General features: G+C 64.6%; 42 protein-coding genes and 1 pseudogene (1 of these 43 only partly in view). 27 read left to right on the top strand and 16 right to left on the bottom strand.

The features are described from left to right. Positions 1-995, bottom strand: a pseudogene (locus IVB31_RS32120) (UDP-glucose/GDP-mannose dehydrogenase family protein); the annotation flags it as partial. A gap of 195 nt (positions 996-1,190) precedes the next feature. Here IVB31_RS32120 and IVB31_RS32115 point away from each other — a divergent pair. From IVB31_RS32115 to IVB31_RS32100, 4 genes are all read left to right on the top strand, one after another. Continuing rightward, positions 1,191-2,258 carry an acyltransferase family protein gene (locus tag IVB31_RS32115; protein ID WP_247332045.1) on the top strand — a complete coding sequence of 356 codons (1,068 nt, stop codon included), beginning with the start codon at positions 1,191-1,193 and terminating at the stop codon, positions 2,256-2,258. A gap of 191 nt (positions 2,259-2,449) precedes the next feature. Further along, positions 2,450-5,479: a DNA polymerase I gene (gene polA, locus IVB31_RS32110; protein WP_247332044.1), complete on the top strand. Its 3,030-nt coding sequence runs from the start codon at positions 2,450-2,452 to the stop codon at positions 5,477-5,479. Positions 5,480-5,584: 105 nt separating this feature from the next. Then, positions 5,585-6,442 carry a hypothetical protein gene (locus IVB31_RS32105; RefSeq protein WP_247332043.1) on the top strand — a complete coding sequence of 286 codons (858 nt, stop codon included), beginning with the start codon at positions 5,585-5,587 and terminating at the stop codon, positions 6,440-6,442. Between the two features lie 106 nt (positions 6,443-6,548). Beyond that, positions 6,549-7,184 carry a LysE family translocator gene (locus IVB31_RS32100; RefSeq protein ID WP_247332042.1) on the top strand — a complete coding sequence of 212 codons (636 nt, stop codon included), beginning with the start codon at positions 6,549-6,551 and terminating at the stop codon, positions 7,182-7,184. Positions 7,185-7,307: 123 nt separating this feature from the next. On the opposite strand, the gene IVB31_RS32095 is transcribed toward IVB31_RS32100, so the two are convergent. Further along, positions 7,308-7,934 (bottom strand): glutathione binding-like protein, encoded by a 627-nt coding sequence (locus IVB31_RS32095; RefSeq protein ID WP_247332041.1) that lies wholly within the window; start codon positions 7,932-7,934, stop codon positions 7,308-7,310. A gap of 199 nt (positions 7,935-8,133) precedes the next feature. Between IVB31_RS32095 and pyrE the strand changes: the two genes are divergently transcribed. After that, positions 8,134-8,697: an orotate phosphoribosyltransferase gene (gene pyrE, locus IVB31_RS32090; RefSeq protein WP_247332039.1), complete on the top strand. Its 564-nt coding sequence runs from the start codon at positions 8,134-8,136 to the stop codon at positions 8,695-8,697. A 294-nt stretch (positions 8,698-8,991) separates the two neighbouring features. Next, entirely contained in the window at positions 8,992-9,765 is a 774-nt protein-coding gene (locus tag IVB31_RS32085) for a DUF2865 domain-containing protein (protein WP_247332373.1), read from the top strand. A 47-nt stretch (positions 9,766-9,812) separates the two neighbouring features. On the opposite strand, the gene IVB31_RS32080 is transcribed toward IVB31_RS32085, so the two are convergent. Next, positions 9,813-10,244 (bottom strand): hypothetical protein, encoded by a 432-nt coding sequence (locus IVB31_RS32080; RefSeq protein WP_247332037.1) that lies wholly within the window; start codon positions 10,242-10,244, stop codon positions 9,813-9,815. A gap of 204 nt (positions 10,245-10,448) precedes the next feature. Between IVB31_RS32080 and IVB31_RS32075 the strand changes: the two genes are divergently transcribed. Next, complete coding sequence (locus IVB31_RS32075; protein WP_247332036.1) at positions 10,449-10,739, top strand: GIY-YIG nuclease family protein; 291 nt, start codon at positions 10,449-10,451, stop codon at positions 10,737-10,739. A 63-nt stretch (positions 10,740-10,802) separates the two neighbouring features. Here IVB31_RS32075 and IVB31_RS32070 read toward each other — a convergent pair whose 3' ends face one another. Further along, positions 10,803-11,057 (bottom strand): hypothetical protein, encoded by a 255-nt coding sequence (locus IVB31_RS32070; RefSeq protein ID WP_247332035.1) that lies wholly within the window; start codon positions 11,055-11,057, stop codon positions 10,803-10,805. A gap of 206 nt (positions 11,058-11,263) precedes the next feature. Between IVB31_RS32070 and IVB31_RS32065 the strand changes: the two genes are divergently transcribed. Together IVB31_RS32065 and IVB31_RS32060 are read left to right on the top strand one after the other, a co-directional pair. Continuing rightward, positions 11,264-13,789 (top strand): glycogen/starch/alpha-glucan phosphorylase, encoded by a 2,526-nt coding sequence (locus IVB31_RS32065; protein ID WP_247332034.1) that lies wholly within the window; start codon positions 11,264-11,266, stop codon positions 13,787-13,789. Positions 13,790-13,884: 95 nt separating this feature from the next. Continuing rightward, positions 13,885-14,700 (top strand): thioesterase family protein, encoded by an 816-nt coding sequence (locus IVB31_RS32060; protein WP_247332033.1) that lies wholly within the window; start codon positions 13,885-13,887, stop codon positions 14,698-14,700. A 227-nt stretch (positions 14,701-14,927) separates the two neighbouring features. On the opposite strand, the gene IVB31_RS32055 is transcribed toward IVB31_RS32060, so the two are convergent. The 3 genes from IVB31_RS32055 to IVB31_RS32045 all read right to left on the bottom strand — a co-directional run bounded on the left by IVB31_RS32055 (position 14,928) and on the right by IVB31_RS32045 (position 20,244). Further along, positions 14,928-16,544, bottom strand: coding sequence for a phosphoenolpyruvate carboxykinase (locus IVB31_RS32055; RefSeq protein WP_247332032.1), 1,617 nt, complete (start codon positions 16,542-16,544; stop codon positions 14,928-14,930). 297 nt (positions 16,545-16,841) lie between these two features. After that, positions 16,842-19,436, bottom strand: a complete 2,595-nt coding sequence (locus tag IVB31_RS32050) for a CHAT domain-containing tetratricopeptide repeat protein (RefSeq protein WP_247332031.1) — start codon at positions 19,434-19,436, stop codon at positions 16,842-16,844. A gap of 76 nt (positions 19,437-19,512) precedes the next feature. After that, a complete protein-coding gene (locus IVB31_RS32045) occupies positions 19,513-20,244 on the bottom strand; it encodes a DUF2470 domain-containing protein (protein ID WP_247332030.1) in 732 nt (243 codons plus the stop codon). Positions 20,245-20,485: 241 nt separating this feature from the next. On the opposite strand from IVB31_RS32045, the gene IVB31_RS32040 reads away from it, so the two are divergent. The 5 genes from IVB31_RS32040 (at position 20,486) to IVB31_RS32020 (ending at position 24,626) form a co-directional block, all read left to right on the top strand. After that, positions 20,486-21,187, top strand: a complete 702-nt coding sequence (locus tag IVB31_RS32040) for a response regulator transcription factor (RefSeq protein ID WP_007597749.1) — start codon at positions 20,486-20,488, stop codon at positions 21,185-21,187. Between the two features lie 233 nt (positions 21,188-21,420). Beyond that, positions 21,421-23,226, top strand: coding sequence for a sensor histidine kinase (locus tag IVB31_RS32035; protein ID WP_276576618.1), 1,806 nt, complete (start codon positions 21,421-21,423; stop codon positions 23,224-23,226). Positions 23,227-23,252: 26 nt separating this feature from the next. After that, the gene (locus IVB31_RS32030) at positions 23,253-23,777 is read left to right on the top strand and encodes an HPr kinase/phosphatase C-terminal domain-containing protein (protein WP_247332367.1); all 525 of its coding nucleotides are present in this window, start codon (positions 23,253-23,255) and stop codon (positions 23,775-23,777) included. Between the two features lie 133 nt (positions 23,778-23,910). Then, the gene (locus IVB31_RS32025; protein WP_007597752.1) at positions 23,911-24,312 is read left to right on the top strand and encodes a PTS sugar transporter subunit IIA; all 402 of its coding nucleotides are present in this window, start codon (positions 23,911-23,913) and stop codon (positions 24,310-24,312) included. Further along, entirely contained in the window at positions 24,309-24,626 is a 318-nt protein-coding gene (locus tag IVB31_RS32020) for an HPr family phosphocarrier protein (RefSeq protein ID WP_247332029.1), read from the top strand. The genes IVB31_RS32025 and IVB31_RS32020 overlap by 4 nt, the downstream gene beginning before the upstream one ends. Positions 24,627-24,819: 193 nt before the next feature. Here IVB31_RS32020 and IVB31_RS32015 read toward each other — a convergent pair whose 3' ends face one another. Continuing rightward, the gene (locus IVB31_RS32015) at positions 24,820-26,445 is read right to left on the bottom strand and encodes a glycosyltransferase family 39 protein (RefSeq protein ID WP_346730904.1); all 1,626 of its coding nucleotides are present in this window, start codon (positions 26,443-26,445) and stop codon (positions 24,820-24,822) included. A 126-nt stretch (positions 26,446-26,571) separates the two neighbouring features. On the opposite strand from IVB31_RS32015, the gene lepA reads away from it, so the two are divergent. The 3 genes from lepA (at position 26,572) to IVB31_RS32000 (ending at position 30,513) form a co-directional block, all read left to right on the top strand. After that, positions 26,572-28,383, top strand: a complete 1,812-nt coding sequence (gene lepA, locus IVB31_RS32010) for a translation elongation factor 4 (protein WP_247332027.1) — start codon at positions 26,572-26,574, stop codon at positions 28,381-28,383. Between the two features lie 173 nt (positions 28,384-28,556). Then, on the top strand, positions 28,557-28,877 hold the full coding sequence (locus IVB31_RS32005; protein ID WP_247332026.1) for a hypothetical protein: 321 nt from the start codon (positions 28,557-28,559) through the stop codon (positions 28,875-28,877). Positions 28,878-29,088: 211 nt separating this feature from the next. Beyond that, positions 29,089-30,513, top strand: a complete 1,425-nt coding sequence (locus tag IVB31_RS32000) for a TAXI family TRAP transporter solute-binding subunit (RefSeq protein ID WP_247332025.1) — start codon at positions 29,089-29,091, stop codon at positions 30,511-30,513. 267 nt (positions 30,514-30,780) lie between these two features. Here IVB31_RS32000 and IVB31_RS31995 read toward each other — a convergent pair whose 3' ends face one another. The 4 genes from IVB31_RS31995 to IVB31_RS31980 all read right to left on the bottom strand — a co-directional run bounded on the left by IVB31_RS31995 (position 30,781) and on the right by IVB31_RS31980 (position 33,736). Further along, positions 30,781-31,173: a putative quinol monooxygenase gene (locus IVB31_RS31995; RefSeq protein WP_247332024.1), complete on the bottom strand. Its 393-nt coding sequence runs from the start codon at positions 31,171-31,173 to the stop codon at positions 30,781-30,783. 60 nt (positions 31,174-31,233) lie between these two features. Then, positions 31,234-31,629, bottom strand: coding sequence for a cupin domain-containing protein (locus tag IVB31_RS31990; RefSeq protein WP_247332363.1), 396 nt, complete (start codon positions 31,627-31,629; stop codon positions 31,234-31,236). A gap of 116 nt (positions 31,630-31,745) precedes the next feature. Beyond that, complete coding sequence (locus IVB31_RS31985) at positions 31,746-32,438, bottom strand: carboxymuconolactone decarboxylase family protein (RefSeq protein WP_346730901.1); 693 nt, start codon at positions 32,436-32,438, stop codon at positions 31,746-31,748. Between the two features lie 89 nt (positions 32,439-32,527). Continuing rightward, positions 32,528-33,736, bottom strand: coding sequence for an arabinose transporter (locus IVB31_RS31980; RefSeq protein WP_247332020.1), 1,209 nt, complete (start codon positions 33,734-33,736; stop codon positions 32,528-32,530). A 132-nt stretch (positions 33,737-33,868) separates the two neighbouring features. Between IVB31_RS31980 and IVB31_RS31975 the strand changes: the two genes are divergently transcribed. Next, the gene (locus IVB31_RS31975) at positions 33,869-34,798 is read left to right on the top strand and encodes a LysR family transcriptional regulator (RefSeq protein WP_247332018.1); all 930 of its coding nucleotides are present in this window, start codon (positions 33,869-33,871) and stop codon (positions 34,796-34,798) included. 66 nt (positions 34,799-34,864) lie between these two features. Here the strand turns inward: IVB31_RS31975 and IVB31_RS31970 are convergent, their stop codons facing one another. Together IVB31_RS31970 and IVB31_RS31965 are read right to left on the bottom strand one after the other, a co-directional pair. Further along, complete coding sequence (locus tag IVB31_RS31970) at positions 34,865-35,386, bottom strand: hypothetical protein (protein ID WP_247332016.1); 522 nt, start codon at positions 35,384-35,386, stop codon at positions 34,865-34,867. Between the two features lie 240 nt (positions 35,387-35,626). Beyond that, the gene (locus IVB31_RS31965; RefSeq protein ID WP_247332013.1) at positions 35,627-37,234 is read right to left on the bottom strand and encodes an amidase family protein; all 1,608 of its coding nucleotides are present in this window, start codon (positions 37,232-37,234) and stop codon (positions 35,627-35,629) included. 77 nt (positions 37,235-37,311) lie between these two features. Here IVB31_RS31965 and IVB31_RS31960 point away from each other — a divergent pair, with 77 nt between their 5' ends. The 3 genes from IVB31_RS31960 to IVB31_RS31950 all read left to right on the top strand — a co-directional run bounded on the left by IVB31_RS31960 (position 37,312) and on the right by IVB31_RS31950 (position 41,183). Continuing rightward, positions 37,312-37,767: a GNAT family N-acetyltransferase gene (locus IVB31_RS31960; RefSeq protein WP_247332010.1), complete on the top strand. Its 456-nt coding sequence runs from the start codon at positions 37,312-37,314 to the stop codon at positions 37,765-37,767. A 92-nt stretch (positions 37,768-37,859) separates the two neighbouring features. Further along, complete coding sequence (locus tag IVB31_RS31955; protein WP_247332008.1) at positions 37,860-39,020, top strand: acyl-CoA dehydrogenase family protein; 1,161 nt, start codon at positions 37,860-37,862, stop codon at positions 39,018-39,020. 195 nt (positions 39,021-39,215) lie between these two features. Beyond that, the gene (locus IVB31_RS31950) at positions 39,216-41,183 is read left to right on the top strand and encodes a methyl-accepting chemotaxis protein (protein ID WP_247332006.1); all 1,968 of its coding nucleotides are present in this window, start codon (positions 39,216-39,218) and stop codon (positions 41,181-41,183) included. Between the two features lie 99 nt (positions 41,184-41,282). On the opposite strand, the gene IVB31_RS31945 is transcribed toward IVB31_RS31950, so the two are convergent. Continuing rightward, positions 41,283-43,415 carry an EAL domain-containing protein gene (locus IVB31_RS31945; RefSeq protein ID WP_247332361.1) on the bottom strand — a complete coding sequence of 711 codons (2,133 nt, stop codon included), beginning with the start codon at positions 43,413-43,415 and terminating at the stop codon, positions 41,283-41,285. 485 nt (positions 43,416-43,900) lie between these two features. Here IVB31_RS31945 and mepA point away from each other — a divergent pair, with 485 nt between their 5' ends. The 5 genes from mepA (at position 43,901) to modC (ending at position 48,088) form a co-directional block, all read left to right on the top strand. Then, complete coding sequence (mepA, locus tag IVB31_RS31940) at positions 43,901-44,845, top strand: penicillin-insensitive murein endopeptidase (RefSeq protein ID WP_247332005.1); 945 nt, start codon at positions 43,901-43,903, stop codon at positions 44,843-44,845. 339 nt (positions 44,846-45,184) lie between these two features. Beyond that, positions 45,185-45,688: a hypothetical protein gene (locus tag IVB31_RS31935; RefSeq protein ID WP_247332004.1), complete on the top strand. Its 504-nt coding sequence runs from the start codon at positions 45,185-45,187 to the stop codon at positions 45,686-45,688. Positions 45,689-45,928: 240 nt separating this feature from the next. Further along, positions 45,929-46,714 carry a molybdate ABC transporter substrate-binding protein gene (gene modA / locus IVB31_RS31930; protein ID WP_247332003.1) on the top strand — a complete coding sequence of 262 codons (786 nt, stop codon included), beginning with the start codon at positions 45,929-45,931 and terminating at the stop codon, positions 46,712-46,714. A 13-nt stretch (positions 46,715-46,727) separates the two neighbouring features. Then, positions 46,728-47,423, top strand: a complete 696-nt coding sequence (modB, locus tag IVB31_RS31925) for a molybdate ABC transporter permease subunit (protein WP_247332002.1) — start codon at positions 46,728-46,730, stop codon at positions 47,421-47,423. Positions 47,424-47,425: 2 nt separating this feature from the next. Beyond that, positions 47,426-48,088: a molybdenum ABC transporter ATP-binding protein gene (modC, locus tag IVB31_RS31920; protein ID WP_247332001.1), complete on the top strand. Its 663-nt coding sequence runs from the start codon at positions 47,426-47,428 to the stop codon at positions 48,086-48,088. A 170-nt stretch (positions 48,089-48,258) separates the two neighbouring features. Here the strand turns inward: modC and IVB31_RS31915 are convergent, their stop codons facing one another. Beyond that, positions 48,259-49,002 (bottom strand): GntR family transcriptional regulator, encoded by a 744-nt coding sequence (locus IVB31_RS31915; protein WP_247332000.1) that lies wholly within the window; start codon positions 49,000-49,002, stop codon positions 48,259-48,261. Between the two features lie 196 nt (positions 49,003-49,198). Between IVB31_RS31915 and IVB31_RS31910 the strand changes: the two genes are divergently transcribed. Further along, positions 49,199-49,778, top strand: the 5' portion of a protein-coding gene (locus IVB31_RS31910) for an extracellular solute-binding protein (RefSeq protein WP_247331999.1). Its footprint extends 455 nt past the window's final position; the window shows 580 of its 1,035 coding nt (coding positions 1-580); the start codon lies at positions 49,199-49,201; its stop codon lies off the right edge, out of view.

The following is a 49,778-nucleotide window of genomic DNA, read 5'->3' as shown; positions in this document are numbered from 1 at the left end:
TCGCGCATGTCGTCGGTGTCGGGCTTGAAGGTGAGGCCGAGCACGGCGATGGTCTTGCCGCGCAAGCTACCGCCGAGCGCCTGGCTCACTTTGCGTGCCATCGCGCGCTTGCGGTTCTCGTTGACCGCCAGCACGGATTCGACGATGCGCAAGCTCACATCATAATCCTGCGCGATCTTGATCAGCGCCTTGGTGTCCTTCGGGAAGCAGGAGCCGCCGAAGCCCGGACCTGCATGCAGGAACTTGGTGCCGATGCGGTTGTCCAGACCAATTCCGCGCGCCACTTCCTGGACGTTGGCGCCGACCTTTTCAGAGAGGTCCGCGATCTCGTTGATGAAGGTGATCTTGGTCGCGAGGAAGGCGTTGGCCGCGTATTTGATCATCTCGGCGGTGCGGCGCTCCGTGAACATCAGCGGCGCCTGGTTCAGCGATAGCGGCCGATAGATGTCGCCCATCACCTTGCGGCCGCGCTCGTCGGAGGTGCCGACGACGACGCGATCGGGGAACTTGAAGTCGCGGATCGCCGCGCCCTCGCGCAGGAATTCGGGGTTGGAGGCGACGACGACGTCGGCCTTGGGGTTAGCCTCGCGGATGATGCGCTCGACCTCGTCGCCGGTGCCGACCGGAACGGTCGACTTGGTCACCACGACCGTGAAGCCGGACAGCGACTGCGCGATCTCTTTCGCGGCGGCGTAGACATAGGACAGATCGGCGTGGCCGTCGCCCCGACGCGAGGGCGTGCCGACCGCGATGAACACGGCATCGGCCTCCGCGACCGGCTTCGACAAATCGGTGGTGAACGCCAGCCGCTTGGCCTTGACGTTGGTCGCCACCAACTCGTCGAGCCCGGGCTCATAGATCGGGATCTCGCCGCGATGAAGTGCCGCGATCTTCTTCTCGTCCTTGTCGACGCAAATGACGTCGTGACCGAAATCCGCAAAGCAGGCCCCGGACACCAGTCCCACATAGCCCGTCCCGATCATCGCGATTCGCATGAAAAACCCTGTTTTGGCTTGGTTAACGAAACCCCAATTCGGGGGCGGTTTAGCATTTTCCCGAGCTGAGGGAACAGTTCGCGTTGCAAAAACCGGCACACGAATTGTACCGGTAAAGAAATCGTAAGCCGCCAGGCTCCACATTGCTCCGTGTTCACACAGGCCCGGGCGGAACACGCCTCGAAAAGAGACACAATGGCACCATCAGGCACAATCGCCGCGAGCGGGGGACTCAAGGCCCCTTCTGCTGCGCGTGTCGATTGGGTCGATTACGCCAAGGGCATCTGCATCGTCATGGTCGTGATGATGCATTCGGTGCTGGGGGTCGAGCTCGCCGCCGGCAAGACCGGTTTCATGCATGTATTGGTGGCCTTCGCAAAGCCGTTCCGGATGCCGGATTTCTTCCTGATTTCGGGGCTGTTCCTGCCGCTGGTGATCGACCGGGACTGGCGAACCTATCTCGACCGCAAGGTGGTGCATTTCGCCTATTTCTATGTCGTCTGGGTGACAATCCAGTTCGGCTTCAAGGCCCCGGCCTTCGCCGCGGAAACGAGCTGGCGCGACGCCGGCCTGCTTTATCTGGAATCCTTCGTCGAGCCGTTCGGCACCCTGTGGTTCATCTATCTGCTGCCGATCTTCTTCGTCGTCACAAAACTGACACGGCGAATCCCGCCGCCCGCGATCTGGCTCGTTGCGGCTGCGCTGGAGACGGCGCGTGTCGCAACCGGCTGGACCGCGATCGACGAGTTCTGCGCGCGCTTCGTCTATTTCTACTCGGGCTATCTGTTCGCACCTTACGTGTTCGCGCTGGCGGAACGCGCGCGCAATCATCCCGCATGGGCGCTGGCAGCGCTCGCGATTTGGGCGCTGGTCAATGCCGGCCTGGTTAGGTGTGGGGCCAGCGAATGGACGATCGTCTCGCTCGTCCTCGGCTTCGCCGGCGCCTGCGCCATCGTCACGACGGGCGCGCTGCTCGCGCGCGTGCAATGGCTGAATGTCTTCCGCTTCTGCGGCGAGCATTCGATCGTGATCTATCTGGCCTTCTTCCTGCCGATGGCGGCAACGCGGACGCTGCTGCTGCACACCGGTATCATTCCCGACATCGGTGCGGTGTCGCTGATCGTCACCATCGCCGGCGTGGTCGGATCGCTCGCGATCTGGCAGATCGCGCTGCGGCTCGGCGGCAATTTCCTGTTCGAGCGGCCCGACGCGTTCTGGATCGCGCCGAAGAAGGCGGGCGTGCGATTGCAGGCGGCGGAGTAGCGCTCCGCTGTCGTCGCCCGGCTTGACCGGGCGACCCAGTATTCCAGAGACGGCAGTTTTATCGACCGATAGGCCGCGGCGAACTGGATTCCCAGTCAAGCCGGGGAATGACAGTGGGGATAGCGGCGCAAGCAAGCCAAAAATCCCTCCCGCCAGGCTGTCAAACGCCGCAAAAATTCATACATTGCAGCATGCCCAAAACCTCCCCCAAAGCCGCCGAGACCAAGCCCACGTCCGCCAAGCCCGTCGCCGCCAAGGCGGCCGGCAAGGGCGATCACGTCTTTCTGGTCGACGGTTCCGGCTACATCTTCCGCGCCTACCATGCGCTGCCGCCGCTGAACCGCAAGTCCGACGGGTTGCAGGTCAATGCCGTGCTCGGCTTCTGTAACATGTTGTGGAAGCTGCTGCGCGACATGCCCGCCGACAACCGGCCGACGCATCTGGCGATCATCTTCGACAAATCGGAGGTCACGTTCCGCAACAAGATCTATCCCGAATACAAGGCGCACCGGCCGCCGGCGCCTGACGATCTGATCCCGCAATTTTCGCTGATCCGCGAGGCCGTCCGCGCCTTTGACCTGCCCTGCCTGGAACAAGGCGGCTTCGAGGCCGACGATCTCATCGCAACCTATGTGCGGCAGGCCTGCGAGCGCGGCGCGAGCGCCACCATCGTATCCTCCGACAAGGACCTGATGCAGCTCGTCACCGATTGCGTGACCATGTACGACACCATGAAGGATCGCCGCATCGGCATCCCCGAGGTGATCGAGAAATTCGGCGTGCCGCCGGAGAAGGTGGTGGAGGTGCAGGCGCTGGCCGGCGATTCCACAGACAACGTGCCCGGCGTGCCCGGCATCGGCATCAAGACCGCCGCGCAACTGATCGTCGAATATGGCGACCTCGAGCAATTGCTGTTCCGCGCCACCGAGATCAAGCAGCCGAAGCGGCGCGAGGCGCTGATCGAGAATGCCGAGAAGGCGCGGATCTCGCGCCAGCTGGTGCTGCTCGACGACAAGGTCGAGCTGGAGGTGCCGCTGGACGATCTTGCCGTCCACGAGCCCGATGCGCGCAAGCTGATCGCGTTCCTGAAGGCGATGGAATTTTCCACGCTGACGCGCCGCGTTGCCGACTATTCGCAAATCGATCCCGCCAATGTCGATGCCGATCCAGGCTATGCCAGCGGCGCCAGCGTCTTCTCGCCGTTGCCGCCTTCGGACGTCGTCCCGACCCCGGGAACCGGCGCGCCGGCGCAAGCGCCAGTGGGCCAGCGCAACGCTTCGGCCAGCAAGGAGGACAAGGCCGCGAGCCCGAAGGGCGCGCCGATTTCTCTCGCAGCCGCGCGCGAAGAGGCTTTGCGCAAGCTTCCGGTCGATCGCAGCAAGTACCAGGCGATCAAGTCACTCGCAGAGCTAAACGCCTTCATCGCGCGCATTCATGATACCGGCCATGTCGCGATCGAGATCCGCGCGAACTCCGTCGATCCGATGCAGGCCGATCTCTGCGGCATCGCGCTGGCGCTGGCGCCGAACGACGCCTGCTACGTCCCGCTCGCGCACAAGCAGTCCGGCGGCGGCGGCGGCCTGTTCGACGCGGGCCTCGCGCCCGATCAGGTCAAGCACGCCGACGCCATCGAGGCGCTGCGCCCTGCGCTGGAATCATCCGGCATTCTCAAGATCGGCTTCGACGTCAAATTCACCGCCGTGATGCTGGCCCAGCACGGCATCACCTTGCGCAATACCGACGATGCGCAGCTGATCTCCTATGTGCTGGACGCCGGCCGCGGCTCGCATGGGCTGGAACAGCTTTCCGAGCGTTGGTTCGGCCACCCCATGCTGAAGGAGAGCGAATTGCTCGGCAGCGGCAAGGGCAAGATCACGTTCGACCAAGTGCCGATCGACAAGGCCGCGCCGCTGTCGGCGGAAGGCGCGGACGTCGCCTTGCGGGTCTGGCGCGTGCTGAAGCCGCGCCTCGTCGCCGAGCACATGACCGCGGTCTACGAGACGTTGGAGCGACCGCTGGTCGCGGTGCTCGCGCGGATGGAGCGGCGCGGCATCTCGATCGACCGCCAGGTGCTGTCGCGCCTGTCCGGCGACTTCGCGCAGACCGCCGCGCGGGTCGAAGCCGAGATCCAGGAGATCGCGGGCGAGCCCGTCAATGTCGGCAGCCCGAAGCAGATCGGCGACATCCTGTTCGGCAAGATGGGACTGTCGGGCGGCACCAAGACCAAGACCGGCGCGTGGTCCACCACCGCGCAGGTGCTCGACGAGCTCGCCGAGCAGGGCCACGACCTCCCGAAGAAGATTCTGGAGTGGCGCCAGGTCTCAAAATTGAAATCGACCTACACCGACGCGCTGCCGACCTATGTCCATCCGCAGACCCACCGCGTGCACACGACCTACGCGCTGGCCGCGACCACGACGGGCCGGTTGTCGTCGAACGAGCCGAATTTGCAGAACATTCCGGTGCGCACCGAGGACGGACGCAAGATCCGGCGCGCCTTCATCGCGATACCGGGGCACAAGCTCGTCTCCGCCGACTATTCGCAGATCGAGCTGCGGCTGCTTGCGGAGATCGCCGACATTCCCGTGCTGAAGCAGGCCTTCAAGGACGGCCTCGACATTCACGCCATGACCGCATCGGAAATGTTTGGCGTGCCGATCGAGGGTATGCCGAGTGAGATCCGCCGTCGCGCCAAGGCGATCAATTTCGGCATCATTTACGGCATCTCGGCGTTCGGCCTCGCCAACCAGCTCGGCATCGGCCGGGAGGAAGCCTCCGCCTACATCAAGAAATACTTCGAGCGCTTCCCCGGCATCCGCGCCTATATGGACGAGACGCGGGATTTCTGCCGGAGCCACGGCTACGTCACCACGCTGTTCGGGCGGAAAATGTACTATCCCGACATCAAGGCCTCGAACGCCTCGGTGCGCGCGTTCAACGAGCGCGCCGCCATCAACGCGCGGCTTCAGGGCACCGCCGCCGACATCATCCGCCGCGCCATGATTCGGATGGAGGATGCCCTGGTCCGGAAGAAACTGACTGCGCAGATGCTGCTCCAGGTCCATGACGAATTGATCTTCGAGGTGCCGGATACAGAGGTCGCGGCGACGCTGCCGATCGTGCAGCACGTGATGCAGGACGCACCGTTTCCGGCCGTGCTGCTCTCGGTGCCGCTGCATGTGGATGCGCGCGCGGCGAACAATTGGGACGAGGCGCACTAACGGCAGAATTGTGCGCTGCGTAACGATTCCTCCGTCTCCACGCCCCTAGGTTGCGGTCACCCCGATTCAATGGAATGATGCCGTCATTTCAGGGGGAGGCGACCGATGCGCACGACAATTTGCGTCGTAACGTTCATTGTTCTTTTGTTGATGGGATTTCTTGCGACACCAGGCGTCTTTAAGGTCGTCAATCCGGAATATCTGCTGGCGCTTCATGAATACGGCCAACAGCTCGCCGGGCTTTCTCAAGATGCGAGCGACACAGACATCAAGCTTGCCGAGCACCACACGCAAATCTCCAAACTAGAGCGTGGCCTGAAGGAGCTGGCGGCGGCCCTGACAGCCAAACAAAGCAGCATGACTCTCGCCGGCGCTCCTGCCGAGGAAATTGCGAAAGCCGGGCTTGAAGCTGGGATAAAAATGACCGGGCTAAACGCCGAGTTGGACCAACTCAACGGCGAATTCGCAGATCTGAAAGCCAAGAAAGTCACCATCAACTCGACTCAGACGGAGGTCCGAAAAAAGCTGGATGCGGCCGCGATAGACAGCACGAACATCTATGTGGTGGCGCGCGCGCTGTCGCTTGGAGCAATTGGCGCGCTGATGTCGATTTTCGCAAAGCACCTTGCCGGCCCTCCGTCGCGCGCCCTTTTCGAAGACAGAGCATCGATCGGCAGGATGTGGGCCTCGCTCGCGATGGGCGGAATCGTATCGGTCGTGGTGGTCGGGTTGTTCTTTACCGGATTCATTTCGATCTTCGCAAACTCGACTCAAACTACAGGTGAAACCGACTTTTGGAAGGTGACGATCCTTTGCCTGCTCGCCGGAGCATTTTCAGATCGGCTGTTTCAGGCGGCGTCCGGGCGAATGGATACCTATCTCCGCGCCGGAGACGGCCGATCCGCTGTCAATGTGAATGCGGCAACCGGCGCGAGCACAGCGCAGGCAGGTCACGGGCAATAGGCATCCCTGCGGGACGCGGGAATCGAATTGTCCTCCGAGCAATTGCGCGATGGCCCCACCGGCCAGCGCATATTAGAACCGCTGCATCTCCCGCACCGGTTCTCCCATGCCCCATACTTCCGCCCTGCTCGGCTTCGCCCTCGTCTGTCTCGGTCTCGTGCTCACGCCCGGGCCGAACATGATCTACCTGATCTCGCGTTCGATCACGCAGGGCCCGGCGGCCGGCATCGTCTCGCTCGGCGGCGTCGCGCTGGGCTTCGTGTTCTATATGCTGTGCGCGGCGTTTGGCATTACGGCACTGCTGCTCGCCGTCCCCTTTGCCTATGACGCGCTGCGCTTTGCCGGCGCCGGTTATCTGCTGTGGCTGGCCTGGCAGGCGGTGAAGCCGGGCGGGCGCTCGCCGTTCCAGGTCAGGACGCTTGCGATCGACAGCCCGCGCAAATTGTTCGCGATGGGGTTCGTCACCAATTTACTCAACCCGAAGATCGCGATGCTGTATCTGGCGCTGCTGCCGCAGTTCATCGATCCCACCGTCGGCAGCGTGCTGACGCAGTCGGTGGTGCTGGGGGCGATCCAGATCGCGATCAGCGTCAGCGTCAATGCGATGATCGCGCTCGCGGCGGGATCGATCGCGCTGGCCCTTGCGAGCCGACCAAACTGGATGCTGGTGCAGCGCTGGCTGATGGGTACGGTGCTGGCCGGGCTTGCGATCAGGATGGCGGTCGAGGCGAAGAAGGTGTGATGGATTGAGGTGTCATGCCCCGGCATGACCGGGGCATCCAGTACACCGCAGCCTCTCGGCTCAATCACCATCGCCTCTGGAATACTGGATCGCCCGATCAAGTCGGGCAATGATAGCGCCTCGTCAATCCAGCTTCGCCTCCATCCCGCGCTTCACGGCCGGGCGCGCCATCAGGGCCTCGTACCAACGCTTGACGTTGGGGAAGTCGGCCAACTCAACCTTGTGGCGAGGGTGGCGCCAGGCCCAGCCCAGGATGGCAAAATCGGCAACCGAGAGATCGCCGGCGACGAAGTCGCGGGTCTCCAGCCGGCGGTCGAGCACGCCATAGAGCCGTCGCGTCTCCACCATGTAGCGCTTGAGGCCGTAGGCGCGATCCTGCTCGTTCTCGAGCGCGATGAAATGGTGCACCTGGCCCGGCATCGGCCCGAAGCCGCCCATCTGCCACATCAGCCATTCGTAGACGGGGATGCGCCCGGAGAGCGATTTCGGCAGGAATTTGCCGGTCTTTTCACCGAGATAGAGCAGGATCGCGCCAGACTCGAAGATGCTGACGGGCTTGCCGTCCGGGCCATCGGGATCGACGATCGCGGGGATCTTGTTGTTCGGGGAGAGCTTCAGGAATTCCGGCGCCATCTGCTCGCCCTTGCCGATGTTCACCGGAATCACCTTGTAGGGCAGCCCCATTTCCTCCAGCGCGACCGAGATCTTGCGGCCGTTCGGCGTGTTCCAGGTGTGCAGCTCGATGGTCATTTTTGGCTTGTCCTTGCCCAGTGTCCTGGCCCAGTTTCCTGCCCGGGATATCCGGCATCCACCTACTCCAGAAGGTTGCACCCCCACAACCGGCGCTCCGGGATGGCCGATCCCTGTTGACGGGGGACGCCCCCTCTGGAATGTCGTGGCCGTCGCGGATAAATTCTGCCACTTCCAAAAACGCTCCCGAGGGACCGCCGTGTCGAAATCAGCCTCCCGCGCCCGCCTGTTCGAGATCATCCGCCGGCGCTCCTTCGGCCGCGGCGAGGTGACGCTCGCGTCGGGCCGCAAGAGCGATTTCTACTTCAACCTGAAGCCGACCATGCTTGACCCCGAGGGTGCGACCCTGCTCGCCGAGCTGACCTATGAGGCGCTGAAGGACGACAATCTCGATTTCGTCGGCGGCCTCGAGATGGGTGCGGTGCCGCTGGCCGGCGCGCTGGCGCAGATCTCCTGGATCAAGGGTCATCCGATCGCGGCGTTCTTCGTGCGCAAGAAGCCGAAGGAGCATGGTGCCAAGCTCGCGATCGAGGGGCTGCCCAGGGGCGAGACGCTCGAGGGCAAGCGCGTCGTGATCGTCGAGGACGTCACCACCACCGGCGGCTCGGCGATGAAGGCGGTGGAATCCGTGCGCGAGACCGGCGCCGAAGTGGTGCTGGTGCTGACCATGGTCGACCGCGAAGAAGGCGCCGACGACACCTTCGGCGCAGCCGGCCTGCCGTTCCGCTCGCTCTACAAGGCGTCGGAATTTTTGAAGGCCTGACCGCTCTCTTGTCCCGGGCGCGACGCAGCGCGTAACGACGCGCCGCAGAACCGGGACCCAGCTTTCCCCATCCGCATGGGCCCCGGCTCTGCAGCGTAGCGCTGAAGAAGCGCTGCGCTGCGTCCGGGGCACGGGGAGCGTTCGTCACGCACCCTCCCTCAACCGCTCATTTACCATCCCGCTTTATGGTGAACCATGTGCTGAGACCTGATGGGTCCCGGCCGATTGAGTAGCGTCGGGTGGAGTAAGCGTTTGCGTACAGTCATGTCCCATGCGCGCCGGCGGCGGCGCGCGATGCTTGTCGCCGCCACACTGGCAGCACCGCTGCTTGCGGCCCCGGCCCCGGTTTCGGCCGAGGGCCTGTTCGACTTCTTCTTCGGCGGCATGCAGCAGCAACGGCCGCAGCGTGAGGTGCCGCAGCAGGCGAGCTCATACGCCGACCCGTTCACCGGCCAGCAAAATGCAGCAACCCCGCAATACGTGCCCCCGACGCGTTCGGCCGCGGCCGGCGGCTCGGGACCCGCGTTCTGCGTGCGCAGCTGCGACGGCAAATATTTTCCGCTGATGCGCGGCCTCGCCTCGCCCGCGCAGATGTGTCAGGCGTTCTGTCCTGCCAGCACGACTAAAATCTATTTCGGCTCCTCGATCGACGGCGCCGCGTCGCAGACCGGTGAGCGCTACGCCGACAGCGAGAACGCGTTCGCCTACCGCAAGGCGCTGCGCGCCGACTGCACCTGCAACGGCCGCGAGCCGGTCGGCCTCGCTCCGGTCGATCTGGCGCTGGACTCGTCGCTGAAACCCGGTGACGTGATCGCCACCACCGACGGCCTCGTCGCCTATACCGGCATCCGCGTCGGCAACGACCAGGCTGCCGACTTCACTCCGGTCGCCTCCTATCCCGGCCTCACCGCGCAGGTTCGCGCGCGCCTCGGCGAGATGAAGGTGGCGCCGGTGCGGGCGGAAACGGTGGCGGCGGATGCGCCGGCCGCCGAGATCGTCCGCGAGACGCTGCCTGACGTGACGGTGCCGAAGACGCAGAAGCCGGCGAAGCGGGCGGGGCTGGATTAGGGTCCACTGCATCCGAGCCGTCATTGCGGGCAATGACGGTTGTTGCGCTACCTCCCGATGATGACCCCGATCACGTTCGGCGCCGCCAGATATTTCTCCTCGATCGCTGCGCGCGCGGCGGCGCGGTTGTCCGCCGTGAGCAGGCCGCGCTTCTCGGCCAGGATCATCCAGCAAAAGCCCCACCAGTCGGTCAGCATGCCCTGGTCGTCGACGAGGTCGTAGCCCTGTTCGGCTGCGAAGATGCGCGCATGCGCCTCGTCCAGCGTGTCGAGGAATAGATGATCCTCGACCGAGAACAGATCGTCGCTGATGTCGTCGATGGTGTAGCCCCAGATCGACTGGCACACGGCGTTGAACTCGCGGTCGAACTGGTCGTCGTCGACGGCGTACCGCCGCGCCGCCTGATGCAGCCGCGACAGCGAGCGCGCGAAATCGGCGATCCGGGTGAGGGCAAATTGATCGAAGGCAATGGTGGACATGTAGTCCTCGCAAAGTCTGACGGACGCTAGATATTGTGTCGGCCACGCGCCGAATCACAATGATATATCAAAGACTTGCTAAAGTGTTCTTAATTTGTTCTGATCGCCCTATCGGAAATCCGACGGGCCCATACGAAGTCGTCGTCCTGGCGAAAGCCAGGACCCATTACCCCGGTCAGCGTTGTTTTTGCGAGCTTGAGCCCCATGAGCACAGGCAGCTACTATGTCTACATTCTCACGAGCCGTCATCACGGCACGATCTATATCGGCGTTACCAACGACATCCGTGCCAGGCTTGAGTTGCACCGCTCGGGTCGTGGCTCCAAGTTCGTACAGAAGTACAAAATCTTCCGTCTCGTTCACGTCGAAACCTTCGCGACACTGCAGGAGGCAATCGCCCGCGAGAAACAACTGAAGGTCTGGAAGCGCGATTGGAAGATCAAGTTGATCCAGGAGGAAAACCCTGACTGGAATGACCGATCGGGCCGCCTCTGACAGTTGGGGTAATGGGTCTTGGCTTTCGCCAGGACGACATCGTGGAGGCAATCTGAACTCCCTTCACATCGCCGACATCAACCTGTCCCCGCACGCGCTTGCATAAAATTTCCCGCCGCACTGCCGCTTGATGGCGGCGCAGCGGGCGGCTGGCGAGGCGTTTTGCGGAACGGTGAAGCCGCAGCTCAGGCCGTCGGCGCTGCGGCCCGGCTTGCCGGCGGCGAAGGCGGCGCTGGAAGCGGTGATGCAGACGACGAGGAAGGTCGCGGCGGCGATTTCGATCAGCAGTCTCATCAGAGGTCGCATCAGAACTGTCATGGGACGTTTCCTCCACACTGATGGCTGAATCTGCCGCCATTCTAGCACCGAATCCACGTTTCCCCGTATGCGTCCGGGTACCCAAGTCGGCCCGTTCCTTGCATAATTTTACGCCAGCGCAGTGCACGGCCGCACCAGCGATGGTTCCGGTACAAGGGCAAGATGCGTAGGGTGAGTAGTAGTCTATCGACCAGGAAGTGACGGCTTTGCAAGAATCATCGTTCCAGCCCAATTTCCCCGCCCCCGGCCAGCCCATCGACGAACTCGCGCTGGCCGAGATCAAGGGCGCGATCCTGGCGAAGCTGCGCCTGACTGTCGGCAAGGACGCAGGGATGGCGACCCGGCACGACTGGTACCAGGCCGCAGCGCTCGCATTGCGCGACCGCATCGTGCATCGCTGGCTGAGCGCCGAGAAGCGCAGCTACGATGCCGGGCGCAAGCGCGTCTATTATCTCTCGCTTGAATTTTTGATCGGCCGTCTCTTCACCGACGCGCTCAACAACATGGGGCTCCTGAAGATCTTCGAGGTCGCGCTCGGCGATCTCGGCGTGTCGCTGCCCGAGTTGCGCAAATGCGAGCCGGATGCGGCACTCGGCAATGGCGGCCTGGGCCGGCTTGCCGCCTGCTTCATGGAGAGCATGGCGACGCTGTCGATCCCCGCGATCGGCTATGGCATCCGCTACGATTACGGCCTGTTCCGCCAGATCATCAATCAGGGCTGGCAGCAGGAATATCCGGACGAATGGCTCGGCTTCGGCAACCCCTGGGAATTGCAGCGGCCGGAGGTGATCTACGACATCAATTTCGGCGGCGGCATCGAGCATGTCGACGACAAGGGCCGCGACCGCGCGATCTGGCATCCGTCCGAGATCGTGCAGGCGATCGCCTATGACACGCCGATCGTCGGCTGGCGCGGCCAGCACGTCAACGCGCTGCGGCTGTGGTCGGCGCGCTCGCCCGATCCGTTGAAGCTCGACGCCTTCGACAAGGGCGACTATGTCAGCGCCAGCGCCGAGCAGTCGCGCGCGGAGGCGATCTGCAAATTCCTCTATCCGAACGACGAGAGCCCGGCGGGTCGCGAGCTGCGCCTGCGCCAGGAATATTTCTTCGTCTCGGCCTCGCTCCAGGATCTCATCAAGCGGCATCTTGCGTCGGACGGCCAGCTTCGCAGCCTGTCGAGCAAGGTCGCGGTGCAGCTCAACGACACCCATCCGAGCCTCGCCGTCACCGAGCTGATGCGCATCCTCGTCGATTTGCACAATTTCCGCTGGGACGAGGCCTGGAAGATCACAGTCGCGACGCTGTCCTACACCAACCACACGCTGCTGCCGGAAGCACTGGAGACCTGGCCGGTCGAGCTGTTCGAGCGGCTGCTGCCGCGCCATCTCGAGATCATCTATCGCATCAACGTCCAGCATCTCGCGCTTGCGGAAGCGCGCGCGCCCGGCGACATCGATTTCCGCGCCTCGGTCTCGCTGATCGACGAGAGGAGCGGCCGCCGCGTGCGCATGGGCCAGCTCGCCTTCGTCGGCTCGCATCGCATCAACGGCGTCTCGGCGATGCATTCGGATTTGATGCGCGAGACCGTATTCCACGATCTCAACCATCTCTATCCCGGCCGCATCACCAACAAGACCAACGGCATCACCTTCCGCCGCTGGCTGATGCTGGCGAATCCGCGGCTGACCGATTTGTTGCGCGAGGCCTGCGGCGATGCCGTGCTCGACGATCCGACGCAGCTCAGCCTGATCGAGGCGCGTGCCAGCGACGTCGAATTCCAGAAGAAGTTTCGCAGCGTCAAGCTTCACAACAAGACCGCGCTGGCGCGCCTGATCGGCGAACGGCTCGGCATCAAGGTCGACCCGAATGCGCTGTTCGACGTGCAGATCAAGCGCATCCACGAATATAAACGCCAGCTGCTCAACGTCATCGAGACGGTCGCGCTGTACCAGGCGATCAAGGACGATCCCAACGGCAATTGGGTGCCGAGGGTCAAGATCTTCGCCGGCAAGGCGGCCGCGAGCTACAAATACGCAAAACTGATCATCAAGCTGATCAACGACGTTGCGGAAGTCGTCAACAACGATCCCGCGATCGGCGGCAAGCTCAAGGTCGTCTTCCTGCCGGACTACAATGTCAGCCTCGCCGAGGTGATCATTCCCGCGGCCGACCTGTCCGAGCAGATCTCGACCGCCGGCATGGAAGCCTCCGGCACCGGCAACATGAAGCTGTCGTTGAACGGCGCCCTCACCATCGGCACGCTCGACGGCGCCAACATCGAGATCCGTGACCATGTCGGCGCGGAGAACATCGCGATCTTCGGCATGGAAGCCGGCGACGTGATGATCCGGCGCAAGCAGGGGCTGGACGCTTCCGACGTGATCCGCAGATCGCCAAAGCTCCAGCGCGCCATCAATGCGATCGGCGCCGGCGAGTTCTCGCCCGGCGATCCCGGCCGTTTCGAATCCATCGCGCACGCGCTGCGCTATCTCGACCATTACATGGTCAGCGCCGACTTCGATTCCTATTACGACGCGCAGCGCAGCGTGGACGCGCGCTGGCAGGTGGCGCCGGCCTGGACGCGCGCCTCCATCCTCAATGTCGCGCGCATGGCGTGGTTCTCCTCGGATCGCACCATCCGCGAATATGCCGAGGAGATCTGGAACGTGCCGGTGAATCCGATCACGCCGCCATTCCAGGACGCGGAGGATCGGCGCGGGGCGACCGGCTGATTTTTCCGCAGCGTGAAATCGGCTGGGCCAGATGTAATTGCACAGGCCGGCGACGGACGTGATATGACGTCCGTCATTGAACGCCGGACATGACAATGCACGCCAAGCTCCCACATCCTTTCGACGACGCCACCCGCGTCACCCCCGGTGACTCAAGCTGGCAGGGGCACACCAGCGACGATTACTGGGCCTTTGTCGGCCCGTTCGGCGGCGCCACTGCCGCGACCATCTTGCGCGCGCTGATCGACCATCCGGAACGCGCCGGCGATCCGCTGGCGCTTACGGTCAATTACTGCGCGCCGATCGCGAAGGGCGATTTCGATCTCGACGTGCGGCTGGTGAAGGCCAACCGCTCCAGCCAGCACTGGAGCGTCGAGCTGTCGCAGGGCGGCGGCGAGGTGGCAACGCTCGCTACCGCCGTGTTCGCCGAGCGCCGGCCGTCCTGGGAGCACAGGGTGGCGCAATATCCGGATGCAAAGCCGTTCGAAGAGACGCTGCCGTTCCCGAAGATCGCGGCGTCCTGGGCCAACCAGTATGAATTCCGCTTCGTCGAGGGCGAGATGCGGATCGGCCCGCCCAAGTCCGAGCTCGCCAGCACCTATTCGAAGATCTGGATCGGCGACCGCACGCCGCGCAAGCTCGACATGCTGTCGCTGATGTCGATGTCGGACGCGTTCTTCGGCCGCATCTTCCACGCGCGGCGCGAGCTGGTGCCGTTCGGCACGGTGTCGCTGACGACCTATTTCCATACGGATAGCGACGAGCTCGCGGCCGAAGACATCACGCGTGTGCTCGCGACGGCTGACTCGAAGGTCATGCACAAGAGCTTTGCCGACCAGAACGCCGAGCTGTGGTCGCCGAATGGGCGGCTGCTCGCGACGTCGACGCAGATCGCGTATTTCAAGGCGTGATTTGCTGTCGTCCCGGCGAAGGCCGGGACCCATAACCACAGGGAGAAATTTGGCGAAGACCCGTAGTTGCCTTTTCTTCGCCGGTACCTGCACCGCACTCCCTTGATAGATCACGCGGTATGGATTCCGGCCTTCGCCGGGACGACAGCGAGCATGCGGCTTGCGCGGTGCCCGCAAACAAAAAGGGCGGCCTCTCGGCCGCCCCTTTCAATTCAAACTGCGTGAGCCTACTCCGCCGCGAGTTTCACGTCCGGGGCGGCGGCGCGGACCTCGGCGTCGACCTGGGCTTCGAACTTGGCAAAGTTCTTCTGGAACATCCCGACCAGCGCGCGGGCGGTCTTGTCGAACTCGTCCTTGTCCTTCCAGGTGTTGACCGGGTTGAGGATCTCGGCCGGCACGCCGGGCAGCGCGGTCGGGACCGCGAAGCCGAAATATTTGTCGGTGCGGAATTCGACGTTGCGAAGCGAGCCGTCGAGCGCGGCGGTGAGCAGCGCGCGCGTCACCTTGATCGGCATGCGCGAGCCCGTGCCGTATTTGCCGCCGGTCCAGCCGGTGTTGACCAGCCAGCAGTCCACATTGTGCTCGGCGATGAGGTCGCGCAGCATGTTGCCGTAGACGGAGGGATCGAGCGGCAGGAAGGGTGAGCCGAAGCAGGTGGAGAATTCCGGCTGCGGCTCGTTGCCGAGACCACGCTCGGTGCCGGCAACCTTGGCGGTGTAGCCGGAGAGGAAGTGATACATCGCCTGCGCCGGCGAGAGCTTTGCGATCGGCGGCAGCACACCGAAGGCGTCGGCGGCGAGCATCACCACGTTCTTCGGCTGCGGCGCGCGGCCGGTGCGCGAGGCATTCGGGATGAAGTCGAGCGGGTACGCCGAACGCGTGTTCTCGGTCTTTGAGCCGTCGTCGAAATCGACGACGCGGGTGTCCTCGTCGAGCACGCAGTTCTCAAGCACCGCGCCGAAGCGGGTCGACGCCGCGTAGATCTCGGGCTCGGCTTCCTTCGACAGCTTGATGCACTTGGCATAGCAGCCGCCCTCGAAATTGAAGACACCGTTCGGGCCCCAGCCGTGCTCGTCGTCGCCGATCAGCGTGCGGTTGGGATCGGCCGAAAGCGTGGTCTTGCCGGTGCCGGATAGGCCGAAGAAGATCGCGGCGTCGCCCTTGGCGCCGACATTGGCCGAGCAATGCATCGGCATCACGCCGCGCTCGGGCAGATAGTAGTTCAGCGTGGTGAAGACCGACTTCTTCATCTCGCCGGCATAGTAGGAGCCGGCGATCAACACGATCTTGCGGGCGAAGTCGATCGCGACGACGTTCTCGGACTTGCAGCCGTGGCGCTCCGGATCGGCGCGGAAGCTCGGCATGTCGATGATGGTGAGCTCCGGCGTGAAGCTCGTCAGCTCGACCGCCTCGGGGCGGATCAGCAGCGTGCGGATGAAAAGGGAGTGCCAGGCGAGCTCGGTGAAGACGCGAGTCTTGATGCGGTAGGCAGGATCGGCGCCGCCATAGAGATCCTGCGCGAACAGCGATTTGCCTTCGGCGTGCTTGAGGAAGTCCTGATAGAGCGTCTCGAACTGCTCGGCGGTGATCGACTGGTTGCCGGCCCACCACATCTTCTTGTCCGTGGTGGCGTCGCGCACCGTGAACTTGTCCTTCGGGCTGCGGCCGGTGAACTCGCCGGTATCGGCGCAGAGCGCGCCGTCGGCCGACAACACCGCCTCGCCCGCGGAGAGCGAGTGTTGATAGAGCTGCGGTGCACCGAGGTTCCAGTGAACCTGCTTGAGATTCCTTAAGCCGAATTTGTCGGCGCCGAAGGCACCGTTGCGCACGCCCGTCTCTTGCACGAAAAAATCCTCCTAGAACCCGCGACACTCAACGCGATCATGCTTTGGCGCCGTCGCGGTCACCGTGAATAGCAGGCCGTCCGGCCTCGGCTGGACGACCTAATACTGATGAACGCTGGCGTTGCCAAGCTGATCCCGCAGGATTTGGTTTATTCAAGGACCGCGCCAAACGTCGCGCATGTCAGCTCTGAGCAGGCGCGTCAAAAAATGACGAATGGTCGCGCAACCAAACGCATGTTTGAGCGTTCTACGGGGTTATTGCGTCGCACAATCCCAAGAACAATACCGCGGCCGTCCCTATCGTACCTCGCCTTCCCCGATCAGCGCGAACGGCCCCCACATGGCGGGATAGGCGTCGCGCGGTGACGAGGTGTCATCGACATACGCCAGCATCGCGCGGCGCAATGCTTCAGCACGTCCGAGTTTTGGTTCGTTCTTGAGCAGTTCGAAAGTCGAAATGGTCAAGCGGGTGGCAGCTTCCGAATCCACTGCCCAATGCGAGACCAGCAGCGCGCGTGCGCCGGCATAGAAGAACGAGCGCGCAAGTCCCGACAGGGCCTCGGCGCCGGGCTTGTCACCTGCGATGGTGTTGCAGGCCGACAGCACAACCCAATCCGCATTGAGCTTGAGCTGGGCAACTTCACTCGCGGTGAGCAGGCCGTCGTCGAGCTCCGTGGGCTGGTCGGGAATGGAGAGCGCGAGCGAAGGCTCGCCCAGACCCTTGATGTCGCCGGCGACGAGACCGTGGGTGGCAAAGTAGATGATGCTGTATTGAGCAAGCGCTGCACGCTTGAGTGTCGTTTCACTGGCATCGCGGCCGAGATGGATGTCGACCTCCGCCGCGCCGACATCCTTCGCCACCGCGTTCAGCTCGTCGGCGGTGTCGGGCAGTTGCGGCAGCGCCTGCGCAAGCCGCGCGCGATCGACGCCGGCGCCACGCCAGAAGTCGGTATAGGCAACGGTCGCGATGCTGCGCGCGGCGACCTTGCCGTTCGCGGCGCGCCGCTCGGCGGGCGCTTCCAGCGCGGGATTGAACACGGGATCGCCAAAGCCGGTCATCGGCTTCACGCCCCGATCTCTGCGCGCAAAGGCGCGAAGGGATTTCAGGCTGACCACCGACGGCAGCACCGAGACGGCCTGACGCCGCAGCAACCAGGCGGCGCCGCGATAGCCTTCGAACGTGTCCGGAATGGCAGCCCGCGGCTTCTCCGTGACGAGCAGATGAAACGGCAATGCGGTCAGGGCGGCCGACGGCACCACCAGCAGGCTGCGCTTGTCCTTCGTCAGGGCCTCGACCGGACCGAGCAGCGCGACATACAATTCATTGGCGAGCACGAGATCGAACAATCCGGATTTGCCCGAGGCATCGCGCGCCTTGCCGACATCGAGTCCTTTGCGGAATGCAGTCACCTTCTGCGTCAGCGCATCCGCGCCGAGCGGAATCGCCTTCCAGTCGACGCCCTCGCGCGTGATCGCGAGGACATAGCTCTGCTTGTCGACGACGGAGTAGAGCACCATCGCCTCATCGGCCGACAGAAGTGGCTGAATGTCCTTCACGGCAAGCGGCAGCGGATTGGAGAGCGCCGCGTAGTCGGGGAACTCGACCGCGAGCAATTTCTGCAAGCCCGCACGTTCGTTGGCAATCGTTGCAATCCGTGCGCGGCTGCGCTGCTCGGTTGCGAGATCACGCTGCGCGGATTGCTTCGACACCGCGGTGACGATCGCCTTGTCGAGGGTCTCGGACTCGGCCGCGAGATCCTGGTCCCGGCGCACCAGCTCGGCGAGCCGGTCGCTGCCCGCGGCAAGCCGCACCGCGAGCTTGTTCACGGCGGAGGCGGCGGAGGATTGCGTGCCGCGCTGGATCGCGGCGAGGGCCTCGTCCAGCGCCTTGTCGCCGGGCAGTAAATCCTGTTGGCGCGCGGCGAACAGGACCGGCAACACGACGCGCAACTGCGCGCGATCGCCCCGAAGCGTCTTTTCGGCGAACGGTAATGCGTCCGCGGTGCGCCCGGACATTTGGAGGAAATAAGCGAGATTGCTGGTCGAGGTCGCGACGTCAGGATGATCGGGCCCGAGCGCACGCTCGCGGATGACCAGCGCGCGGCGATAGAGCGGCTCGGCGTCGCCGTAGCGCTGCTGGTGCTCGTAGAGGCCGGCGAGATTGTTGAGGGAGCGGGCGACGTCGGGATGATCCGGTCCCAGCACCTTCTCCCGGATCGCGAGCGAGCGCTTGATCGGCGCTTCCGCGTCCCCATCGCGGTTGAGATCGCGATAGACCTGGCCGAGATTGTTCAGGACGGTGGCCACCGCCGGATGCTCGGGGCCGCCGACCTTCTGGTAGATGGCGAGCGCCCGCTGAAACAGCGGCTCGGCGTCCGCATAGTGCTGCTGTTTCACGTAGAGTGTGGCGAGGTTGTTGAGCGACTGGCCGACATCGGGATGCTCGCGCGACAGCCCCTTCTCGCGAACCGCGAGCGCGCGCTTGAACAGCGGCTCGGCCTCGGCAAAGCGACTCTGCCGCTGGTAGAGCGCGGCGAGATTGGTCAGTTCGGCTCCAATCAGCGGGGTTTCGAGACCGAGCGACTTTTCCATCAGCACGATGGCGCGCTTGTAGAGCGGCTCCGCCAGATCGTCGTGCCCCTGACCGGCATGGACCTGGCCGAGGTTGTTCAGCGCAGCGGCGAGTTCGCGACCGGTGTCGCTCTTCTCCAGGCTCGCGACCATGCCCTGCGCCAAAGGCAGTGCTTCCGAATATCTGCCGGCGCTCATGAGTGAGTTGATCCGCGCGCCCTCCACGGCGAGACCTTTCTGCGCAAAACTGGTGGTGACAAGCGATGCGGTGATCGCGAGCGCCAGACCCGCAACCAGCGTCAGTCGATGACATCCTGCCATGAACACTCTCGCTGCCGCCTTCAGACCGGTTACGGTACCGATTACGAACTTGGGTCGCGGCGACGGGCAGCAGCGTTCAATTTGTTGCGCGCGCTTCGCCAGCGAGGCGGACCAGCATCTTGCGCAACGCCGTGCCATCAGCCACCCGCTCCGGGAAGTCCAGCCGCAGCGCGGTCTGGCCGTCCTGCATGTCGAGGCCCTCAGGATCGCAACCGGTGCAGCGCCAGTCGCCCTCGGCCGCGCCGAGCAGTTTTGTTGCATAGAGGCCCATGGCGTCGCGGTGGTCGGCATTCAGGTGCGCGACTGCCCCCTCCTCCACTGCCAGCAAATCCTCGGCCCCAATAAGGTCCGTCAGGAATTGCTCGGGCTTGAGGTCGACGATGCGGCCGAAGCCGGCGACCAGATGGGTTGCGGTGGGCCGGACCCGGAAGAAGGAGAAATCCTTAAAGGAAACAAAAGCTTCCGCCGACGGATGGGCATTGAGATACCGTCGCCGGAGCAGATCCTTGTCGGCATCGGCCGGTTCGGCGTGGCCGGACAGCATGATCCGGGCCCCCTCCAGGGGATCGCCGGCCGCGCGTTCGTCCAGCATCAGGGAGACCCGGCTGTCTGCCAGGATGTTCCTGGTGTGCACGGCCAATCCCGAGATCAGCAGGATGGGCGAGCCGTCCGGATGGCTGGCCAGATTGACCAGGGAACAATAGGGATCGCCGCTGCCGGCCATCAGCGTCGCCAGCGCCCCCTGCCGCGACCGCCGCAGCAGCGATTTGGCAAGCTTTCCGGGGTCGAAATCGGGGGTCGGTTGCATCGGCTTTCTCGGGTCAGGTGGTTGCATGGAGGCCCTTTTTTCGGGTAAACCGGGGCCTGGTTATGGGTCGGGATGCGGCGAATCTGCCGTGTTTCGTGGAACTTGGTCACACTTCAGCCTAGCTTGCATTGCTCGGTGACAAGGTTCGAACGCCAATTCGGCACCCATGTATGCGGCGCATCAGTGGATTGCTCGCCGTTTCAAGCCACGACCCAGAACGGAAAGCAGAAAGCAGAGGCTCATGCCCACAATCGCTTTGGTCGACGACGACCGCAACATTCTCACATCCGTCTCGATCGCGTTGGAGGCCGAAGGCTACCGCATCATGACCTACACCGACGGCGCCTCCGCGCTTGACGGTTTCCGCACCACTCAGCCCGACCTTGCCATCCTCGACATCAAGATGCCGCGCATGGACGGCATGGAGACGCTGCGCCGGCTGCGACAGAAATCCGACCTGCCGGTGATCTTCCTGACGTCCAAGGACGAAGAGATCGACGAGCTGTTCGGCCTCAAGATGGGCGCCGACGATTTCATCCGCAAACCGTTCTCGCAGCGCCTGCTGGTCGAGCGCGTCAAGGCCGTCCTGCGCCGTTCGGCGCCGAAGGATCCGACCGTCACGCCGAAGGAGAACGACGCCAAGGCGCTCGACCGCGGCCTGCTGCGCATGGATCCGGAACGGCATACCTGCACCTGGAAGAACGAGCCGGTGACGCTGACCGTCACCGAATTCCTGATTCTCCAGGCGCTCGCGACCCGGCCCGGCGTGGTGAAGAGCCGCAACGCGCTGATGGACGCCGCCTATGACGACCAGGTCTATGTCGACGACCGCACCATCGACAGCCACATCAAGCGGCTGCGCAAGAAGTTCAAGGTGGTCGACAACGAGTTCGAGATGATCGAGACGCTCTACGGCGTCGGCTACCGCTTCAAGGAAGCCTGAGGCGCAGGCGCCTTCACGAAAGGCGCCTTCGCGAAAGACTGAGAGCATCGCCGGTTCTGATTCCATCACGACCGGGATGGCTCTGAAGCGCGATGAGATTGGATGAACGGTCATCGCGCTTTAGGTTATTGTTGGAGCATGATCTTTTCGGAAAACCGCTGCACGCTTTTCCGGATCATGCTCTAGGATGCGGGGACCCTTTCGCACGAGTTGTCCTAACGCGGGCGTGAGCATTGCTTGACCGAACGCAGCCTGACGAGAACCAGAACGCCGGGGATGTCGCATCCCACGGCGTTGCGGATCAATTGGCCGAGGACAAGCCGGCCGTGCAAGGCTGGCGGCCGCTGACCTGGCTGAAACGCGCCGGCCAGTTCTTCTTCGCGCTGTCCTTCTCGAGCCTGACCCGCCGCATCGTCTCGCTCAACCTCGCCGGCCTCGTCGCGCTGGTGGCGAGCATCCTCTATCTCTCGCAATTCCGCGCCGGCCTGATCGACGCGCGCGCGCAGAGCCTCCTGGTGCAGGCGGAGATCATCGCCGGCGCGATCGCGGCCTCCGCGACGGTGCAGACCAATGCCATCACCATCGATCCCGACCGGCTGCTCGACCTCAAGCCGGGCGAGACCTATGGCGGGTCGGACGAGTATTCGCCGCTGGATTTTCCGATCAATCCCGAACGCGTGGCGCCGGTGCTGCGCACGCTGATCTCGCCGACCAAGACGCGGGCCCGCATCTACGACCCGAACGGCAGCCTGCTGGTCGACAGCCGCAGCCTCGAGACCGTGGTGCGCTTCCCCCTGCCGTCGCTCTCCGCCGAGAAGCCGGGCATCGTCGAGCGCGGCATGGTCGCGGTCCGCACCTGGCTGAACCGCGGCGACCTGCCGCTCTATCGCGAGCTCGGACCCGAGAACGGCAACGGCTATGCGGAGGTGGGCGACGCGCTCCAGGGCCAGAAGCGCTCGATGGTGCGGGTCAATGCGCGCGGCGAGGTGATCGTCTCGGTCGCGGTCCCCGTGCTGCGCTCGCGCGCCATCCACGGCGCGCTGATGCTGTCGACGCAGGGCGACGACATCGACCAGATGGTCACCGCCGAGCGCCTCGCCATCCTCAAAGTGGGCGGCGTCGCCGCCGCGGTCATGATCATGCTGTCGCTGCTGCTCGCCAGCACGATCGCAGGGCCGGTTCGCCGGCTCGCTGACAGCGCCGAGAGCGTCCGCCGCCGCATCAAGGCCCGCATCGAGATTCCCGACTTCACCCGCCGCCGCGACGAGATCGGCCATCTCTCCGGCGCGCTGCGCGACATGACCAGCGCGCTCTACAGCCGCATCGAGGCGATCGAGATGTTCGCCGCCGACGTCGCGCACGAATTGAAGAACCCTCTGACCTCGCTGCGCTCCGCGGTCGAGACGTTGCCGCTGGCCCGCAACGAGAACAGCCGCGCGCGCCTGCTCGAGGTGATCGAGCATGACGTCAAGCGGCTCGACCGCCTGATCTCTGACATCTCCGACGCCAGCCGCCTCGATGCCGAACTTCAGCGCCAGGATGCGATCCCGGTCGACCTGCGCCGCCTGCTGACGACGCTCGTCTCCGTCGCCAACGAAACCAAGCTCGGCCATGACGTCGCGGTCGAAACCCGCTTCGAGGGCCGCAGCCCGACCGACAGTTTCGCCGTGACCGGCCACGATTCGCGGCTCGGACAGGTGGTCTCCAACCTGGTCGCGAACGCACAATCCTTCTCCGAGCCCGGCAACAAGGTGCGCCTCACCTGCCGCCGTGTGCGCGGGGAGATCGAGATCGTGGTCGACGACGACGGCCCCGGCATTCGCGACGACGCGCTGGAGCGCATCTTCGAGCGCTTCTACACCGACCGACCTCACCAGGGCTTTGGCCAGAACTCCGGCCTCGGCCTTTCGATCTCCAAGCAGATCGTCGACGCCCACGGCGGACGCATCTGGGCGGAGAACCGCCCTGGCCCGGCGGATGCGGACGGAGCGCCGACTGTTATCGGCGCGCGCTTCGTGGTGAGGCTGCCGGCGCTATGAGCCAAGGCAGCTTGAACGACGGCAGCTTGAACGAAGGCGGCCCAAGTATTCACGCCTCCGCGGTCAGGATCGGACATCTGGCGGTGCTGATCCGGGGACCCTCGGGCTCCGGCAAGTCGCGCCTTGCCTTCGATTTGATCATGGCGGGACGCAGCGGCGTGGTCGAAAGGGCCGTTCTGGTCGGTGACGACCGTGTCCATCTGGCGACAGTCGGCCGCGAAATTGAGGTCCGCCCGAGCAGCACATTGGCCGGCCTGATCGAGATCCGGGGGCTGGGAATCCGCCGCTGCGACTTCGTGGAGCGTGCGACCGTCGGTCTCGTGGTCGATCTGGACGCAGCCGACGCGGAAAGGCTGCCGCCGGCCGAATCCCTGAAAGCGAGCATTTTAGGTGTCGAAATACCGAGAATCCCGGTTAGCCGCGACTATTCGCCCCTCCCACTGGTTGTTGCGGCCTTGACCACTACCAAGAGTTCATCTTCCGTTAACCCTTCAGGCGATTGTTTGAAGGGAAATGGTAACCATATGAGTCCCACTATCGCGACCGAATAGACCGGCGCAGCTCCCCTCATCCATCCGTCTAGATTCAGGGAGATACGCAACATCCCCTCTTGCGCGGGGGCTCTGGATGGTCAAAGTGGCGCGTTCGTGCGGTGCACCAAAAGCGCCCGCGAGGAGTTTTCCGATGATTGGTCTAGTACTTGTGACCCACGGGCGCCTTGCCGACGAGTTCAAGGCAGCGCTTGAACATGTCATGGGCCCACAAAAGCAAATCGAAGCGATCACGATCGGCGCCGAAGATGATTCCGATCTCTGTCGAAGCGACATCATCGAGGCGGTTAACCGCGTCGATTCGGGCGACGGCGTTGCGATCCTCACCGACATGTTCGGCGGCACGCCGTCGAACCTCGCAATATCCTGCATGAGCCGGCCGAAGGTCGAGGTCCTCGCGGGCATCAACCTTCCCATGCTGGTGAAGCTCGCCAAGGTGCGCGAGGAGCGTCCGCTGCCCGACGCGATCGCGATGGCCCAGGAAGCCGGCCGCAAATACGTCACCATCGCCAGCCGCGTGCTCGCCGGCAAATGAGCGAGGAGGCGCCGCAAGCCGGGACGGGCGTGCCCGCGGGCGCGATCTCCAAAGACCTCCTGATCATCAACAAGCGCGGCCTGCACGCGCGCGCCTCCGCGAAGTTCGTCCAGGCCGTCGAGCGCTTCAACGCGCAAGTGTGGGTGACGCGCGGTGGCGAAACCGTCGGTGGCACCTCGATCATGGGCCTGATGATGCTCGCTGCCGGTCCCGGCACGACCATCACGGTGGCCGCCGCCGGCGACGAGGCGGAAGCCGCGCTCGCGGCGATCACCGAGCTCGTCGAAAGCAAGTTCAACGAGGAAGGGATTTAGGCTCTCGCCACGCGCTCAGCTGCGCTCCCTCGCCCCGTTCTTACGGGGCCGCGACGAGCTTCGCTCGCGCTGAGAGGGTTGGGGTGAGGGGCCTCTCTCCGCGCATGAGATCGCCGAGAGACCTGTACCCCCTCACCCGGATCGCAAGAGCGATCCGACCTCTCCCCGCAAGCGGGGCGAGGTTAAGAAGAGGTCACATCCCCGGCGGCGCGATGTAGATGTTCCAGCTCATCGATGGGCCGGCCTTGCCGTGGATGAAGCGGCGCGTCGTCATCACCATGCGCTCGGCCTTCGGCGCGGTCTCGGACACCCATTTCTCGAACGCGGGCAGACGGCCGTCGGTCGGATCGAACACACCGATGAAGCCGTATCTCTTGACGTCATCGGGCGAGGTCAGCCCGGAATCCCAGGCCTCGATCGGCACGAACGCGGCTGGGTGATCCGGGCTGTAAAACACCATCGGCTGGATCGATTCCATGGTGCCGGCGACGACCGCCCAGCGCGAGGCGAAGCGTGCGTGCCAGGCCTGGGTCAGCTCGCGCGCGAGATCCGAGCGCGCGCCATAGGTCGCCGTGTTGCCGGCATTGGCCCCCATCTCGCGCGCGGCGATCCAGGGCGAGGCAATGAGCGTGGCCACGCTGAGCACGAGCCAGATCGCGACGATATTGAACAGAGTCGCGCTCTGAACCCGCAACGCCGGGATCGCCACCAGCGCGAGCGGCACCAGGAAGAACAGCGAGATGCCCCAATCGGTCTTCATGTAGATGCTGAACACCAGCGCACCGAGCGGCGGGCCGAATGCGACGATGATCTGGACGATCCAGACGTTCATCGCCTGCGAAAGGTTCACGCCGGAATTCGCGCCCCGCGCCCAGGCCCGCGTGATGATGCGCAACGGCGCGCGCAAAAGCAGCGTGAGCCAATGCGGCACCAGCGCCATCGCCAGCGCGGCCAGCGCCACCGGCAGAGCCAGCAGCGCGAAATTATGCAGGACATAACCGGACACGAGCTGATGCACCTGGCCGCTGTCCTCGATGCTGTAGGTGTCGCCGGCATAGGTCAGCGGCACGAAATGCGCCTCCGCCAGCCAGACGATGTGCGGGATCATCGCCACCGCCATCGTCACGATCGCAATCCATGGCGCCGGCGACGACAGGAATTGCAATCGCTGCGGATGGATCAGCGCGGCAAGTCCGATGGCGCCGATCATGGTCAGCACCCAGTATTTGGTCATCAGCGCCAGCGCGCCGGCAAGTCCGAGCAGGACTCCGGATCGCCAGCTCCGCTTCTCGAACGCGTTGAGATAAGCGAGCACGAGGAGCGGCAAGGTGACGAGCTGGAGCAGGTCCGGGTTGTACTTGAAGCCCTTGAAATTGAAGATCGGGTAGAGCGCGATCATCACCACGACCAGGAATGCGCGCCGCGCATCCACCACGCGCAGCGCGACGAGCCAGCAGATCACCATGCCGACGCTGACGGTCGCCATCGCCAGCGCATAGGTCGCCCAGTCCGTCGGCGGGAACACCGTGAACCAGAGGCCGGCGACCCAGCCCGACAGCGGCGGGTGCTTGCCATAGCCCCACAGGAATTTCTGCCCCCAGCCCCAGGCTTCTGCGACATCCATGTGAATGTCCTGCGCGGCCTTCAGATTGATCAGGATGAAGGTCCAGAGCACCGCATGCAGGATGGCAAGCTGGATCACCAGCCAGAGGCGCGCCTCCGGCCGGATGGCGCTGGCAACCAGCCAGGCCCGAAAGCGGGCATAGCTCACCCGGGTCTTCGTGCGCGCGCGGGCAGACGGGATCGAGGTTGTCGGCATGGGCCTGGACATGGGCCGTTGCGTAGCGCGTTTTGGGCCTTGGTGGAATCAGCTTGGCGTGAACAAAGACCCTGAAAATACAGCAATATGGTTGCCGCACGGGGATGTGAGTGGTATCCCGCGCCCATGACGACCGTCCCCATTTCCAACATCCGCAATTTCTCCATCGTCGCCCATATCGACCATGGCAAATCGACGCTGGCCGACCGCCTGATCCAGATGACCGGTGGCCTCTCCGACCGCGAGATGGCGGGCAAGGAGCAGGTGCTCGATTCCATGGACATCGAGCGCGAGCGCGGCATCACCATCAAGGCGCAGACGGTCCGGCTGAAATACCACGCCAAGGACGGCAAGGATTACATCTTCAACCTGATGGACACGCCGGGCCATGTCGACTTCGCCTACGAAGTCTCGCGCTCGCTGGCGGCCTGCGAAGGTTCCCTGCTGGTGGTCGACGCCAGCCAGGGCGTGGAAGCGCAGACGCTCGCCAACGTCTACCACGCGCTCGACGCCGGTCACGAGATCGTGCCGGTCCTCAACAAGGTCGACCTGCCCGCAGCCGAGCCCGAGAAGATCAGGCAGCAGATCGAGGACGTGATCGGCATCGACGCGTCCGACGCGGTGATGATCTCCGCCAAGACCGGCCTCGGCGTTCCCGACGTGCTGGAGGCCATCGTCACCCGCCTGCCGCCGCCGAAGGGCGATCGCGATGCGACGCTGAAGGCGCTGCTGGTCGACAGCTGGTACGACGTCTATCTCGGCGTCGTCGTGCTGATCCGCGTCGTCGACGGCGCGATGAAGAAGGGCAGCCGCATCCGCATGATGGGCACGGGCGCCGCCTATGACATCGAACGCGTCGGCTTCTTCACGCCGAAGATGACGCAGGTCGACGAGCTCGGCCCCGGCGAGATCGGCTTCATCACCGCCGCGATCAAGGAAGTCGCCGACACCCGCGTCGGCGACACCATCACCGACGACAGGAAGCCGGTCACGGACATGCTGCCGGGCTTCAAGCCGGCCATCCCCGTGGTGTTCTGCGGCCTGTTCCCCGCGGATGCCGATGATTTCGAAACGTTGCGCGCGGCGATGGGCAAGCTGCGCCTCAACGATGCCAGCTTCTCCTACGAGATGGAGACGTCGGCCGCGCTCGGCTTCGGTTTCCGCTGCGGCTTCCTCGGCCTGTTGCACCTGGAGATCATCCAGGAACGGCTGTCGCGCGAGTTCGATCTCAATTTGATCGCGACCGCGCCGAGCGTGATCTACAAGATGGCGCTGACCGATGGGCAGGAAATCTCCATTCACAACCCCGTCGACATGCCGGACGTGGTCAAGATCGCCGAGATACAGGAGCCCTGGATCGAGGCCACGATCCTCACGCCCGACGAATATCTCGGCAGCGTGCTCAAGCTATGCCAGGACCGCCGCGGCTCGCAGAAGGAGCTGACTTATGTCGGCTCGCGCGCGATGGTGAAATACGATCTGCCGCTGAACGAGGTCGTGTTCGACTTCTACGACCGCCTGAAATCGGTCTCCAAGGGCTACGCCTCGTTCGACTATCATCTCACCGACTACAAGCCGGCGGATCTCGTGAAGATGCAGATCCTGGTCAACAACGAGCCGGTCGATGCGCTCTCCATGCTGGTCCATCGCACCCGCGCGGAAGGGCGCGGCCGCGCCATGGTCGAGAAGATGAAGGAGCTGATCCCGCCGCACATGTTCCAGATCCCGATCCAGGCGGCGATCGGCGGCAAGGTGATCGCCCGCGAAACGGTCCGCGCGCTGCGCAAGGACGTCACCGCAAAATGCTACGGCGGCGACATCACGCGCAAACGCAAACTTCTGGAGAAGCAGAAGGAAGGCAAGAAGAAGATGCGGCAGTTCGGCAAGGTCGACATCCCGCAGGAAGCTTTCATTGCCGCGCTGAAGGTGGATAGCTGAGGCGAGTACTTCGGGCTTGACGGGGTGGTCGGGCCTAAGCCATTCATGGCCGGACAATAAAAAACGCGAAAACAACCCCATGCACAGTAGCCGGCCCTTTGTTGGCATTGGGGTTTTTCGCTTTTTGCGAAACCCGTTTGACTCGTCGGGCAAAACACGGGCATGATGTCACCATGGCAGCGGCTGCAGCGGCAGAGGGTGGCGTCCCAGCAAACCACTCCGTCACGTTCGTACTCATAGCCCGGATACCTCCAGAGGGCGTCAGAGCGTTTCGAGCCTACGAGGATGCCGTCCTGCCGCTGTTGCCTGAGTTCAACGGATGTCTGGAGCGTCGTCTTTGCAGTCCGGACGGCACCGTCGAGCTGCACATCATCAGCTTCACCTCCCATGCGGATTTTCAAAATTACCGGAACGATCCCCGGCGGACAATGCACGCCGGGCTGTTGGAGCAATCATCTGCGATACTGGAATTGCTCCCGATGGCGAACGTGTAACGTGTGTGACGCAGGCACGGGACGTCAGCCTCTGGCAAAGGTATGTCGTGCAATGCCGCGATCGACCCTTTCCATTATCGGATGATTATTCGCTCGGGGTCGGTCGCAACTGTCCAAGTGGTATTCAGTTCTTGCAACCGAGGTCGCTGCGGCGACGTTATGTGGTATCCCTGCAAAGCAGCAGGCTTTTGATCTCCGACCGGCAGCAGAAATGTCCTCGTCCGACGGTACAAGTGCAACCAGTGATACGGCCCGCCGACAGCGGAGAAGGAGCAACGCCTTGCTCCTGGCCTTGGCCGTTGGATTCCTTGTTTTCGGCGCCGCGGCGGGCGCGCTGTACTACGCGTTGCGGCCGGTCACCCTCCGGATTGCTGTCGGACCGCCGGGAAGCGACGATCACAAATTGATCGAGGCGGCGGCGGAGGCCTTCGCCAGCGAAAGCAGGACCGTCAGGCTGTCGCTGATCACGACCGACGGCGCGGTCGAAGCTCTTGCCCTGCTTCGGGCCGGCAAGGCCAACCTTGCGGTCGGTCGTGGCGATCTGGAGATGCCGGCCGACGCGCAGGCCGTCGCCATCGTGCGCAAGAACTTCGTCGTGCTGTGGTCGCCTTCCGGACTTGCGGGCAAGAGCTCCAAGAGAAAGCCCGCGGCGAAGATCAAGGAGGTCGGCGATCTCGCAGGCCACAGGGTCGGCGTCATCGGCCGGACGCCGGCAAACGCCGCGTTGCTGCGCGTCATCCTGAGCGCCTCCGGGGCGGAGGCGGACAAGGTCGCGGTCACGCAATTTGGCACGGACCAGATCGAGGCGATGGCGCGCGACCCGACCCTTGATGCCTTCATGGCGGTCGGTCCGCTCGACAGCAAAATTACCTCCGACGCCATCGCTGCGACAGCGAGGGGGCGAGGCGAGCCGAAGTTTCTCGCGATCGATGCATCGGAAGCCATCGCCCTGAAGCATCCGCGGTATGAATCCGAGGAAATCCCACCCAGTGTCTTCAACGCCGACCCGGCTTGGCCGGATGACAAGGTCGAGACGGTCAGCGTCAACCATCTCATCGTGGCACAAAAGGCTTTGTCCGAGACGACAGTGGCGACATTTTTCCGGCAACTGTTCGCCGTCCGTCAGGTGATCGCCCGGCGGGCGCCCGGCGCTGCGCACATCACCAAGCCGGACACCGAGAAAGACGCCGAGCTGCCGGTGCATCGCGGAGCGGCAGCCGTGATCGACGGCACCGAACGTACCTTTCTGGATCGGTACGGCGATTACTTCTGGTTTGCGCTCCTGCTTCTCTCCGGCATCGGTTCGGCCGGCGCCTGGTTGCGTCACTATCTGAATCGAGACGAAAGGGACGAGAATATCAGCCATCGCAAGCGAATCCTGGCGATGGTTTCCGGGGTCCGCACCGCGGAATCCAACCAGAAACTCCTGGCGATGCAACGCGAGGTCGACGCCATCATAAGTGAAGCGCTCGCATGCTACGATGACGGCGCGATCGAGGAAGAGGAACTGGCGGCCTTTGGCCTGGTGCTCGAACTGTTCAACCATGCCGTTGACGAGAGGCGCGCGGAATTGCAAGCGGGCTCGCTTGAGCCTGTTCGCGGCGCGGCAGGAGGCCGCGGCCTCACGTCAAGATGACGGAGCCACGTGAAACATGTCACCACGATTGCCGCCGACGTCGGCCGTTAAGGAGAGACCGGACAGCTCGTAGGATGGGTTGAGCTCTTGCGAAACCCATGGTCCTGATGGGCGAGACGCGGCATCTGGCGGCCTTGTCAGCCCGATCCGATTGTGAGGATGAAGCTCGATGGGTTTCGCTTCGCTCTACCCATCCTACGCGCTTCGCCACGTCTTCAATGGCGATCATGCGAAAGCTGCCGTCGCCGACACCGCGTCATTCGTCGTTCACCGCGTCTTCGCCGCGAGCGCGATGCCGTCCGTCCGGACCAGCTTCAGCGACTTGACCATCGTGTCCGTCGTCGCCTTGTAGGTCTTGAAGTGTTGGGATTCGAGGTGCGATTTATAGGCCTCGACGTCGCGATAGATCTCGAACACTCTCACCTTCGTCGGGTTGTCCTTTTCGGATAGGGCATACAGCGCCAGGACGCCCGGCTCGACGCGGACCGCCGTTTCGATGTGTTCCTTGACCGCCGCCTTGTAGGCTTCGAGTTGAGCGGGATCGATTTCGATCTCGGCGACCTGAATATACTGGCCCGGCGTCTCCTGGGCTGTGGCAGACGGTCCCAGGCTAGAAGCCAGCATGGATGCGCCCAAAATCAGAAGATGCTTCGTGTTCATCGTTACCTCCTGCGCGGCGCCAACGACATGGGCGGCATCGCATCTCGTCAGGGTATCAACTCACTTGCGGTATTGCTCGTCGCTGACTTTCTCGAGCCAGTCGACATTCTTGCCGCCGATGGATTCCTGAATCGCGATGTGCGTCATCGCAGTGGTAAGCGAAGCGCCATGCCAGTGCTTCATATCAGGTGGAAACCACACGACGTCGCCCGGCCTGATCTCCTCGACCTGCCCCCCTTCACGCTGCACCCAACCGAGCCCGGCGGTGACGATCAGCGTCTGCCCCAGGGGATGCGTATGCCAAGCGGTACGAGCACCGGGTTCGAAGGTAACCTGGGCGGCGCCGACGCGGGCGGGATCCGGCGCCTGGAAGAGCGGATCGACCCGCACCGTACCGGTGAACCAGTCTTGCGGGCCCTTCTGGGAAGGACGAGAGCCGTTCCTCTTGATGTCGATGTCCATAGGAAACTCCCTTGGTTGTTCGAACGTGAGCGCCCGCGTCCGACGAACATTGATCGTAGCGGCAGCGCCGCCGCCGATGATCACGCCCCTGCGTGTGATCATCGTATTCCCTAGCGCGGTCGCTTCTCGATGACGTCCTTGACGACGGGCGCCGCCGAGAAGGCATTGGGCCAGCCAGCATAGAAGGCGAGATGCCCCAGCACCTCGCCGGCTTCCTCCCGAGTCAACCCGTTATCCATCGCCCGGTTCAGATGATAGGTGATCTGCGGGACCTGGCCGGTGGCGATGAGGGCACTCACGGTGACCAGACTGCGGTCGCGCGGCGCAAGGCCCGGTCTCAGCCAAAGGTCGCGGAAAAGCACGTCGGTGGTGTACTGGACCAGGCTCGGTGTGATCTGGCCGAACTGTTCCCCGACGCGGGTCGCCCGCTGCTTCTCGGCAGCCTCGTCAAGGGGTAGCTGTGGTCCCGATGCCGGCGGGAGCTGATCGGTCCCGATGTTGCGGCTGTTGAAGACGTCCTTCGTCGCCGGGATCGCATTCATCGCGTTCGCCCATCCGGTGTAGAACGCCAAATGCGTGATGATCTCGGAGATCTCGGCCGGCTTCACGCCGTTGTCGAGTGCGAGGCCGAGATAGAACGGCAGCTCGACGGTCTGATTGCGAGCGATGAGCGCCGCGAGCGTGACGATGCTGCGGTCTCGCGGCGACAGGCCATTTCGCTTCCAGAGATCGCCCAGCACGACGTGCTGGACGTATTTTTCCAATGCGGGCGCGACAGCGCGAACGTCTTCCGATTTCAACATGGGATTTACTCCTTGGGTGGGCGCCTGATCCGCGGCGACGGCGCCGCCTGAGGTCAGGCAGAATGAAAATAAGATCGCTGCGAGCAGTCTCATTGCGGGCATCCTTCCGAAATTGTCGGGTGCGCCAGCAGCCACGCCGCGACCAGCGCGGCGCAGAGCACGGTAACGGCGCTGGCAAGAAACACGGCGTTCAGCTTCGCGCCGACCGCGATCAACCCGAGCGCTGGGCTCGCGACGCCCTGTGCCAGGTCGAGAAATGCAGTGTAGGCCCCCATGGCAAGGCCGCGGCTCTGCGCCGGCACGCGCCGAACCGCTTCGACGCCGAAGCCGGGGTAAACCAGCGAGAATCCGAAACCGGTGAGCGCGGCGCCCGCCAGGGCCAACTCGGGTCGAACGGCCAGCCAGATCAGGGCTTGGCCGGCGGCTTCGATCACCGCGCAAACCAGCGCGACCTTGGCACCGCCAATCGCATCGGCCACATGGCTGAAGAAGACCCGCGCCAGAATGAACGCAACGGCATAGGACGTGTAGGCGAGCCATCCGTTGTCCCACCCTCGGCTCGCGAACAGCAGGGCGACGAACGTCGTCACCGCCCCGAACCCGACGCTGCCGAGAGCAGAGCCGAGACCCGGCACCCACACGGCGCCGATCACGTCGGCGAACGAGACCCGCGCGCGCTGCACCGGCGCAATCTTCGGGAGGGGCAGAACGAGCAGCAAGGTGAGCAGCGGCGCTATTGCGGTGGCGAGCGCGATCGCCGTGAAGCCATAGCCGGCATAGAGCGCAGAGCCCGCCGGCGCGCCGATTGCGAAGGCCGCGAACATCGCCGAGCCGACCCAGGCAATGACCTTGCCCGCGCTGCTGACATCCACGAGCGCCAGTCCCCAGCTTACTGCGGCCGTGATGATGAAACTTTCCGCCGCGCCGAGCAGCGCCCGCCCTGCCAGCAGAATCGCAACGGATGTCAGCGGTGCGCCGACGAAACCGAGCGAAGCCAGATAGAGCAATCCCGCCGCACCGGCCGTTATCAGGCCCGCGATGACACCGCGCTTCGCACCGCTTCGGTCGGAAAAGTGCCCCGCCCAAGGCCGCGAGATCAGGGACGCGGCGAACTGGCTGCCGGCGACGAGTCCGACCACGACGGTTCCCTGCCCCAGTCCATCGTGTACGTGAAGCGGAAGAACCGGCATGGCGATGCCGATGACGAGAAAGGCGACGAAGACCACGCCCATGATCGGCAGCAAGGTCGCCGCGAGGCGCGGGACGGCAACGGAGTGCTGCGTGGCTGTTACGGACATGCCTTGCCTTTTCGCTGTCTTGCCTTTTCGCTGAGACGGCGGTGCCGCCGGGCGGCTGGTCTGAACCTAGGACTTCCGGGCGCCCACGATTAGGTGATAGATTTTGCATGCAGTCATTAGAGTGGCTCATCAATGCAGCGAGACGACGCGAGCGACCTGCTGGCCTTCCTCGCAGTGGCGCGGGAACGCAATTTCACCCGTGCCGCGGCGAAACTCGGCATGACGCAGTCTGGCCTCAGCCAGATCATCCGAAAGCTGGAGGAGCGGATCGGCGTCAGGCTGTTGAACCGGACCACGCGCAGCGTCACCCCGACTCAAGCGGGAGAACGGCTCTTCCTGAGCATTGGGCCCAAGTTCAACGAGATGGATGCCGATCTCGCCGCGCTCAGCGAGCTCCGGGAAAAGCCGGCCGGAACCGTTCGGCTGACGGCGACGGAGTACGCGGCGTCAGAGATCCTGTTGCCCGCCCTCGGCAAGATCCTGCCAAAGCACCCTGACATCAACGTCGAGATCGTCATCGATTACGGGCTGACCAACATCGTGGCGCAGCAAGTCGATGCCGGCATCCGCCCCGGCGAGCTTGTCGCCAAGGACATGATCGCCGTGCGGGTCAGTCCAGACCTCCGGATGGCCGTCGTTGGTTCGCCCTCCTACTTCGCCGAGCGCAAACGACCGAAGACGCCGCAGGATCTGACACATCACAACTGCCTCAACCTTCGCCTGCCGACCCATGGCGGCAGCCTGTATGCGTGGGAGTTCGAGAAAAGTGGACGAGAGCTCCGGGTGCGCGCGGAGGGACAGCTGGTGTTCAACAGCGCGGGCCTGCTCCTGGACGGGGCGCTCAAGGGCTTGGGCCTCGCCTACCTGACGGAAGGCCACGTGCAGCAGCACCTATCTCAAGGCCGGCTCGTCCGGGTCCTGTCGGATTGGTGTCCGCCATTCTCGGGCTACCACCTCTATTATCCCAGCCGGCGGCAGCCCTCCTCCGCCTTTTCGGTGCTGGTCGAGGCACTTCGTTATCGCGGACGTCAGGTCAATTCACCGTCTGCAACGCGGCGGTGAAGACGGCGAGATCATCCCGCGCCGTCTCGTCCGTGGGTCAATGGGGAAGGTCGGCGAGCTGCTCGATCACGCGCGCCCGATCCTGCGGCAGCAAGAAGCTCGCCCAGACCTCGCGGTGTCGCGGATGGCGGCTGCCACCAGGCGCGCGTTGGCCGGCTTGCCGGCGCCCTGGATCGCCGCGCAGACCGTGCTCAGGATGTACACGGCGCTGTTCCTGCGGAAGCCCGCAAGACCCTCCTCGCGGATGCGGGTGCGCTGCTCCGGCGCGAACTCCGCCCAGAACAACTGGCCCGCCACCGCCTCGCGCGCCATGCTGCGGATCATGAAGTCGATCGTTACCGCGTATTGGTCGCCATACTCGGTCATGTTGCGCTGGAGCGCCGCAAGATCAGGTTGCGGCCCCGGCTTCGAGCCGTAAAGGATGAACAGCTTGTGGGTCGCGTTTGCGGCGTCCGTCCAGTCCAGCAGCCAGTTCATATCGCTCGCCTGCGCGGGCGGTAGCGCCGCCAGGGCGTCGAGATCGAAGACGCGGCTGAGCAGGGCTGCGACCTCCGGCCGGGTCAGGTCGGGCCGCTCGCGCTTCTTCATCACCCCCCTCGACATAGACCCGGAAGGCCTGCGCGGCCTCGCGCGCGGCGGCCGCATCGCGTGCGCCCTCATGCGCCAACGCCGGCGAGGCGAGCGCGAGAAGGACCAGGAGGATTCTGACGATCGGCATGGGCGGTCTCAATCGGCGAGGCGGCGCCGTTCGTGGCGATGGCCGTTGTTCGTCGCGAGCCGCTCCGCAAAAGTTCACGCAATGGGTCCTCCTTGCGCGGACATTGAGGTTTAAAGGGCAGGCAAGCCGGGCGGCGGCTTGCGCATTTGGGACGCCTGCTCGTAGGCGTAGGCCAGACGCAACAGCTTGTGCTCGCTCCAGGCCTTCCCTGCGAAGGTGACGCCGAGCGGATAGTCGGGCGTGTCCTTCCCGTCGGCGCCCGAGACGAAGCCTGCTGGCACCATGACGCTGGGATAGCCCGCCTTGGCGGCAATTGCTGCGCCGGTCGCGCCGGGAAACAGAACGGCGTCCAGCTTGTGCTGGTTCATATAGGCATCCATGCCGTGCGTCCTGGCGGAGAGCCGGTCCATGGCACGTGCCGATTTGTATTCGCGCTCGCTCAGATCGCCCCGCGTGAGGTCGGAGGCGAGGAACAGGTCCTGGCCAAAACGCAGCGCCTTGTCCGCATTCGCCGCGTTGAAGGTAATGATGTCGGCCATGGTCTTGATGTCGGTATTGGTCGCCCAATCCCTGAGATAAAGATTGAGCCCATACTTCAGCTCGTAGAGGAAGACGATCGGCGAGCCGGTCGGATTGCCCTTGTTGCGGCTCAGCGGATTGCGGTTGAGCACGGCCATGCCGGTGCCGGGGCCGGCAATCCAGCCACGCGTCGGCATGTTGGCACGCACGATGACGGCGCCCAGATCCCCCAGCACCTTGATGACCTCAGCCATCAGCTTGGTCCCGTCTGGTGGCAGTTTGCCATAGTAGCAATCGTTCAGCGGGTCGCCGGGGTCACTCGGTACGCCGATACGTGTGCCCTTCATCGCATCCCGTGCGAGGTCGGCCGTGTAATCGGCCGGCCTGCGCTGCCGCTCCGTCATGGGATCGCGCGAGTCGCTGGCGGCCAGCACGTTCAGCAGCATCGCCGCGTCCCGCACGGTGCGCGCCATCGGTCCCGCCGTGTCCTGGCTGTGCGCGATCGGCATGATGCCGGCGCGGCTGACCAGTCCGACCGTCGGCTTCACGGTGACGACGCCATTGCGGCTGGCCGGATGTAGCAGCGAGCCCGAGGTCTCGGTGCCGATCGCGGCCGCGCAAAGACCTGCCGCCACAGCGACCGCGGAACCCGAGCTTGAGCCGCCCGGATCTACGACCGGAATGCCATGTTCGTCCAGCAGCGCCGGCACGAACGGATTCTTCACCTGACCGCCCAGCGAAGAATAGCCCGAGGGCATCTCGATCGCGAGGATGTTGGCGAACTCGGTCAAATTCGCCTTGCCGAGGATCACCGCACCGGCGTTTCGCAGCAGCTTGACGATGGTGGCATCGCTTCTGGCACGCGCGCCCTCAAGCGCCAGCGAGCCCGCCGTGCTCGGCTGCTTGTCGCCGGTGGCGATGTTGTCCTTCAGCAGAATGGGAACGCCGGCCAGCGGACGTTTCGCCGAGGGCTTGGTGCCGTCGAGCTTGCCCGCGATAGCAAGCGCGTCGGGGTTGGGGGCGCGGACGGAATTGAGCTTGGGTCCGTTGCAGTCACAGGCCTCGATCCGCGCGAGATAGGCTTTGGTCAGCTGGGTGGCGGTGACACGCCCGGCGGCCAAGGCATCGATGATATCGGTCATGGGCGCGTCCTCGAGCTTCAGCTCGGCCGCCGCATCGCGGCCGGGTGGCGTCTTCATCGCGTGCCTCGTGAGTGGATATGTGCTACCCTACGTAGCATTTCCGCCGATCGTAGGACAAGCCGCCCGGAGCGACCATGGACTGCACCATCCGGCCTGCGCTTGCCGATGACGCCGCCGACATCAGCGGCGTCATCCTGCGTGCGCTGCGCGAAACCAACGCAAAGGATTTTACCGATGACATCATCGAAAGGGTCGAGCGCAGCTTCAGCCCGGACGCCGTGCGCCAGTTGATCGGGAAACGCACCGTTTTCGTCGCCACCCTCGACCGCGTCGTCGTTGGAACAGCGAGCCTCGACGGAAGCGTCGTCCGGACCGTCTTCGTGACTCCCGATGTTCAGGCCCGCGGGATCGGCAAGCTGCTGATGGCCGCGATCGAGCGCACAGCGCGCGAGCGGAACATCTTTGCATTGACCGTCCCTTCGTCGGTCACCGCCGAGACCTTCTACGCAAAGCTCGGATTCAATGCCGTGCGCGATAGCTATCATGGTGACGAACGCACGATCATCATGGAGCGATGGCTCGGTGAATAGTCCGTAGCCCAGATGCCACCTTGATCCTCTCCGCCAAATAGACCACCATCGCGCCTCTCACCGCTCACGGCAGAAGGGGCGAGGCAACGCGCATGTCCGAGCTTCCCGGATTTGGCCTGGCCGAACGTGCCCGCGCCATCGCGCCGCTGATTTCGGGCGAGGCGGACGAGACCGAGCGGACGCGGCGGCTGACGCCGGCCGTCGTTTCCGCGCTGATCGAGAACGGCCTCTACCGGGCGCTATTGCCGCAAAGTCTCGGCGGCACCGAAGCTGCGCCGGAAGCTTTCATGCAAATGCTGGAGGAGATCGCGAAGGCGGACGCATCCACGGCCTGGTGTCTCGGGCAGTGCAGCGTCTGCGCCATGATCGCGGCTTCGCTCGACCACGACACCGCGCGGGAGATCTTCAACACACATCCCGGCATCCTCGCCTGGGGCGCCATTGCGCATGAGGCGCGCGCGGTCGAGGGCGGCTATCGCGTCAGCGCGCGCTGGGATTTTGCCTCGGGCTCGCGGCAGGCGAGCTGGCTGGGGGCGCATGTGCGCATTGTCGATAGCGACGGCTCGCCGCGCAAAAATGCCGACGGGTCGGCGGAGGTGCGAACCATTTTGTTTCCGGTCGCGCGTGCGACGCTGCACGACGTCTGGCAGGCGATCGGGCTCGCCGGCACCGGCACGGATTCGTACGAGGTGAGCGATCTGTTCATCCCCGAACGCTTCACGGCATTTCGCGATGTGCCGTCCGCGTTGCGCGAGGCGGGCCCGCTCTACAGGATCGGCACCGGCTCGACCTTCAGCCTCGGCTTTGCCGCGGTGTCGCTCGGCGTGGCGCGCGCGACGCTCGACGCCGCGATTGCCCTTGCTCGCGCAAAGCATCAGTCGCTGGCCGCAGGCGCGATGCGCGACAACCAGGCGGTTCAGGGCCTGATCGGCCGCACCGAGGGCGATCTTCGTGCCGCGCGCGCCTATCTCTATGCAATAGCGAATGCGATGTGGCGCGACCTCTTGGCGACCGGCGAGTTCAGCGCGGCGCATCGCAGCGCTGTCAGGCTGGCCGCGACCTGGACCATCCACCAATCGGCGCGCGTGGTCGACACCGCCTATCACATGGCCGGCGCAACGGCCGTGTTTCGCAGCCATCCGTTCGAGCGGCGGTTTCGCGACATGCACGCCATCGCGCAGCAGATCCAGGCCCGCGACACGCATTACGAGGATGTCGGCAAGGCGATCCTGTCGGGCGACCCGCCCGACTGAGACCCGGCTGCGACAGAGGTGTCAGATCGCACCTCCGTCGCATCTGCGCGTCCGCAGTTTCCGGCATGGTGAACCAAGCCATGCAAGTCGTAGGGGTGGGCCTGCACCCCGAGCCCCACATTGAACCGCGTTGTTAAGCATTCTCGGGATAACTGAAAGCGTTCGCGAACTCCCCCGAATCCCCCGGTATCGTTCATGCTCAAGATCAAATCCATTGCCGCTCGCCTGATCCTTGCGATCTCGCTGACCGTCGCGGCAGCCTGCGCCATCCTCGGCGGTTTCTCGATCTCGCAACAGCGCGAGCTGACGCGGCTCGCGCTCGATCAACAACTCAAGCTGCAATATGACAGCGTGATCGCCGCCGTGGACTATGAAGGCCGCGCCGCGCTCGCGGTGTCCTCCGTGGTCGCGGCACTGCCGCCGGTCGGCGACGCCATTGCCAAAGGCGACCGCGATGCCATGACGGCGCTGCTCGGGGAGCCGATGAAGGCGCTGAAGGCGCAGGGCATCCCGCTCATCACCTTCGAGACGCCGCCGGCCGTCGTGTTCTTCCGCATCCACGATCCGAAGGCTGCGAACGGCGAGGACATCTCGCAGCGTCGCACCACCCTCGTGGAAGCCAACAGCACCGGCAGGCAGATCGTCGGCGTCGAGCCCTCGCGGGACGCGCTGTCGATCTTCGGCATCACGCCGATCATGCGCGACGGCAAGAGCATCGCCACCGCCGATGTCGGCGTCGCCTTCGGCAAGGAGTTCGTCGATCGCGCCAAGAAGCGCTTCGGCATCGACCTCGCCGTGCATTCGTATGACGGCAAGGCCTTCAAGCGCCTGTCCTCGACCTTCGGCGAGACCGCGGTCGCGACGTCGGACGAGCTGAAGGGCGTGATCGACGGCCAGCCGCTGCGCCGCGACACCGCGCTCGACGGCCATCCCGGCGCGCTCTATGTCGGCCAGATCAAGAACTATGCCGGCAAGCCGGTCGCCGTCCTCGAGATCATCAAGGACACCACCGAATACGAGGCCGCTGCCGGAGGCGCGCAGCGCAGCCTGATCCTCGGGACCGTGGTGATCCTGGTGCTCGCCATGGTGCTGGCGTTCCTGCTCGGCCGCGGGCTGTCGCGACCGCTGGCGGCGATCACCGCCGTCATGAACCGGCTCTCGTCCGGCGACACCGACGTGACCATCCCTGGCAGCGATCGCCGCGACGAGCTCGGCACCATGGCCAAGGCGGTCGACGTGTTCCGCCGCAGCATGATCGAGGCCGCTACGCTGCGCGAGGCCCAGGAGGCCGACAAGGCCAGGGCCGAGATCGAGAAGCAGGCGCTCCAGCGCCAGATGGCCGATCGCTTCGAGGCCGACGTCAAGGGCGTGGTGTCGGCCGTCGCCAGGGCGACCGAAGGCATGCAGCACGTCGCCGGCGAGATCACGTCGAGCGTCAACGGCACGTCGCAGCGCGCAACCGCAGCCGCGGCGGCGTCCGAGGAAGCCTCGACCAGCGTCAACACGGTCGCAGCCGCGACCGAGCAGCTCGCCTCCTCGGTGACCGAGATCGGCCGCCAGGTCACCCATTCCAGCCAGGTCGCCAGCAATGCGGTGGTCAAGGCCACCGCGACCACGGAGATGGTCACGAGTCTTGCCACAGCCGCGGAGCGCATCGGCGACGTGCTGCGGCTGATCAGCGAGATCGCGAGCCAGACCAATCTGCTGGCGCTCAACGCGACGATCGAGGCGGCGCGCGCGGGCGAGGCCGGCCGCGGCTTTGCCGTGGTGGCGTCCGAGGTGAAGGAGCTCGCCGGCCAGACCGCGAAGGCGACCGACGAGATCGCAACCCAGGTCACCGCGATCCAGGCCGCCACCGGCAATTGCGTCACCGCGATCTCGGGCATCAGTGACACCATCCGCGAGATCAGCGGCATCGCCACCACCATCGCCGCCGCGGTCGAGCAGCAGGGCTCGGCCACGCGCGAGATCGCGCGCAGCGTGCAGCAGGCGTCAGCCGGCACCACCGAGGTCTCGGCCAACGTCGCCGGCGCAAGCCAGGCCGCCGACCAGTCGCGGTCGCTGGCGGGCAATGTGATGGTGGCGTCCGGTGAGCTTGGCCAGCACGCCTCGGCGTTGATGCGGAGTGTAGATACGTTCTTGGCGGGGCTTCGGGCGGCTTAAGGCGTTAAATGGACTTAAGCTAAAAGGTCGAGCCACGCGTTCGATCAACCTCTCCCGCAAGCGGGAGAGGGAGCCACCTGCTTCGTGGCAGCAGCCGCCTCAAGCCACCAGCGCAGTATCCTCGTCGCCGTCGATCCCGCGCTGCGCGGCCAGCAGGCTGACGATCTCGGCGTTGGGCCGGGCCTTGCTGAACAGAAAGCCCTGACCCTCGTCGCAGCCTTCGGCCCGGAGGCAGCTCAGCTCGGCTTCGGTCTCGACGCCCTCGGCGGTGATGATGACGCCCAAGCCCTTGCCGAGGCTGACGATGGAGCGGATGATCGCCTGGGCCTCGCGGTTGGCGCCGAGATCGCGCACGAAGGACTGGTCGATCTTGATCTTGTCGAAGGGGAAGCTGCGCAGATAACTGAGGCTGGAATAGCCGGTGCCGAAATCGTCCATCGAGATGCGCACGCCGAGCGAGCGCAGCGCATGCAGCGTCGCCAGCACCTGCGCGCTCTTCTCCAGCAGCAGTGTCTCGGTGATCTCGAGCTCGAGCCGCCGCGGCGGCAGGCCGGCCTGCTTCAGGGCATCCGTGACCACCGACAGCAGATTGCCGCTGCGGAACTGGAGCGGCGACAGATTGACGGCGACGCGGACGTCGTCCGGCCAGGTCGCGGCGTCCAGGCACGCCCGGCGCAGCATCAGGCCGCCGAGCGGATTGATCAACCCGGTCTCTTCCGCCACCGGAATGAACTCGGCCGGCGAGACCATGCCGCGCTCGGCATGCGGCCAGCGCACCAATGCCTCGAAGCCGGTGATGCGACCGCTCTGGAGGTCGATCAGCGGCTGGTAGTAGGGACGCAGCACGTCGTTCTGGATCGCGTCGCGCAGCTCGACCTCGATCTTGCGCCGGCTCTGCGCTCTGGCGTCGAGCGCGGCCTCGAAGAAGGCGAACGTGCCGCGCGAATCGGCCTTGGCGCGCGACAGCGCCATGTCGGCGCTCTTGAGCAGCTTTTCGGAATCATCGCCGTCGCCCGGCGCCATCGCGATGCCGATGGAGGCGCCGATCACCACGGAATGGCCGTCGAGCAGATAGGGATCGGCGATGGCCGCCAGGAGGCGCTTGGCCAGAAGCACGGCGTCCTCGGGACGGGTCAATCCGCTCTGCACGATCGCGAATTCGTCCGAATTGAGCCGCGCCAACGCGTCTTCCTCGCGCAAGGTCGAGCGCAGCCGCTTGGCGACGCCGCGCAGGAGCTTGTCGCCGACCGTGTGTCCCAGCGTGTCGTTGACCGCCTTGAAATTGTCGAGCCCCAGCATCAGCAGGGCGACCTTGTCGGTGCTGCGCCTCGTATGCAGCAGCATCTCGTCGACCTGCTGACGCAGCAAATTGCGGTTTGGCAGGCCGGTCAGCCCGTCATGCTGGGCCATGAAGGCAAGCCGCGCCTCGGCACGCTTGCGCTCGGTGATGTCCATCAGCGCGAGCAGCACCGCGGGCCGGTCGGCATAGGTCAGTTCGCGGGAATAAATCGCAAGGTCGATCAGCGCGCCGTCGGCCTTGACGTGCTTCCAGGTGCGCCCGGCCTGCTCCTCGTCGGACCGATCGATGGTCCAGGGCGGCTCGCTGTCGAAGGCCTGCAAGGAGCGGATCTTCAGCCGCTCGAACTCGGCACGGCTGTGGCCGTAATGGGCGAGCGCGGCATCGTTGACGGCGAGGATGCGCTCATCGTCCAGCGCGCAGACGATCATGGGGACGGGATTGTCGTCGAACAGCAGCCGGAACGAGGCTTCGCGCTGCTTCAACTCGGTGATGTCGACACGCAGGCCGACGACGCCGCCGTCGTCGGTCAGCCGCTCGTCGATCAGGATGACGCGGCCGTCCGCCAGCTTCTGCTCGTGGCGCGCGCCGGGCTGATGGAGCTTTTGCAGCCGCTCGGCGATCCATTCTTCCTCGCGGCCGGCAGCCTCGGGATAGTCGCCGCGAGCGACACCGATGCGCAGCGTGTCCTCGAGGCGCGCGCCTTCTTCGAACAGATCGGCAGTCTTGCTGTAGATCTCGGCGTATTGCTTGTTCCAGAGAACGTAGCGGCCCTCGGCATCCAGAAACACGATGCCCTGCGGCAGGATCTCGATGGCCTGGCGCAGGCGCTCATGGGATTTGCGCGCGTCCGCGATCGCGGCTTCCGCCTCGGCGCGGCTGCGCAGGACTTCGTCGTGTTCGGACAGCGGATGAGGCGCGCGCGCGAAGCGCAGCTTGCGCGGCCGTTGGCCTGCGTGGGCAAGTCCGCTTCCCTTTCGGTTCTTTGGTTTTCGAGACCCCAAACTCAACTTCACTCTTCCCGGTCGCACCCAGCGACCGCAAGTTTTGGAGCAAGTGTCTGAAAAAAAAGTAATCTTGGGCGGTCCTCGGCGGCCGGGGCCACGTCCTGCGGCGCTGTGGACCGGGCCGGTTTGCCTGTTTGAGAGGCGCGGGCGGCGTCCCGGGGCGCGCCAAACCTGTTGCGTCGCCGCAGCCGGACACAGACCACAACAGACGTGGTGTAAATATGCGCGCTATTCATGATTCTATTCCGAAAGCGCATCACCTTGCATGCAGAGGGAGAACGCCCCCCTTTCCGCGCACGAATTTTGGTCAATACAGGATACGGTTATCGCACCCTTAAAAATGCGCCCGGCCCGCACAAAAACTCCGACTTTCGGATCAACCCTGATGGGCGATTCGCGATAGGATCAGCAGCATGAGTCTCCGACGCCTCGCCCCTCTCCCGCTTGTCATGGCGCTCCTGTCCGCCGGAGGCGCGCTGGCCCAGGACAAAGGCAGCGTAAATCCGAAGCCGTTGCCGCCGCTCGCGAACCCAAATGATCCCAAGGTTGGCGCCAAGGAGCTGTTCGCGCGAAAGCTGCTGCCCTCGACCGGGCCGGCGCATGTCATCGGCTCCTACGTCAAGGGCTGCATCGGCGGCGCCATGCAGATGCCGCTCAACGGCGACAATTGGCAGGTGATGCGGCTGTCGCGTAACCGCAATTACGGGCACCCCGAGATGATCGCGCTGATCAAGCGCCTCGCGGCCAAGGCACACAAGGACGCCGGCTGGCCCGGCATTCTGGTCGGCGACATCGGCCAGCCGCGCGGCGGGCCGGCATTGTCAGGCCATGCCAGCCATCAGATCGGCCTCGATGCCGACATCTGGCTGACGCCGATGCCGGACCGTCGTTTGTCGCGTGACGAGCGCGAGGAGATGTCGGCGGTGATGATGGTGCGGCAGGACCGACTCGACATCGATCCAAAGGTGTTCACGCCAGGCCATGTGCTGGTGCTGCGCGATGCGGCGCAGGAGCCGGCGGTGCAGCGCATCTTCGTCAATGCCGCGATCAAGAAGGCGCTGTGCCAAGAGGCCAAGGGCGACCGCTCCTGGCTGTCGAAGATTCGGCCGTGGTGGGGCCACGACTATCACTTCCACATTCGCATGCGCTGCCCGGCGGGCGCGAGCGAATGCGAGGGCCAGTCGTCGCAATCAGAGGACGAAGGCTGCAAGCCCTCCGACCTCGCCTATTGGTTCAGCGACGGCGTGCTGCACCCGAAGCCGCCGCCGGAGCCGCCCAAGCCGAAACCGCCGATGACGCTGGCGCAGATGCCGGCCGCGTGCAAGGTGGTGCTGCACGCGGGCGATGCGAAGCCGTAAGACGCGCTGCTGCTCCGCCCCCAGTTGCCGTCCCGGCGAAGGCCGGGACCCATACCGCGGAATCTTCCAGTGGCAGATGGTAGCAATACCGAACGAGGAATCTTCGCCAAACTCCTCTCTGTGGTTATGGGTCCCGGCCTTCGCCGGGACGACGTGTGGATAGATGCGCCGTTTCACTTGTCAGCAATGACGGAGTGATGACTGGCCCGTATCGTCCGAAATGCGCTAGGATTGTCCTTTCCGCTGGGCCGTAAGCCCGCGGCATTCTCGGGATGCGCATCCCTTTCAACAGCCTGACCGCAAGCCCGCGTCTTTCGCGCGGCCAACGATGAGATTCACATGCGCGTCCTCACCTTTCTCGCTGCGCTTTCGCTCGGCACGACCTCCGCCCTCGCCGCCGAAGAACCCAGCGGCTGCGACAAGTTCAAATGGCCGATCGAGCGCGACCGCGCCGCACTCACTGCACCGGATCGCGCCAAGCTCGCGTCCGGAAGCGAGCAGGCCGCGTTGCCGTCGTCAGCCATCACGCTGGAGTTGGTCGCGCCCGCCGATGCTAAATTGCCCTCGCCGCCAGAGCGCGCGCCGAAGGATGGCACCTTTGCCGGCTTCACCAGCATCAAGACCGCGAAAGCCGGGCTCTACACGATCAGCCTGTCCAGCGGGGCCTGGGTCGACGTGGTCCAGGACGGGCATTTCCTCAAGCCCGTGGCCTTCAGCGGCGCGACCGATTGCGACGGCATCCGCAAGACCATGAAATACGAGCTGTCAGCTCAGCCTGTCGTGCTCCAAATCAGCGGCGCCAGGGAGAATTCGCTCTCGATCGCGATCCTCCCGGCGCAATAGGCGGATGTTATTGTTTGCGCATGATCTTTTCGGAAAACCGTTACACACTTTTCCGGATCATGCGCTACGGTCGCCTTTGACCTAAGGCCCCGGCCTGCTATCTTCGCAACTGCGATATCCCTGCCGGCCGTAAGCCGTCGCAAGGCCCGTGGAACAGCGCTTCCGCCCGTCGCGACCTAGCCCACCCAACGCCGGATTTGCGCGTGCGCCTGCACGCGCGGCCTCGCACGGAGCGCATCCATGATTCGTATTGCCGGACTTTTCACCGCCTTCGCGATCGTCGCGGGCGCGAGCCTCTCGCCCGCCGCCGCCGAGGACAAGACCATCACCGTGTTCGCCGCGGCGTCGATGAAGAACGCGCTCGATGAGATCGACGTGGCCTACACCGCCAAGACCGGTATCAAGATCACCGCGAGCTACGCCGCAAGCTCGGCCCTGGCAAAGCAGATCGAGCAGGGTGCGCCGGCCGATGTGTTCGTCTCCGCCGACACCGACTGGATGGACTACGCGATCGCCAAGAAGACCATCAACGAGCCGACGCGGGTCAATCTGCTCGGCAACAGCATCGTGCTGATCGCGCCGAAGGATTCCAAAACCGACAACGTCACAATCGCGCAGGGCTTCGATCTCGCCAAACTCGCCGGCGACGGCAAGATCGCGACCGGCGACGTCAAGTCGGTGCCGGTTGGGAAATATGCCAAGGCCGCGCTTACGAGCCTCGGCGCATGGCAGGCGGCCGAGCCGAAATTCGCCATGGCCGAGAGCGTGCGTGCCGCGCTGACGCTGGTCGCGCGTGGCGAGGCCAACCTTGGCATCGTCTATTCCACCGACGCCAAGGTCGAGCCCGGCGTGAAGATCGTCGGCACCTTCCCGGCGGATTCGCATCCCGCGATCATCTATCCCGTCGCCGCGACCACCACCGCGAAACCCGAGACCAACGACTACCTCGCCTTCCTGCGCTCAACGGCGGCCAAGACCATTCTGGAAAAATACGGCTTCAAGTTTCTGGTCAGCCCGGCAACCTGATGTCTGCGGCTTGATGCTCGACATCTCTCCCGCCGAATGGACCGCGATCCTGCTCTCGCTCAGGGTCGCCATCATTGCAACCCTGGTGGCAACGCCGTTCGGCATTGCGCTGGCATGGCTGCTTGCGCGCCGTGATTTCTGGGGCAAGTCGGTGCTCGACGCCGTCGTACATCTGCCCCTCGTGCTGCCGCCTGTCGTCACCGGCTATCTGCTGCTGCTCACATTTGGCCGCCGCGGCCTCGTCGGCGCCTTCCTCGCCGATCATCTCGGCATCGTTTTCGCGTTCCGCTGGACCGGTGCGGCGCTCGCCTGCGGCGTGATGTCGTTTCCGCTGCTGGTGCGCCCGATGCGACTGTCGATCGAGGCGATCGACCGCCGGCTGGAGCAGGCCGCCGAGACGCTCGGCGCGGCGCCCTGGAAAGTGTTTTTCACGGTGACACTGCCGCTGGCGCTGCCCGGCGTGCTCGCCGGCATGGTGCTGGGCTTCGCCAAGGCGATCGGCGAGTTCGGCGCCACCATCACCTTCGTGTCGAACATTCCCGGCGAGACCCAGACGATTTCGTCCGCGATCTATTCGCTGATCCAGACGCCGGACGGCGACGCCGCTGCGGGCCGGCTCGTGATCGTCTCGATCATCCTGGCGCTGGGTGCTCTGATCGCCGCCGAATGGTTCGCCCGCCGCGCCACCGCGCGGCTGCACGGGAATTGAGCATGCTGCGCGTCGACATCGAGAAGAAGCTCGGGGAATTCTCGCTCCAGGCGTCCTTCACCAGCGAAGGCCGCGTCATCGGCCTGTTCGGCGCGTCCGGCGCCGGCAAGAGCTCGCTGGTCAACATGATCGCAGGCCTGCTGCGGCCCGACCGCGGCACCATCGTCATCGACGGCGAGACCGTCGACGACACCGTGGCCGGCATCCATGTGCCGACCTATCGCCGCCGCATTGGCTATGTGTTCCAGGATGCGCGACTGTTTCCGCATCTCAATGTCGCGCAGAATCTGGATTACGGGCGGCGGATGAACAGTCTCGCCTCCGATCCGGCGCAGCACAAGCGCGTCGTCGACCTGCTCGACATCGGCGCGCTCCTTGACCGCCGCCCCGGAAAACTCTCCGGCGGCGAGCGCCAGCGCGTCGCGCTCGGACGCGCGCTGTTGTCCAAGCCGCGCCTGCTGCTGCTCGACGAACCGCTCGGCGCGCTCGACGAAGGCCGCAAGCTCGAGATCCTGCCCTATCTGGTGCGGCTGCGCGACGAGGCCAATGTCCCCATGGTCTATGTCAGCCACGACGTCGCCGAGCTGCGCCAGCTCGCGACGCAGATCGTGATGCTGAAGCAGGGGCGGGTGACGTCGTTCGGCGGAGTGAAGGTGTTGACGTGAGGGTGGCTGTCACAACATCCACCGCCGTCGTCCTGGCGAAAGCCAGGACCCATACCGCGTGATCTGTCGAGGGCGTGCGGTGCAAGTACCGGCGAAGAATAACTACGGGTCTTCGTCAAACTGCTTCCTGGGGTAATGGGTCCTGGCTTTCGCCAGGACGACGATGGAGCTTAACGCGCCTTCCGCCGCTTCGGCTTCACCGCCCCGAACACCACCGTCAAATCTTCCGCCGCTGGCGTCGTATCATCATCCAGATGCAGCCGGCTCTCCACGTGCAGGAAATGCTCGCGCGATACCGCAATCGCGCGCGCCACGTCGCGGGCGCGTAGCGCCTCGACGATGGCCCCGTGCTCGTCGACCGCACAGATCGAATCGGTGGCCGGCTCGTAGACTGAGACCATCACCGAGGAGCGGCTGAGCAGATCGGCGAGGAAGCGCGAGAGCTCGGCATTGCCGAGCGCCTCGACCAGATGGACATGGAACGCGCCCGACAGCCGCACCGACGCCGCACGGTCGCCGCGCGTTGCGGCGGCGCGCTCCTCGGCGAGATGGGCGTTCAGCCGCTCGATCAGGGCATCGTCGACATGGCGGACGAGCTGCGTCAGCACGCCGGCCTCGAGCACACGGTGCGCCTCGTAGACGCTGCGGACGTCGTCGAGCGTCGGGCGCGGTACCCGCGCGCCGCGGTTGGGGATCATCTCCAGCCGCCGCTCCGCGCCCAACCGGTGCAGGACTTTTCGAATGCGTTCGCGCGACACGCCGAAAATGTCGGCGAGAGGAGGCTCGGCGAGCTTGGTCCCGGCCTTCAGCTTGCCCTCCAGCAGCGCGTGCAGGATGGCCTGATAGACCGCCTCGTCCTCTGCCGGATTGGCCTTGCCGTTTCCTTTGCCAGTTCGCCCGCGCTGCGTCGCCATATCGATAGCTAGGCCCAAAGGATGCGCAGCGTCACCTCCAAAAAATGTGCACATTTTCTGCGAGGCTGCACCATCGACGATCGGAGCCGGAGTTTATCCAGTTGAAATTATTAAAGAATGATAAAATGTGCACATTTGGCATATTGCTTGCTGCGCGTTCGTAGCAGGCTTTACGCACAACAAACGGGACATGCCCATGCACACCCCCTCCCGACGCAGCGTTTTGACATCCGGCGCGGCGCTTGCCGCGGTTCTGGCGGCCCCGGCACGGCTCCGCGCCGCGCCCCGGGAGATCGTCATCGGCGGCCCCGCGGGCGCCGCGAAATATTTCAACGCCGATCTGTTCCCGGTGCTGGAGAAGAAGCTCGACTGCAAGGTGCTGTACGAGGGCACCAATTCGCTGACCAATCTGCAGAAGATGCAGGCCGACAAGGCCGCGCCGAAAATCTCGGTCGTGATCATGGACGATCCGGTGATGCTGCCGGCCGCGGCCGACGCACTGATCACGAAAATGTCGACCTCCTCGATCGCCAACCTCGGCAAGCTCGTGGACGGCTCCGTGCACCAGGACGGCCTGTGGGCGAACTACCAGCGGCCGTGGGCCGGCATCGCCTATTCGACCAAGCGCATGAAGACTCCGCCCGCCAAATGGTCCGACCTGTGGGACGCCAAATATGCCTCCAAGGTGATCGTGCCGTCGCTGTCGAACACCGAGGGGTTCTGGACGCTGCTCGCAGCCGCGCATCTCGAGACCGGCAAGCCCTACAAGGAGGCGC

It is taken from the genome of Bradyrhizobium sp. 21 (assembly GCF_023073335.1).
GTDB lineage: Bacteria > Pseudomonadota > Alphaproteobacteria > Rhizobiales > Xanthobacteraceae > Bradyrhizobium.
This window is presented reverse-complemented; position numbering and strand designations above follow the sequence as displayed.

Coding starts and splice junctions, on each gene's coding strand:
- IVB31_RS32115 (WP_247332045.1), top strand. CDS start 1,191: ATGGCACCATCAGGCACAATCGCCGCGAGCGGGGGACTCAAGGCCCCT.
- polA (WP_247332044.1), top strand. CDS start 2,450: ATGCCCAAAACCTCCCCCAAAGCCGCCGAGACCAAGCCCACGTCCGCC.
- IVB31_RS32105 (WP_247332043.1), top strand. CDS start 5,585: ATGCGCACGACAATTTGCGTCGTAACGTTCATTGTTCTTTTGTTGATG.
- IVB31_RS32100 (WP_247332042.1), top strand. CDS start 6,549: ATGCCCCATACTTCCGCCCTGCTCGGCTTCGCCCTCGTCTGTCTCGGT.
- IVB31_RS32095 (WP_247332041.1), bottom strand. CDS start 7,934: ATGACCATCGAGCTGCACACCTGGAACACGCCGAACGGCCGCAAGATC.
- IVB31_RS32085 (WP_247332373.1), top strand. CDS start 8,992: ATGCTTGTCGCCGCCACACTGGCAGCACCGCTGCTTGCGGCCCCGGCC.
- IVB31_RS32080 (WP_247332037.1), bottom strand. CDS start 10,244: ATGTCCACCATTGCCTTCGATCAATTTGCCCTCACCCGGATCGCCGAT.
- IVB31_RS32075 (WP_247332036.1), top strand. CDS start 10,449: ATGAGCACAGGCAGCTACTATGTCTACATTCTCACGAGCCGTCATCAC.
- IVB31_RS32070 (WP_247332035.1), bottom strand. CDS start 11,057: ATGACAGTTCTGATGCGACCTCTGATGAGACTGCTGATCGAAATCGCC.
- IVB31_RS32060 (WP_247332033.1), top strand. CDS start 13,885: ATGCACGCCAAGCTCCCACATCCTTTCGACGACGCCACCCGCGTCACC.
- IVB31_RS32050 (WP_247332031.1), bottom strand. CDS start 19,436: ATGGCAGGATGTCATCGACTGACGCTGGTTGCGGGTCTGGCGCTCGCG.
- IVB31_RS32045 (WP_247332030.1), bottom strand. CDS start 20,244: ATGCAACCGACCCCCGATTTCGACCCCGGAAAGCTTGCCAAATCGCTG.
- IVB31_RS32040 (WP_007597749.1), top strand. CDS start 20,486: ATGCCCACAATCGCTTTGGTCGACGACGACCGCAACATTCTCACATCC.
- IVB31_RS32025 (WP_007597752.1), top strand. CDS start 23,911: ATGATTGGTCTAGTACTTGTGACCCACGGGCGCCTTGCCGACGAGTTC.
- IVB31_RS32020 (WP_247332029.1), top strand. CDS start 24,309: ATGAGCGAGGAGGCGCCGCAAGCCGGGACGGGCGTGCCCGCGGGCGCG.
- IVB31_RS32015 (WP_346730904.1), bottom strand. CDS start 26,445: ATGCCGACAACCTCGATCCCGTCTGCCCGCGCGCGCACGAAGACCCGG.
- lepA (WP_247332027.1), top strand. CDS start 26,572: ATGACGACCGTCCCCATTTCCAACATCCGCAATTTCTCCATCGTCGCC.
- IVB31_RS32005 (WP_247332026.1), top strand. CDS start 28,557: ATGGCAGCGGCTGCAGCGGCAGAGGGTGGCGTCCCAGCAAACCACTCC.
- IVB31_RS32000 (WP_247332025.1), top strand. CDS start 29,089: ATGTCCTCGTCCGACGGTACAAGTGCAACCAGTGATACGGCCCGCCGA.
- IVB31_RS31995 (WP_247332024.1), bottom strand. CDS start 31,173: ATGAACACGAAGCATCTTCTGATTTTGGGCGCATCCATGCTGGCTTCT.
- IVB31_RS31985 (WP_346730901.1), bottom strand. CDS start 32,438: ATGTTGAAATCGGAAGACGTTCGCGCTGTCGCGCCCGCATTGGAAAAA.
- IVB31_RS31980 (WP_247332020.1), bottom strand. CDS start 33,736: ATGTCCGTAACAGCCACGCAGCACTCCGTTGCCGTCCCGCGCCTCGCG.
- IVB31_RS31975 (WP_247332018.1), top strand. CDS start 33,869: ATGCAGCGAGACGACGCGAGCGACCTGCTGGCCTTCCTCGCAGTGGCG.
- IVB31_RS31970 (WP_247332016.1), bottom strand. CDS start 35,386: ATGAAGAAGCGCGAGCGGCCCGACCTGACCCGGCCGGAGGTCGCAGCC.
- IVB31_RS31965 (WP_247332013.1), bottom strand. CDS start 37,234: ATGAAGACGCCACCCGGCCGCGATGCGGCGGCCGAGCTGAAGCTCGAG.
- IVB31_RS31960 (WP_247332010.1), top strand. CDS start 37,312: ATGGACTGCACCATCCGGCCTGCGCTTGCCGATGACGCCGCCGACATC.
- IVB31_RS31955 (WP_247332008.1), top strand. CDS start 37,860: ATGTCCGAGCTTCCCGGATTTGGCCTGGCCGAACGTGCCCGCGCCATC.
- IVB31_RS31950 (WP_247332006.1), top strand. CDS start 39,216: ATGCTCAAGATCAAATCCATTGCCGCTCGCCTGATCCTTGCGATCTCG.
- mepA (WP_247332005.1), top strand. CDS start 43,901: ATGAGTCTCCGACGCCTCGCCCCTCTCCCGCTTGTCATGGCGCTCCTG.
- IVB31_RS31935 (WP_247332004.1), top strand. CDS start 45,185: ATGCGCGTCCTCACCTTTCTCGCTGCGCTTTCGCTCGGCACGACCTCC.
- modA (WP_247332003.1), top strand. CDS start 45,929: ATGATTCGTATTGCCGGACTTTTCACCGCCTTCGCGATCGTCGCGGGC.
- modB (WP_247332002.1), top strand. CDS start 46,728: ATGCTCGACATCTCTCCCGCCGAATGGACCGCGATCCTGCTCTCGCTC.
- modC (WP_247332001.1), top strand. CDS start 47,426: ATGCTGCGCGTCGACATCGAGAAGAAGCTCGGGGAATTCTCGCTCCAG.
- IVB31_RS31915 (WP_247332000.1), bottom strand. CDS start 49,002: ATGGCGACGCAGCGCGGGCGAACTGGCAAAGGAAACGGCAAGGCCAAT.